This is a genomic window from Thermobifida cellulosilytica TB100, assembly GCF_001517975.1.
GTDB classification, from domain to species: Bacteria; Actinomycetota; Actinomycetes; order Streptosporangiales; family Streptosporangiaceae; genus Thermobifida; species Thermobifida cellulosilytica.
In genome coordinates, this window is the sequence record NZ_KQ950181.1 from 643580 (window position 1) to 693430 (window position 49851).

Genomic DNA, 49851 nt, shown 5'->3' on the forward strand with positions numbered 1-49851 from the left:
TCGCTCTGCTGGTCGTGCCCTCCGGGCTCGTCGTGATGGCCGCATGCGTGTGGCGGCTGGCCCGCCGCGACCTGCCGGAGGCGACGCGGGGCATGCAGGCCACCGCCTGGCTGGGGGTCGGGCTGTTCTTCGTGGGACTGTTCTCCCGCCTCATGGCCGACAGCCTCTGGGCGGTGGCGGCCGTCTGGGCGGTCATGGCCGCCGTCGCCGTCGTCACCGCCTGGGTCTGCGCCACCTACACCCCCAGGGGCCCCGAGACGCGGGCGGACCGCGACGGCTGACCCGGCCGCGCAGCAGACCACACCGCGGCCGCCAGGTCTTCCGCCGTGCCTGTTCCGGTGCGACCGCGCTGTGCCGCCACCGCGCGAGTCGGCTTCGCCGTGCCCTTCCCGCGGGCGAGGCGGGACACGGGATGGAAAACACGACCCGCGGCGCCGACGGCGGGGATGAGATCGGATTCCGTGGCAAGGTGACCACTTCCAGGAGCTTTTCCGGGAAGGAGACGCGATGCACGACCACACGTCCCAGGCGCGGACGCAACTGCGCGAGGAACTGCTGGAACGGGCACGGCAAGACACCCGGGCACGCACCGCCGTGCCGGTCGGCCGCGACCCCGAGCGGTGGCGCAGGGTCGTCACCCCGGTCGACCAGGACAACGCGGCGTGGCTGAGCGCCGTCGTCGACGAGTACGGCTGGCCGGGGCGCGGCCTGGTGGGCCGGGACGGTGCGCACGCGGCGTGGCTGCTGCTCCAGCACGCCCCGCACGACCTGCAGCAGCGCTGTCTGCCGCTGCTGCGGGAGGCGGTCGCCGCGGGAGAGGCCGAGGCCGCCGAACTCGCCTACCTGGAGGACCGCGTCCGCTGCCACGAGGGGATGCCGCAGCGCTACGGCACCCAGTACCTGCGGCTGCCCGACGGCGAGGTGCGGATCTACGAGGTCGAGGACCCCGAAGGGCTGGACGAGCGCCGCGCCGCGGTCGGCCTGGAGCCGCACGCCGCCTACGACGCGCGTATCCGCGCCATGCGCTGACCTCACACCTCGATGCGCTGGCCGTGCTTGGTGACGGTGATCGTGTGGTCCTCCACGCTGGGGCGGCCCGCCGCCGTCCAGGAGGCGTGGGTCTCCTCGACCGAGCGCCACAGGTCGCGTGTCCCGGCGATCTGGACCCTGCCGGGGTCGCGGGGGGCGCTCGCCCACGAGCCGTCGGGGGTGAACAGCAGGGTCTGGGTCCCCAGGGAGGCGACGGTGACGTCGGGGAGGGCCGCCCACAGGGCGAACGCCAGGTTCGGGTCGTCCAGGGCTGATCCGCCCAGGTCGCTGGGGCGTGAGGTGGCGTCGCGCAGGTCGCGGGAGGGCAGCAGGCGCCGGTCGGGGACGGCGACCTCGCGGCGAGCGGGCATGAACGACCCGCCGGCGATCGCGCGGAAGTCGCCGGTGGCGGTGCCGTCGGCGTGCACGGTCAGCCGGGCGATGCGTCCCACGGCGGCGTTGCCGACCGAGCGGACGTCGACGAGGATGACGCCGCCGGGCCTGGTCTGCTCCACCCAGGTGTAGGGGACCTGCTCCACCGAGTGGGTGGCGATCACCCGGTCGTAGGGGGCTCTGGCGCGGTGCCCTCCGGCGCTGTCGGCCACGGCGAGGTGCGGGTGCAGGTCGAGGCGTGCCAGACGGGCGCGGGCCGCGGCCACCAGGGCGGGGTCGATGTCGACGGAGACCACGGCAGAGTCGCCGAGGCGGGCCGCGAGCAGTGCGGCGTTGTAGCCGGTCCCGGTCCCCAGCTCCAGTACCCGCATGCCGTCGGCGACGTCGAGGGCGTGCAGCATGGCCAGCATGAGCGAGGGGCGGGTGCTGGACGAGGTGGGCCACCAGTTGTGCGGGTCGTCGGGATGCCGCCGGATCTGGGTGACCAGGGAGGCGTCGGAGTAGACGCGCGGCAGCCAGGCCGGGTCGTCGAGGCCGACCCACTTGGGGCGGGGGCGGTCGTCGGTGTAGAAGCCGGGCACGAAGACGTGCCGGGGGACGGTGAGGAAGGCGCGGCGCCACTCGGGGTCGGCCAGCACCTCCCGGGGGAGCGCGTCGGCGAGGGCGCTGAGCAGGAGGCGCCACTCGGGGACGGGCGGGGCAGTCATGACAGCTCCTCGAGCAGCGCGTCGGCAACCAGGTCACTCATCGCCTGTCCGACCTCTTCGGCCAGCCAGGCCCACTGCGCCCCGGGACCGCACTCCAGGAAGTACCACTGGTCGTCGTCGGTGACGCAGAAGTCGAAGACGCCGAGCCGCAGGTCCAGGGCGTGCAGGTAGCGGCGGCAGCCCTCGGCCACCTGCGGCGGCACGTCGACCGGCCGGTAGACGAGGGCGTCGTAGCGGCTGCGGAAGTCCTGGCGGGCGTGCGGGTCCGTGGAGAGGATCGCGACGGCGGCGTGCCGGTGGCGGTTGGCGAGGACGCGGACGTCGCAGCGTTTGCGGGCGGCCAGGTTCGCCTGGAACTGGTGCATGGTCGACGCGACGCGCCGGTCCACCGTCGCGGGGTCGACCGGGCTGGTGTAGATGAGGGCGAGGCTGCCGTCGTCGGCGACGGCCTTGTGCATGAACGCCTTGTACACGGCGCCGCCGTCGTGGCGGGCGGTGAAGGAGCGGGCGGCGTCGGGGCTGTTGGTGGCCAGGGTGGGCGGGGGAGTCAGGCCGCAGCGTACGGCCGCGGCCAGTTGCAGCGGCTTGTACTCGGCGTCGGCGACCCGGCCGGGGGTGCCGGGCACCCATCGTGCGGGCAGGGAGGCGAGCAGTCCGCCCAGCCCGAAGCGGGCCTCGACCTGGGCGAAGCGGCGTTCCGAGGGGTTCAGTCCGGCGGGCAGGCCGAACGGGCTGGGCTGGCGGTAGAGCACCGCCTCGACCGCGCCGAGGTCGAGGGTCCCCTCGGGGGTGGTGACGGTGCCGTGCCATCCGGAGGGGCCCAGTTCGGCGGTGACCGTGCACGAGGTGGGGAAGGCCGCGGTGTCCAGACGGAAGAAGGCGACGCCGCGGCGGGTGAGCTGCGTGGTCACCTGGTTGGCCTCCCCGTCGTCGGCGGGGGCCAGCACCAGCACCGTTGCGCCTTCGCCCATCAGTCGGTCACGGTCTGGGTGTAGTCGTCGGGGCGGATCTCGCTGTCCTCGCTGTACTCGGTGGGAACGGTCTCCTCCCGGGTGGTGGTGGGCTTTTCGTGCTTGCCCGCGCTGGGGACGGCCAGCGGGCGGCGGGCCTGGTCCATGCCCCACGGCCGGTCCGCGCTGGGCTGCTCGACGCGGGTGGGGACGCGCCGTCCGGGAAGTCCGGTGGGGAATCGGTCTTCGACTAGGACGAGGGGAGAAACTTCCATCGCTCGACTTTCGGGAGAAGGATTTTTCTCTGCCTTCTGTCTTGTTCCCAGCATCGGAGCGGATAAAACTCCGACAGATGAGGAGCGGCGCGGTTGTGGTGCCGGTTGCTTCGTGGAAAGAGGGGATTTTTCGGTTTTGCAGAGAAGGGGGGTTCGTGGTGATGGTCCGGCCTGTTGCCGTTCCTGTGCGGTGAGGCTGGGGGAGGGTGTGTGGGCCAGAGGCGTCCGGGCCGTTCCGCTGGTGGCGGCGGTCCTCCTGGTGGGGAGGGAGGTCCCGATCCGGGCGAGGAGGGCGGGGTGCGGAGCCGTGCGGTGGCCGGGAGGCTCCGGGCGGGGTTCCCGAGCGCGTGGATGAGAAGGTTCGCGGGATTTTTTCACGGATTCGGATGCGGGGGAGCGGGGATTGCGCCGTTCGGGCGGCCGGGTGGAAGGCGTCCATTTGGTGGGGATCTGCTGGCTTTTTGTGGGAAGTGTTCTGCTGTCCCGGCAGGCGCGAGCCCGTCCAATCTACCGACTGGACGGTATGCACGGGTGGGGATGGCGGTCTAGACTGCTGCCGTCTCGACACGGCGGCCCCAGACCGCCCCGACAAGGAGCCCAGGCATGGCAGTCGACCCCTCGGACACCGGTCTCGCACGTCTGCTGGAGGAGGCCCCGGACGGCCCCCTCGTCATGCTGAACCTGCTGCGGTTCGCCCCCGGCGGCCGCCCCCTCTACGAGGAGTACAGTCGCCGGGCGCGCCGGTTCCTGCAACGGTACGGAGCCGAACTGCTCTACGCCGGCGACGGCGCAACTCCCCTGGTCGCGGAGGAGGGGCAGGCCTGGGACGCGGTCCTGCTCGTCCGCTACCCCAGCCGGGAGGCGTTCGGCCGCATGGTCGCCGACCCCGAGTACCGGGAGATCACCGCGTTGCGCACCCGTGCCCTGACCGAGGCCGTGCTCCAGCCCACCACCCCCTGGACGGCCTCCCGCCGCGACGCCCGAACCGGCCCCGTCGCCGACGACCCCTCGGTCCGGCGTGAACCTCACGCGAGGTGAGGGGGGAGGGTGGAGGCATGACGGCTACTCCAACGCCTTCGAGATCAGCCCCGTGCCCCCTCCCGGCCCGGACGCGGTTCCACCGGAGCCCTTCCGCGGCATCTACGGCATGCCCGCATTCGCGACGATCCCCACGGACGACCTGGCGGCGTCGACGGAGCTCTGGATCCGCGGCCTCGGGTTCTTCGAACTGTTCAGCATCCCCGGACAGATCGTGCACCTGCGCCGGTGGGCCTTCCAGGACGTGCTCCTGGTGCCGGTCGACCGAGTCGAACCGCAGCCCCGGCGGTGAGCGTCAGCTTCGCATGCGTGCTCAGCCAGGTCGACGCCATCGCCGAGGCGTGCCGCACGCTGCGCCCCGACTCGGTCGACGGGCCGCGCGACACCCCCTGGAACACCCGCGACATCACGGTGGCCACCCCGAGCACGCCCGGATCGTCTTCACGCCGCAAAACCCTTCGCCCCGGCCAGTCCCGAGGCGAGCAACCTCGCAGCCGTCGGAATCACCCCGCCGGACACCGACCGCGCCTGACGCCCCGCACCGGTCTCTGACCGGAGCGGCCGGAACAGCCCCCGCCCCCGCGGGCCCGGCCCTCACCGCAAGCCGTCGACCCCGCCCGGCACGACGGGCGGGTCGACGACCCTGGCCGCCGCGGCGGCCAGGGCGCGGTCGCTTCCGGCGGCCGCCACGAGGCTGAGCCCGACCGGGCCGTCCGCGCCCCGCACCCCGGGCAGGGTCAGCACCGGCAGCCCCGCCGCGCTCGCCGCGCAGACCAGCAGCACCGTCGTGGTGAGCAGCCCCAGGTCGCCGACGGCCCGCTCGGGCGTGGGAGGCCCCGTCGGGGCCGCCGGCTGCACGAGCGCGGTCCCGGGCGGCAGCAGCTCGGCAAGCACGGCCCGCGCCCGGCGCCTCGTCTCCCGCGCCCACCCGAGGTAGTCGGAGGGCAGGCTCTCGCCCGCGGCGACGGCGTCGGCCACCTGCGGGGAGACGGCCTCGCGGTGGCCGCGCAGCCAGCGGCCGTGCACCTGCCACATCTCCGCGGCCTGGACGATGCCCAGCGCCTCCGCCCACTCCTCCAGTTGTGCGGCGCAGGTGCGCTCCACCGGCCGCAGGGGCAGGCCCAGCCGCTCGGCCCACGCCTGCGCCGCCTCCCGCAGCGGGGAGCGCAGTGCGGGTTCTGCGAGTTCGACCATGTCCTCGGCCAGGACCAGTCGGCGGATCGGCGGCGCGGGGATGCGGGGAAGGAGCACGTCGGCCACCCGGGCCAGCAGCCGCGGTGTCCGGGCGATCCATCCCACGGTGTCCAGGGAGGGGGCCAGCCCGACGCTCCCGGCGGTGGGGACCAGGCCGTGGGTGGGACGCATGCTGCACAGCCCGCAGTAGGAGGCGGGGACCCGGATCGACCCGGCCGTGTCGGTGCCCAGCCCGATGTCGACCAGCCCCAGGGCGACGGCGCTCGCCGAGGCGCTCGACGACCCTCCCGGGACCCGCCCGGGCGCGGCGGGGTTGGGCGGGATCCCGTAGTGCGCGTTGATCCCGGTCAGGCCGTAGGCCAGCTCGTCGGTCCGCACGATCCCGGAGACGTCGGCCCCCGCCCGCAGCAGGGCGTGGACCACCGGAGCGTGGGCGGACTCGACCGGCGCCCCGCGCAGCCACGCAGGGTTTCCCGCCCCGATCGCGTGGCCGCGGACGGCGAAGAGGTCCTTCACCGCGACCCGGGAACCGGACAGCACCCCCCTCCCGCAGGCCGCGACCAGCGGGTCGCCGACGACGCGCCAGAGGGGATCGTGTCCGCCCCCGGCGCCGCCGACCAGGTCCGGCTGCCGGGCGGACGGAGAAGGCACCGACATGGTGGGCAGTCAACCACGGCCGGGCTCCGGCACGGCGACCGGCCCCGGGGCAGGTGCGGGGAGGAGCGCGGGCCGCACGCATCCCCTGGCAGGCCGTCCGGGGGCACCGGCCCCCCGGAGGGCTCCGACTGCCGGGGCGGCGACGGGAGACCACCTTGAACGGTCCGTTCCCGCGCGCCCATCATGGCGTCATGCCCGCCTTCGCCCGCAGAGCCCTCGGCGTGCCGGTGATCGCTGCGGTCCTGACCCTTCCGGCCGCGTGCGCCTCCGAGGAGTCCTCCGGTCTTCCCCCGGCACCGGCGCAGTCGTACTTCCCGCCGGAGCAGGTCCCCTGGGGGTTCGACGGGCTGAAGGAGGTCGGCGTGATCTGCGAGGAGAGCGCCGAGGGCATCGACTTCGACAACACCGGGAGCCGCCCGCTGCCCGAGCCGGGCGAGGCGGACCTGGCGTATGCCAACCAGAACTGCATGTACGACGGGCTGCTCCACGGGACCGGCGGGTCCTACGTCTCCTTCGTCGAGGCGCGGGAGAGCATCACCCCCGCCGAGTGCCACGCGGAAGCGCTGCGGGGCGAGGCCGAGGCGTCGTACTTCTTCGGCGAGGAGCGGACCGCCGAGGAGTGGGGGATCGTGGAGGGGGCGGCGCTGTGCGTGGTCACCGACCGCAACAGGGTGGTCTACGCCCGGATCGACGAGGTCGTCACCGGGGTCGTCGAGGACACCACGGCGCCGCCGATCAGGGGAAGCGCGCTGCTGTGGGTCCCCCGGACGTGACGGGCTACTGCGGGGACCAGACCGTGGCCTCGCCCTCCAGGGTGAGGATGACCTCCCGGGGGCCGTCCTCGCCTTCGGTGATCGTGTCGATCTGGGCGCGCACCACACGCCCCCGGTCCGTGACGATGCAGAACGCCGCGCCCTCGACGACCCCCAGCCGTTCCCGGGTCGAGGGGGACAGGTAGCTCGGGAGGGCCCCGGCGACGGCGGCGCTGCGGCAGGCGATGGCCTCGGTCGCCTCCCCCGGTTCGACCAGCCCGCCACGGGCGTCCTCGGGAGAGTAGACCGTCGTGTCCTCGGAGCAGTAGTCACGTACCCGGTAGGCGACGTCGGGCTCCCCCGGGTCGGGATCGCCTACCACGTCGTCCCAGTTGATGCTGTCCGTGTAGGTCGCGGTGCTGCTGCCGCATTCGTCGCCCAGGTACTGCAACCGCCAGGGGAAGACCTCCGGGGCCCCGTAGCTGAGGGTCCCGGTCTCCCCTGCGGTGGATTCCAGGGGAGGCAGGGACGCCTCCCCGGTCGATCCTCCGTCCTCTTCGCCGGTGGAGGAGGGAGCCGGCGGGGAGTTCCCCTCGGAAGGGTTCCCGGGAAGCCCGAAGAAGGTGACCAGGAGCGCGACGATCAGGAACACCACGAACAGCGATCCGGCCAGAAACGGCCAAGGGCTTGCGGACTCGTCTGCTCTCCCTCTGAACGTCAGATAGACGGTCAGGACCCCGAAAACGATGGTGGCGACCCAGGACGTCCCTTCAACCAGCGACCACACATCCTCCACGTCCAAAAATGCTAGGTGAGTCGGCAGGAACGTGCCAGGCCGGAAATGGCCGTGCACGGTCGGAGGAATGGCCGGGCCGCATTTGTGCGGTTTCTCGGGCGGGGCCTGCGCGGCCGGGGAGGCCGGATCCGGCCGATCGGCAGTCCTGGGGTGCTGGCTAGCCTGACGGCATGAGAGCGATCGGAGTCATGGAGTTCGGCGGCCCAGAAAAGCTACAGGTCGTCGACGTCCCCGAGCCCCACCCCGGGCCGGGGGAGGTGCGGATCCGGGTGCACGCCGCAGCGGTGAACCCCACCGACACCATGCTGCGGGCCGGACTGCGGCGCCTGGAGTGGCCGCCGCCCTACATTCCCGGCATGGACGCCGCCGGGGTCGTCAGCGAGGTCGGAGAGGGCGTGCCCTGGAAGGTCGGGGACCGGGTGATGGCCGTGGTGACGCCGGTCCGGCCGGGCGGGGGAGCCTACGCCGACCACATCGTCGTTCCCGCCGAGTCGGTGGTGCGCATGCCCGAGGGGGCGGACTTCTTCGCCGCCTCCACCCTGCTGATGAACGCGCTCACCGCGCGGCTCGCCCTGGACCGGCTCGCTCTCGAACCCGGGCAGACGGTCGCGGTGACCGGTGCGGCAGGCGCGTTCGGCGGTTACGCCGTCCAGCTCGCCAAGGCCGACGGGCTGCGGGTGGTTGCCGACGCCTCCGAGGCCGACGAGGACCTGGTGCGCAGACTTGGGGCGGACGTGGTGGTGCGCCGCGGCGACGACGTCGCCGAGCGTATCCGCGCCGCCTGCCCGCAGGGAGTGGACGGGCTCGCCGACGGGGCACTCCTGCACGACCTGGCCGTTCCGGCTGTGCGCGACAACGGGGGGATCGCGGTGGTGCGCCACTGGGACGGCGAACCGGGGCGCGGGATCAAGGTGCACCGGATCCTGGTGACCGAGGCGCTCGGGGACACCGCCGCTTTGGACCGGCTGCGCAGGCAGGCCGAGGAGGGGGTGCTCACCCTGCGGGTGGCGCGGGTGCTCCCGGCCGAGCAGGCCGCCGAGGCGCACCGGTTGCTGGAGGCGGGCGGTGTGCGCGGCCGCCTGGTCCTCGACTTCGGCTCCTGACCCTGCGGCAGCCGCGGGGTCAGGGCAGCGGTGACGCGTCGGCCTCCGGCACGTCCGGTCGCGGGCTCGCCGGGTCTCCCGGCGGGAACCGTCGGCTCCGGTGCCCGGGGAACCGCAGGAAGCAGAGGAGAGACCCTTCTGCACGGCTGTCGACGCGGGTGCCCGGGGCGCAGAGGATGCCCCTGGCACCCGCCTCTCTCATGTGTAAATCTATGATGTAAAGGTGGGATTCTTTTTTTATTGACCCACCCCAAAAACATTTCGGTCACCATCAAAAACACACAGGACACCGACACGAACGAAAAACCTGAACTCCCCGGTCCGTTTCCGTGACGGCCTCCTCCATGTCGTGCTCACCGCATAGGCGGACAGGGCTACTGCACTTCACCTCGGCTGGTCCCACCGGTGCATGGAGCGAGGGCGCGGTGCTCACCGACGAGACGGGGCGCACACCCCTCGCCGGGACGGCGTCGGTGTCGCTGTCGTCCACCGAGACGGTGCTTCGGTCACCGTCTGCGCGGCGGACCCGGGCGACCCGTTGGCGCCCGGCATCTCGTCCGGTGTGGGGAGGGAGCGCCGGGTGGCCGAGGTGGTCGACGGTTCCGCTCCGCGGAGGTCACGGGGCGTTCGCCGGTCGCGTGGCGGGAGTGCGCGCGAGGGAGGGGCGTGGCCGTCGACCGGTTCGAGACGGGGACCCTCGCGGGGTGAGCGCGGAGGGGCGGCGGGTGCCTTTGCGGTCTCAAGATAGGTCGAGACCGCGCGGCGGACTCTTCGAGGAGCCGAGGGGCAACCTCGGCCAAGGTTCAGCGGCTGGTCTGCGCGGCCTGCGCGGACAGGCCGGGACCTGAGTGTTGGTTCAGGATGGTTCTCTCTTCCACTCCCCCGGCGCCCCTTCGGGCTGGTACGGGTCTTCGGTGGCGCCCGGGGCGGCACCGGGGCGGCCGGGGGTTCCGAGCAGTCGGCGCGGGGCCCGGTCGTGTCGCGGAGCGGGTGGGCGAAGCGACGGCACCGCGGGCTGTACCGGAGTGCAAACGGGTGCGGCCGGGGAAGTGGTGTGCTTTTCGGTTTCTGGTCGGCGCACTGGTGGGATGATGGTCTTGTTTGCTGTGGCCCGGAAGCTCCCGGTCTGCCGGGTTGCAGCGGTTCGGGGCCTGGTTCCTGGCGACACCCCGTAATCTACGCCGTACACATCAGTGAACAGTGTGTTCAGAGGTGGACATGGCGGATCCCAGACACGACACCGGGCTGCTGTGGGAGGCGCGACGCCGCCCCGGTGTGGAACGGGTCGTGCGCGCCGCGGTGGAGCTCGCCGATGCAGAAGGGCTGGCCGCGGTGTCGATGCGCCGCCTGGCCGAGCGGATCGGCTTCACCACGATGGCGATCTACCGGCACGTGCCGGGCAAGCCGGAACTGCTGGACCTCATGTGCGACGAGGTCATGGGGGAGGTGCGGGAGGCCGCCGCGGAGCCGGAGGGCTGGCGGGAGCGGCTGGCGGAGTGGGCGCGGGAGGGAATGGACCTGTACCTGCGTCATCCCTGGTTGGCGGAGTCGGACAGGTGGCGGCGGGTGCCGGGGCCGCACACGGTGGCCCGGTTCGAGCGTGCCCTGGCCGTGGTGGCGGGAACAGGGCTGCCGCCCGCGCAGACGGTCGCGGCGGTGGACCTCGTCAGCGGGTTCGTGGACAGTGCGGCCCGGCAGGCCGTGGCGGGGGCGCGGCCGGGGCTCGGCGAGGGGTGGGGCGCTCGGGAGCTGCTGCTGGCCGGCCCGGACCGCTATCCGGTGTTGGGCGGCCTGTACCGGGAGGGGGCCTTCGAGGCGCCCGTGGACTCCTTCGAGTTCGGCCTACAGCGGGTCCTGGACGGTCTGGAGGCCCTGGTGCGTGATGTAAAGCGTGACGTAACCGGGTGCGGGGTGTGTGGCAGGCTGATTGAGCGGGGGGCGTCCGGGCGGCCGCGGGCGTACTGTTCGCGGGCCTGTCGGCAGCGCGCCTACCGGATGCGCAGGAAGCAGGGCTGAAGAGTCGGCGGTCGGTACGGGCGGGGCGTCGCGGCGGCGTGTCCTGCTGTACGGCACCGGTGGGCGCCCGGGGTCCGGTGCCGGGGCCCGGGGCGTGCCGTGTCGGAGGGCGTCACCGGTGTGCGGCACGCAGTCTGCCCAGTGCGGGCAGGAAGCGTCCGGTGCGGGCGGCGTAGGAGCGGTAGGCGGGGCCGTGGGTGCGCAGCAGGTGGGGCTCCTCGACGAGGCGGACCTGGATCTGCGCGGCGGCGACGTACACCGCCAGCGCGGCTGCGGACAGCGCCGAGGGGAGGGCGAGCAGTTGTCCGAGGAGCAGGACTCCCATACCGGTGAAGACGGGGTTGCGGACGAGCGCGAAGAGGCCGTGCGTGACGAGTTCGGTGCGTTCGGTCCGGTCCACGCCGATCCGCCAGGAGGCGCCCATCGTGGCCTGGGCGATGAGGGTCAGTGCCAGGCCGAGTGCCATCAGGGTCAGGCCGCCGGCTCCCACGGCGGGGGGAGGGGCGGCGGTGGCCAGGCCGGCCAGGGCTGCGACCGGTGCGGCCAGGCCCAGGACGAGCGCGCCGGCGAAGAGGACGCCGGCCCACCAGGGAGCGGTGAAGGGGGCGGTGTCCGGTCGGCGGAACCCGGTGTCGCCGGTGCGCAGCCAGGCGGCCAGGGTGCGCGCGCCGAAGGCCAGGGCGAGGCCGAGCAGGTACAGGACGAGTGCGGCTGGTGCCATGGGGGTCTCCGCTTCGGAGGCGGGGCGCGGTCGGCCCGCACGCTTCATCATCGTCAAAATTAGATATCATCGCTTTATGGCGATTGATAGCATGGGCGGGAGCAAGGACGCAACGGCAGGCGTCGACGCGGCCGCAGCACTCTTCCACAGCCTCTCCGACGTCACCCGGCTGGCCATCGTGCGCCGTCTGGCCCGGGGCGAGGCCCGGGTGGCCGACCTGGTGGCCGAGTTGGGGCTGGCCCAGTCCACGGTCTCGGCGCACGTGGCGTGCCTGCGCGACTGCCGCTTGGTGGAGGGGCGTCCCGAGGGGCGGCAGGTGTTCTACTCGCTGGCCCGCCCCGAACTGCTGGACCTGTTCGCCGCGGCGGAGGTCCTGCTGGCCGCGACCGGCAACGCGGTCGCGCTGTGCCCCAACTACGGGACCGACAGCCGTCCGGCCGCGGCCGAAGAGTGCTGTGACGGGTGAGGCGCGGCGGCGGGGAGTCCCGCACGGCCCCGCGGCTCGCACGGGGAGGAGCCGCGGACGCTGGGTGGGGGACGGAGCCGACGGCGCGTCGGTGCGGGCCGCCGCTCGAGGGAGCCCTGCGGGCGGTGGCCGTCGAGACGGCCGATGCGGCCCTGAGGGGTGAGGACCTGCGCCACTGGCGCGCGCCGTTCCCGGGCGGTCATGGGCAGAGCGCGGGCTGTGGCCGTCGTCGTGGTGCCGTTGGCTCTTGCCCTGGGCTCGACTGCGGTGGTGCGGGTGTGCGAGGTGGCCGGGCTCGTGGCCGTCGGCGACGGTGTCCGTGCCGCAGGCGCCAGCGGGCTGGGCGGGGTCTTCTCGCCCGTGGCGTCCGCGGGGCGCGGGTCGCAGCGCTCGGTGCCTTGAGGGCCGTGGCGGGACGCGGACCGCGGGCCTCGGCAGTGTCCGGGGTGTTCGTGGACGTGCGGGGCCGGGGTCCCGGTGAACACGCGGCGGGCGGACGTCCACCGGGATCGGCGGGGAGCGGACGGCGCGGTGGACGGGTTCCTTCTGCGGGCGCCGGCGCTCTAGTTCTCGCGGGACGGCGGGTCAGGGAAGGCGGCCGACGTGGGCCAGTGCCTGGCGCAGCAGGACGTCCTGGCCGCCGCTCATCTCTTGCAGCACCTGAGGGCTGGCGGCCTCCTCGGGGGTGAACCACACGAGGTCGAGGGCGTCCTGGCGGGGCTGGCAGTCGCCGGTGACCGGTACCACGTACGCCAGGGACACCGCGTGCTGGCGGGGGTCGTGGTAGGGCGTCACGCCGGGGGTCGGGAAGTACTCGGCGACGGTGAACGGCTGCGGCGAGGTGGGGATGCGGGGCAGCGCCACCGGGCCGAGGTCTTTTTCCAGGTGGCGCAGGAGTGCGTCGCGGATGCGCTCGTGGTAGAGGACCCGTCCGGAGACCAGCGCCCGGTTGATGGTGCCGTCGGGGCCGACGCGCAGCAGCAGGCCGACGCTGGTGACTTCGCCGCGGTCGTCGGTGCGGACCGGGACGGCGTTGATGTAGAGGATCGGCATGCGGTCGCGCACCGACTCCAGTTCCTCGCGGGAGAACCAGACCGGTGTGGTGTCCGTGGTATCAGTCATGTCTTCGTTACTACCGCATCCGCAGGCCGGGTGTGCGGTGGTGGGGGAGGTTGTCCGGGGAGGGAGCGCCGGGCCGGGGCAGGGGCGGGTTCTTGAGTGCCGGGATCGCACCGTGTCCGGGGAGCCGGTGGGGGCAGTCGTCAGGACTGTTCGGTGTAGCGGTCGCCGGCGAACCATCTGAGGGCTGCGCGCAGGCGTGTGAGCTCGCGGACGCCGCCCGCTCCGATGTCGTCGACGGTGAACCGGTAGGAGTTGCGTGTCGGCAGAGGGGAGTTGGATGCCAAGGTCAGGCGCAGGGACTTGTTCTTCAGACGGACCTGTTGGACGTCGCTCCAGTGGAACGTCTTCTGGTCGCCGCCCCGCAGCCGCAAGGTGGGTCCGTGGGGGGAAAGGACGAGCTTGAGCGGGGGAAACACCAGGCCGAGCAGAGACCCCAGGATGCCGCCGCCGAGGGGGAAGGCGATCGTGACGGGGACCAGGGCCGGGGTCCAGTGCTCGGGGAGGGCGCCCTCCACCACGAGGGACTCCACGGACACCACTCCGCCGAGGATGCCTATCAGCACGGTTGACACCACCACGACGAACCTGCCGACCACGACCGCGCTCCACCACCTGCTGCCGGTGAAGGCCACCTGGTGGACCGGTTCGGGCACGGGGGCCTCCCTGCTGGGGAGGTCGAACGGGATCCCGGTGGGGACGCCGGGGCGCAGGTCGACGTGCTGGGGTGGGCTCACCGCCCCGGCTGCGCCGACCTGGAGGGAGTGGGTCCCCGGGGCGAGGTGGAGGGTGCGCTCCTGTCCGGGGGCGAGCTCTCCTGCGGCGGAGCCGTCGAGGAGGACCTGCATCGGTTCGGGGCTGAGGTTGCCGATGCGCAGGAGCGCCTGCTCTTTCGCAGGCGCCTCGCCGGGCCTGGAGGTGTGGGGCGGGGGCGGGCTGTCGGCGGCCGGTGCGGGCCGGGTCTCGGCCAGGGTGAGGAGCAGGGTGCGGTGGCGGGTGATGACCTCGGTGAGCTCGTCGGGCAGCCACCGTCCCCCGGGGCGGTCCTGCGGGGGCGGGGCCAGTGCGTTCAGGTCGGCCATCAGCAGGTCCAGGCCGGGGCGTTGCCCGGGGTTCTTGGCCAGGCAGGACGCCACCAGGTCGACCAGGGGCGCGGGCAGGCCGGACAGGTCCGGTTCGGCGTGCACGACCCGGTAGATCACGGTGTGGAGGGGGCCCTGGCCGAAAGGGCTGCGGCCGGTGGCGGCGAAGGCCAGCACGCTGCCGAGGGAGAAGACGTCGGAGGGCGGGCCGACCTCGTCGGCGCGGGCCTGTTCGGGGGACATGAACGCGGCCGTGCCCACCACGGTGGCCGTGCGGGTGTGGGAGGTGGCGTCGAGGGCGCGGGCGATGCCGAAGTCGATCAGCCGGGGGCCGTCGGAGGCCAGGATGACGTTGCCGGGTTTGAGGTCGCGGTGCACCAGCCTGCGGGCGTGGACCGCGGCCAGTCCTTCGGCCAGGCCCGCCCCGAGCACCGCCACCGATTCCACGGACAGGGGGCCGTGCTCGGTCACGGCGGCCTGCAGGCTGGGGCCGGGGATGTAGGCGGTGGCCAGCCACGGCGGGACGCCGTTCACGTCGGCGTCGACCACCGGAGCGGTGTAGAAGCCTCCGACCCGGCGTGCGGCCTCCACCTCGGCGGCGAAGCGCCTGCGGAATTCCGGGTCGTCGGCCAGTTCGGGGCGCACCACCTTGACCGCGACCGTGCGTCCGCCCGGTGAGCGCCCCAGGAACACCTGGCCCATTCCTCCGCCGCCCAGCCGGGCGTGCAGCCGGTAGGGGCCCACCTGGACGGGATCGCCGTCGCGCAGCGGACGAACCATGGCATCACTTCCGTACAGAGACAGAGCGTAGAAAGGGTACTGCTGTCCGCATCCGATGATCCCCGCAGGAGGTGCCGCTGAAAATTTCCGGCGGACGCCGGTGGCCTTCGTACGGTCCTGTCGGCCGGTCCGGGGCGGAGGGCTGTGCGTTTCGCACTTGTGCGGGGATTCCAGCAGGATTGGTGCCCGAACGATTCCCCCCGATTGATCGGAGATTTCCCGCATGGCGCGGAACGGACGCGTCTTCTCGCTGATCGCGTTGCTGGTGGCGGGCTGCGTGCTGGTGAGCGGCTGCAGCGTGGTGATGTCGTGGGTGTCGGACGGCCCCCCGGTGGTCCGAGAGGAGTTCCCCTACGTCAAGGAGGGGACGATCTTCCAGGACACCGGGCAGGACACGACGATGCGGTTCGCCATCACGGGCCTGGAGCGCACCGACGAGTACACGGTGCTGCACTACGAGATCACCTATCCGGAGGAGTTCGAGGGCGCCAACCGCAACCTGAGCATGACCTACACCCTGGTCGACCCGATCACCGGGCGGGTGTACCGGCCGTATGTGGACGACCAGGGGTTCAAGTACGGTTCGGTGAGTCCGACCGGCAACGGCCTGTACCCGGTGTTTCCCGGGGTGACCAACGAGTACCGCCGCTACTTCCCGAGGCTGCCCGACCAGGTGCGGCAGGTGACGTTCGTGGGCAGCGGCCTGGGCGCGATGACCGGGATTCCGGTGCAGGACGTGGAGGAGGAGCGGCCCGAGCCGCAGGCCCCCAACGGGGAGCAGCACCTGTCGGTGGACGACCCGCCGTCTTCCGGGGAGAAGCTGACGTTCGCCAACCGGCGTCCCGACGAGGACGCGGTCGCGGCCGAGGGCTGGGTGGAGAGCTTCGTGGACTCCGAGATCGCCTCGGTGACCCGCGACGGCGACACCGAGACGATCTCGCTCCACTCCGACGTCATGTTCGAGTTCGACAGGGCCGACCTGACGCCGGAGGCCGAGGCGGTGGTGCGGCGGGCCGCCGAGACCCTGGAGCGCAACGTCGATCCGGACAACCCGGAGATCATCATCATCGGCCACACCGACGGCAAGGGCAGCGACGCCTACAACGACGACCTGTCGGTGCGGCGTGCCGAGACCGTGCGCAACCTGCTGGTGGAGGAGATGGGCACCGGCTACACCTACGTGGTGGAGGGGCGCGGCAGCCGCGAGCCGATCGCGCGCGAGGGCGGTCCCGACGACGAGCAGGCGCGGGCCCGCAACCGGCGGGTGGAGTTCTCCTACACCATCCGGATGCCGGACGGCGGTGAGGAGGCGACCGACGACGGTCTGGGGGTTGCGGGGCAGAACGTGTCCTGGCCCGCGCCGTTCACCGACGACCCGGGGGACGTGGTGGCCAGTGTGGAGCGTGAGGGGGTGCGGTTGGACGTCTACCCGCTGCGGCGCGACGGCGCTTTTGTGGTGGGGACGGTGACGTTCACCAACACCACGGACGCGCCGTTGGACCCGGGGCTGGACGGGGCTGCCGTGGCGGGCGGCCCGGAGCGGTTCAGCAAGGGCACGCTGGGCGGTTTCCAGGTGGTGGAGCCGGAGAGCGGTCTGGTGCGCTACGTGGCGCAGATGAACTTCGGTGACGGCGTGTACAGCAGTTTCGCCGAGGAGGTGCACCGGTTGCAGCCGGGGCGCACCTACGAGCTGGTGGCGGTGTTCTCCGCGCCCGGGTCGGAGGTGGAGCAGGTGACGCTGCGCGCCGGGGTGTTCGGGGAGATCCCTGAGGTTCCGGTGGAGTAGGAGCGTCCGGTGCCGTGGACGGGGCCGCCTCGGGGCGGCCCCGTCGTGTCGGGGGCTACTGGCGCAGGTTCTGGGCGGCGGTGAAGAGGATCTGTTCCATCTCCTGCTGGCTGATGTCGGAGGAGGAGGCGATGACGGAGATGTGCGTGTCGCCGGGGAGCTGCAGGGACAGTTGGCGCAGGGAGCCGTCGACGGTGACGAGGTATTTGAGTTCGCCGCCGAGTTCGTCGGTCTGGGTGGTCTGGTAGGTGTCGGTGTTGACGTCGACGTCGACCTCCCAGCCCATCTCCTGCTGGGGCGGTTGTCCGGCCTGCTCGGGGCGGATCACGGTGAGGCGGTCGCTGGGATCGACGTTGACGGCGAAGACGAGGGTGATCGACTCGCTGTCGGGATCGGTGCCCTCCGACCAGGTGCAGGTGAGCTGGCGGGCGTCGGCGTCGTTGATCTCCTCGGTGGCCTCCACGGGGGCGGCGGCCTGGGGGGCCAGGTCGCCGACCAGTTCGGTCGCGCCCGCCTCGGCGCAACTGTCGGGGAGGGCGAAGGCGGTGTCGGCGGGGGTGGGGGTGGGTGCGGGCGAGGTCAGTGCGGTGACGGGGAGGGTGAAGTCGTCGTCGCCGGTGAGGTACTGGTAGCCGAAGTACACCAGTCCGCCGACCACGACGATTCCGGCGGTCGCGGCGAGGCATCCGGCGGGGGTGGAGGGGATCAGTCGCATGGAAGGCTTTCGGTCGCTCACAGGGGATTGGGTCGAGTGCCGCTGGGGCACGGGCGCAGACGGCAGAACGTTAGCAAGAAAACCCGGACAGTCCGGCTTGTGAGGAGGGGACCGTGGCAGGCGAGGCGGCGAGGGGTCTGGCCCGTGCCGAGCGGGCGGCGTTGTGCGACCTGTTGACCGAGGTGGGGCCGGAGGAGCCGACGCTGTGTGCGGGATGGACGACCCGGGATCTGGCCGTGCACCTGGTGGTGCGGGAGCGGCGCCCGTGGCGGTGGGGCGGGGCCGCGGTGCGGCGGCAGGCCGAGCAGATGGCGTTCGAGGAGCTGGTGGCGGCGCTGCGGCAGCCGCCGCGCTGGTCGCTGGGCGGTTTCGGGTGGGTGGACCGCCTGGCCAACACCGCGGAGCTGTTCATCCACCACGAGGACGTGCGGCGGGCGCGTCCGCAGTGGCAGGTGCGCCCGCTGACGCGGGCCCAGCAGGCGGAGCTGTGGCGTGCGGTGCGGCTGCTGGCCAAGCTGGGGCTGCTGCGGTTTCGGGCGTCGGTGGTGGTGGAGGCGCCCGGTTTCGGTCGGGTGACGGCGGGGCGGGGCGGCGCGGGGGTGCGCGTGGTGGGCCCGCCCTCGGAGCTGGCGCTGTTCGTGACGGGAAGGCAGCGGGCGGCCCGGCAGGTGCGGGTGATCGGGCCGGATGCGCTGGCCGAGCAGTTGGCCTCTGCCGAGCTCGGCTGGTGACAGCGCCGTGACGCCTGCGGCCAGGGGTGCGCCCTGCCCCGCGCCCTGTCGGCCGCCCCGCGGGCCGTGGGAGGTCCAGGGGCGGCGGGCAGGCGGCGAACCGCCCCGGGGCGCCGGCTGGCCCGCCGGGCGGGGTCAGCGCCGCTTGGGGCCGTCGCGGGTGTCCCGGAGGTGGCGCGGGCTGGTGCCGTGGTGGCGTTTGAAGGCGGCGCTGAACGCGAACGGGCTGGTGTAGCCCACGGTGCGGGCCACCGCTTCGACGGTGCTGTCGGGGTCGTCGCGCAGCAGGTCGGCGGCCCAGTCCAGGCGGTGGGCGGTCAGGTAGGCCATGGGAGGCCGGCCCACCAGGGCGGTGAAGCGGCGGGCGAGCGTGGCGCGGGCCACGCCGACGGCGGCGGCCAGGGACGCCACCGTCCAGGGGCGGGCCGGATCCTGGTGGAGCAGGGCCAGGGCGCGGCCCACCACCGGGTCGGCGGCGGCGCGGTAGTGGGCGGGCGCGCGGGAGCGGGGGTCGCCCAGCCAGGCGCGCAGCGCGGTGATGAGGACCAGGTCCAGCAGGCGGTCGAGGACGGCCTGCTGGCCGGGCAGGTCCCTGGCGGTCTCCTCGGCCAGCAGGCAGGCCAGCGCGTCGTCGCGGGGGACGACCAGGAGCGGGGGCAGGGCGGCCAGCAGGCGGCGGCCCGCTGTGGTGGGCGTGGGGTAGGTGCCCACGAGCAGCATGGTCGCGCTCTGGGGTGCGCTGCCCCAGGTGCGCACTCCCAGGCTCATGGTCTCGGCCAGGGGGCGGCCGTGCAGGGTGGTGCAGTGCTGTGCGGGGCCGATGAGGATGCGCGGGGCGCGGCCGGGGGTGTCGGCGACCGTGTAGGGGGCGGGGCCGCGCAGCACGGCGGTGTCGCCCTGGCGCAGGTGGTGGGGCGGGGCGTGGTCGGGGGCCAGGTGGGCGTGGCCGCGGACGACGGTGAGGAGGGTCAGCGGGGCGCGGTCGGCGACCCGCAGCGACCAGGGAGGGTCCAGCAGGACGCGCAGCAGGAAGGCGTCGCGGGCGCGGGGGCTGTGCAGCAGGGGAAGGAGCGCGTCCACGACGGGGAGTGTAGACGCTCGCGCAGCAGGGCGAGCCTGACGCGCATGGCCGTGGGGGCCGGCCGGTGGTTGGCTGGGAGCAGGGCAGCGGTGTCGAGCGTGGAGGTGGATGGTGGAGGTCGTGCGGGTGGGCGTGGTGGTGGCGTCGGCGGTGGCCACCGGGCTGCTGGCGGGGGTGTTCTTCGCGTTCTGGGTGGCGGTGATGCCGGGGCTGGCGGAGGCGGGCGACCGGGTGGTGGTGGAGGTGATGCAGCGGATCAACAGGGCGATCCTCACCGTGCCGTTCCTGGTGGTGTTTCTCGGCTCCCCGCTGTCGGCGGTGGCGGCCGTGGTGCTGTATGTGCCGGTCGGCGGGGCCGTGCTGGGCTGGCTGGTGGCGGGGGCCGCGGGGTGTGTGGTGGCGTCGGCGGTCACGGTGCGCGGCAACGTGCCGCTCAACGACGCCTTGGCGGCGGCCGGGCCGGTGGAGCGCCTGTCGCAGGAGCAGGCGGCCGGGGCGCGCCGCCGTTTCGGGGCGCGGTGGGTGCGGTGGAACGCGGTGCGCACGGCGGCGTCGACCCTGGCGGCGGGGTGCCTGGTCGCGGCTTTGGCGGTGTAGCCGGGCGGGCAGGTCACAGGTCGGTGGTGGCGGTGGTCTCGGAATCGTCATCTGCCTCCCCCGCGGCGGTGCCGGTTCGTAGGATGCCCGGCATGCGTGTCGAATCCTCCGCCTTCACCGATCACCGTCGGCGGCCCCGCCGCCGCGGCAAGGTTCTTGATGACGCGATCTTCCAGGCGGTCGTGGCCGAGCTCGCCGAGAAGGGGTATGCGAGGCTGAGCATGGAGAGCGTGGCCGACCGTGCCCGGGCCAGCAAGGCGTCGCTGTACCGGCGCTGGCCCAGCCGGGTGGAGCTGGTGATGGACGCGACGGACCGGCTGCTTCCCGCACCGGGGAACCCTCCCGACACGGGGAGTCTGCGCACCGACCTGCTGGCGCTGCTGCGGGGCGCGGCGGTGCTGCTGTCGGGGCCGTTGGGGGAGGCGATGCGCGGCCTGCTCGCCGAGGTGTCGGTGGAGTCGGAGCGTGCCGCGTGGCTGCGCGACCGGTTCCTGGAGGGCGGGCGCGCGGTCATGTCCGTGGTGGTGGAGCGTGCCGTGGCGCGGGGCGAGGTGGATCCGGGACAGGTGACGCTGCCCCGGTTGGAGGTGGGGCAGGCGCTGTTGTGCCACCACTTCCTGCTGTGCGGTGCCCCGGTCCCCGATGCGGTGGTGGTGGAGATCGTCGACGGGGTGGTGCTGCCGCTGCTGTCTGCCCGGGGTGCGGTCGGCGTGGGGTCGCAGGGGTGAGGCGGGGGCGGTCGGGGAAGCAGGCAGGGTATGGGAACTTCGGGTGACATCGATGTCCGCCGGGTCTACGACGGCGGGGTGCGCGACGGTTCGGCCACGCGGGGGCGGCGGGTGTTCCTCGTCGACCGGGTGTGGCCGCGCGGGGTGCGCAAGGAGGAGCTGCGGGTGGACGGCTGGGTGCGTCAGGTGGCGCCCAGCACGCAGTTGCGCCGCTGGTTCGGCCACGACCCGGCACGCTGGGAGGGGTTTTGTGCCCGCTACCGTGCGGAACTGGACGAGGAGCCCGAGGCGGTGGAGGAGTTGGTGCGGGAGGCGCGCCGGGGCCCGGTGACGCTGCTGTGTGCGGCTGCCGACGTCGAGCACAACAACGCCGTGGCGCTGCGCGCCTACCTGCTGGAGCGGCTGGGGGCATGAGGGTGGTCGGGCAAGGGCGGCATGGGGCGGCGGGCCGTGTGACGGGGGCGGCCCAGGAGCGCAGGCTGCGTGACCTGGCGCTGCTGCGCCGGGTGCGCGACCGGATCGACCGGGACTACGCCCAGCCCTTGGACGTGGCGGCGCTGGCCCGGGACGTGCACATGTCGGCGGGGCACCTCAGCCGCCGGTTCCGGCTCGCCTACGGCGAGTCGCCCTACTCCTATCTGATGACGCGGCGTATCGAGCGTGCGATGGCGCTGCTGCGCCGCGGCGACCTGAGCGTCACCGAGGTGTGCTTCGCGGTCGGCTGCTCCTCGTTGGGGACCTTCAGCACCCGTTTCACCGAGCTGGTCGGCATGCCTCCCAGCGTCTACCGCCGCAGGGCCGCGCAGTCGGCTGCGGGGCTGCCGGCGTGTGTGGTCAAGCGGGTCGGCAGGCCGGTCAGGAATCGAGAAGCGCGGGGTGTGGTGGCGCTACTAGCGTGAAGGCCATGGACATCACCATTCACACCGTCTTTCTGCCGCACAGCGACCCAGAGGAGTCCCTGGCCTTCTACCGCGACCTGCTGGGCTTTGAGGTCCGCAACGACGTGGGCAGCGGCCGGATGCGGTGGATCACCGTGGGTCCGCCCGGTCGGCCCGAGACGTCCATCCTGCTGGCTCCGCCCGACGCCGACCCCGGCATCACCGAGGCGGAGCGCCGCACCATCGCGGAGATGATGGCCAAGGGCACCTACGGGTGGATCGTCCTGGCCGTTTCCGACGTCGACCGCGTCTTCGACGCCTTGCAGTCGCGTGCCGAGGTCGTCCAGGAGCCCACCGACCAGCCTTACGGCGTGCGTGACTGCGCCTTCCGCGACCCCGCCGGCAACCTGGTCCGCATCCAGCAGCGCTGATCCCCCGTACTGCCGTGGGGCGTCCCGCGGCAGTACGGGTGTGCGGAATGCACCGAATCTGTCACAGGAGCCTGGTTGGATCGTGGTGGACTCCACGACCGATGCGACCGTCCGGGAAGTTTGAGGAAGCTGCCATGGCCACGACCACGAGTACGGTTCCCCGGCTACAGGAGCGGCACGTCGCCGACAGCCACGACCTGATCCGTGTGCAGGGGGCGCGCGAGAACAACCTGAAGAACATCAGCGTCGAGATCCCCAAACGCCGGCTGACGGTGTTCACCGGAGTGTCCGGCTCGGGCAAGAGCTCCCTGGTGTTCGACACGATCGCCGCGGAGTCGCAGCGGCTGATCAACGAGACCTACAGCGCCTTCGTGCAGGGGTTCATGCCGCAGGTGGCGCGGCCCGACGTCGACGTGCTGGAGGGGTTGACGACCGCGATCATCGTCGACCAGGAGCGGATGGTCGCCAGCGCCCGCTCCACGGTCGGCACCGTCACCGACACCGGCACGCTGCTGCGGATCCTCTTCAGCCGGCTGGGCCGGCCCTACATCGGCCCGTCCAACGCGTTCTCGTTCAACGTCGCCTCGGCGCGCGGCAGCGGCGCGGTCACCGTCGACCGCGGTCCGCAGTCGGAGCGCAGCGTTGCGGAGTTCTCCGTCACCGGCGGCATGTGTCCGCGCTGCGAGGGTTTGGGCAAGGTCAACGACATCGACCTGTCGCAGCTCTACGACGACAGCAAGTCGCTCAACGAGGGCGCGATCCTCGTGCCCGGCTACAAGGCGGACGGGTGGCTGGTGCGGGTCTTCGCCGAGTCGGGGTTCGTCGATCCGGACAAGCCGATCCGCGACTACACCGAACGGGAGCTGCACGACTTCCTGTACCGCAAGCCGACCAAGGTGCGCGTCGGCACCAGCAACCTGACCTATGAGGGCCTGGTGCTGCGGGTGCGCAAGTCGTTTCTGTCCAAGGACCCGGATGCGTTGCAGCCGCACATCCGGGCCTTCGTGGAGCGGGCGGTGACTTTCCGGACCTGTCCCGACTGTGAGGGCACCCGGCTCAACGAGGCCGCCCGCTCCTCCAAGATCAGGGGGATCAGTATCGCCGACGCCTGCGCGATGCAGATCAGTGACCTGGCCGAGTGGGTGCGCGGCCTGGACGAGCCGTCGGTGGCGCCGCTGCTGGCCACACTGCGGCACACGCTCGACTCGTTCGTGGAGATCGGGTTGGGCTACCTGTCGCTGGACCGGCCCTCGGGCACGCTGTCGGGGGGTGAGGCGCAGCGGGTGAAGATGGTGCGCCACCTCGGTTCCAGCCTGACCGACGTGACCTACGTCTTCGACGAGCCGACGGTCGGCCTGCACCCCCACGACATCCAGCGGATGAACGAGCTGCTGCTGCGGCTGCGCGACAAGGGCAACACGGTGCTGGTGGTGGAGCACAAGCCCGAGGTGGTCCAGATCGCCGACCACGTGGTCGACCTGGGGCCCGGGGCCGGAGCGCGGGGCGGCACCGTCTGCTACGAGGGTCCGGTGGAGGGGCTGCGCGCAAGCGGCACCCTCACCGGCCGCCACCTGGGTGATCGGGCCCGGCTGAAGGAGAAGGTGCGCACTCCCGTGGGCGCGTTGCAGGTGCGCGGCGCCACCGCGCACAACCTGCGCAACGTCGACGTGGACATCCCGCTGGGGGTGCTGGTCGTGGTCACCGGGGTCGCCGGGTCGGGCAAGAGCTCGCTGGTGCACGGGTCGCTTCCGGCTGATGCCGGGGTGGTCGCGATCGACCAGGGGGCGATCCGCGGATCGCGGCGCAGCAACCCGGCCACCTACACCGGGCTGCTCGACCCGATCCGCAAGGCGTTCGCGAAGGCCAACGGGGTCAAGCCGTCGCTGTTCAGCGCCAACTCCGAAGGCGCCTGCCCCACCTGCAACGGTGCCGGGGTCGTCTACACCGACCTGGCGATGATGGCCGGGGTGGCCACCGTGTGCGAGGAGTGCGAGGGCAAGCGGTTCCAGGCGGCGGTGCTGGAGTACACGCTGGGCGGCCGCAGCATCAGCGAGGTGCTGGAGATGTCGGTGGACGAGGCGTTGGAGTTCTTCGGCTCGGGCCAGGCGCGCACCCCGGCCGCCCGCGCCGTCCTGGAGCGGCTCGCCGACGTGGGGCTGGGCTACCTCAGTCTCGGCCAGCCGCTGACCACCCTGTCGGGCGGGGAGCGGCAGCGGCTCAAGATGGCCACCCACATGGGGGACAAGGGCGGCATCTACGTTCTCGACGAGCCCACCACCGGGCTGCACCTGGCGGACGTGCAGCAGATGCTCGGCCTGCTCGACCGGCTCGTGGACTCCGGCAAGTCGGTGATCGTGGTGGAGCACCACCTGGCGGTGATGGCGCACGCCGACTGGATCATCGACCTGGGGCCGGGGGCCGGTCACGACGGCGGCCGGATCGTCTTCGAGGGCACCCCGGCCGACCTGGTCGCGGCGCGCTCCACCCTCACCGGCAAGCACCTGGCGGCCTACGTCGGAGCCTGAACCGTGCTCCCGCCCCGGCCCGGACCCCAAGCAGCATGGATGCGGGGCGGGAGCAGGCCCGGGTGGGCTTGCCGCACCGCAGGGTCCGGACCACCGGGGTGCGGTGCGGCCGACAGTCGGGGCGCGGTGCGGCGGCGGTGACGTCGCCGCACCCGCGGTATCGCCCGCCGCGCCGGGCACGGCGCGGTCGTCATCTCCTGCCCGACGGGCTCCCGGAGCCCTCGGCGCGGGGCATGCGCGGTCGCCCCGGAGGGTGAGGAGTGGGCGCTCGCCGCCCGGCTGCCGTGGCACGCCCGCGGGCCTCAGCCCCGGGCGTCCAGCATCTTGCAGGTGGTGCGGGTTGTTCATCACGCCCAGGACGTTGCCGAAAGGGGGTCGAGGACCGAGGCGGTGACGAACCCGGCCTCGCCGTGGCTGGTGATCCCCTGGTACGGTGCCGCCCCCATCTCCAGCAGGCGGCGCCCCGCCTCTGCCACGTCGTCGGCCCAGTAGTCGACCGCGGCCATTCCCCGCAGCACGCTGCCCCCTCCTCCTCGTACCGGCGGCCCGCCCTGGCCGCCGCACCCCCGACACTCCGCGGTGTTGCGGCCGTTTGCTGTCCCCGATGCTGCGAGGGGGCGCGGGTCAGCGGTCCAGGACGGCCGCGGCGGCGCGCACGGCCGCACTGAGGCGGTCCAGGCGCGCCGAGCGCAGCCGCCAGTGCTGCCAGTACAGCGGCACGTCCACCGGGTCGGCCCCGGCCAGGCGTACCAGGCGGCCGGTGTGCAGGTCGTCGCCCACCTGCTCGCGCGGCACCATCCCCCAGCCCAGCCCCGCGCGCACCGCGGCCACAAAGCCCTGCGAGGAGGGCACGACGTGCGTGGGCGGGTCGGCGGTGACCCCCTGGGCCGCCAGCAGCCGGTGCTGCAGGTCGTCCTTGGCGTTGAAGCGGACCATCGGCATCGCCGCCCAGTCGACGCGCCCGCCGCTGCTCCACCGCTCGGCAAGGGCGGGGGCGGCCAGCGGCAGGTAGCGCATCGTGCCCAGGTGCTCCACCGTGCAGCCCTGCACCGCGACCGGATCGGAGGTGACCGCGGCCAGCACCGCCCCGGCCCGCAGCAGCTCGGCCGAGTGGTCCTGGTCCTCCACGTGCAGGTGCACGGTCACATCAGGCCAGGACGCGCACTCCTCCAGCACCCGGGGAAACCAGGTGGCCAGGGAGTCGGCGTTGACGGCCACCGTCATCTCCACGGCGCGGTGCCCGTCGGCGCGCAGCTCGGCCAGCGCCTCGCGCTCCAGCAACTGCTGTTGGCGGGCCAGCCGCAGCAGCACCTGCCCGGCCTCGGTGGGCCGGCACGGCGTGCTGCGCGCCACGACCACCCGCCCCAGGTGTGACTCCAGGGCGCGCACGCGCTGGCTGACGGCCGAGGGGGAGATCGACAGGTGCCGTGCGGCGGCGTCGAAGGTGCCGTGGTCGACGATCGCGACCAGGGTGGTCAGGTGCTCGGAACTGATCTTCATGAAGCAAACCTAAGGGAACTTCAGAATCTTTCGCTGTACTTCAGATCGGATGATGCCTAGGGTTGTCCGCCGTGTCCGTCATGTCTGCTCTTGTCGCCGGTCTGCTGACCGGACTGTCGTTGATCGTGGCCATCGGCGCACAGAACGCGTTCGTGCTGCGCCAGGGGCTGCGGCGCGCCCACACCGGCACGGTCGTCGCCCTGTGCGCGGCCTCCGACGCGCTGCTCATCGGGGTCGGGGTGGGCGGCATGGGCGTGTTCGTGCACCGCCACCCGCTCCTGCTGGACGTGCTGCGGTGGGCGGGCGCGGCCTACCTGCTCTGCTACGGGCTGCGGTCGCTGTGGAGCGCCCGCCGCTCCCAGGCGCTGCACGCCGCGTCGGGGCGGCAGAGCAGTTGGTGGGCGGTGGTGGCCACCACGCTGGCGCTGACCTACCTCAACCCGCACGTCTACCTCGACACGGTGCTGCTGCTCGGCTCCGTGGCCCACCAGCACGGCCCGCACCGGTGGTGGTTTGCGGCCGGGGCCGCGCTGGGCAGCCTCACCTGGTTCACCGCCCTGGGCTTCGGGGCGCGCGCCGCCTCTCGGGTGCTGGGGCGCCCCGCCGTGTGGCGGGTCCTGGACCTGGCCGTCGGCGTGGTGATGATCGTGCTGGCCGCCGGACTGATGCTCGGCTGACCCCGCCCCGGGGCCGCCCCCTCACGCCCGGGCGGCCCCGTCCCCCTCCGACCACTCCCCCCGGCGGGAGCGCGCCGAGGAGGCCGACAGGCCGTGCTGCTCCAGCCAGTCCCCCATGACCCGGTAGGCGTGCGCGCGGGGCCCGGGCAGCGACAGGAACACGTCGTGGCGTGCCCCCGCGATCGGCACCACCGTGGTCTCCGCGCCCAGGCAGCCGGACCACCGGGCGATCTGGGCGACGTCCAGCACCGTGTCGCAGCAGTCGCTCAGCTCCGAGCGCACCCCCGACAGGTCGGAGCGGTCCGAGCGCAGCACCAGCGACGGCACGCCCACGTCCAGCCCCCGGTGCAGGCGGGCATGGCCGCGCCGCACCGCGTTGAGCCAGCCCACGGTCACCGGGAACCCCTGCAGCGGCTTCAGCTCCAGGTCGAAGTCCCACTCCCCGGTGCCGCTGGTGTGCAGGGTGGTGCCGTAGACGCCGGGCATCACGGCCAGCCGGTGCCGTGGGGCGACCTTCGCCAGCACGCGCAGCGCCTGGGTCAGCACCCCCCGGTGCGACGGCTTGCCCTGCAGGTCGAACCAGGGGCTGTTGAGCACCAGGCCCGCCACCGGCGCGACAGCCCCGCGGGCCCGGCGGCGGTCCAGCCACAGGGCGGTGACCAGCCCGCCGGTGGAGTGGGCGAGCACCACCACGGGAAGGCCGGGGTGGCGCTCGGCGAGGACCGACAGCGCCCGCTCCAGCTCGGCGTCGTACAGGGCCAGGTCCGACACGTAGTGCGCGGTCTGGCCCGCCCGCCGGGCCCGGCCCGACTTGCGCAGGTCCAGGGCGTAGAACGCCAGGCCCCGTTCGGCGAGGAAGTCGGCCATGGGGGTCTGGAAGAAGTAGTCGGAGAAGCCGTGCACGTACAGCACCGCGCCGTGCACGCTCTCGCCCGGGCGGACGTCGCGGCGCACCAGCACGGCGGCGACCTGCCCCTCTCCGTCGGGGTCGTCGCCCAGTTCCAGGACGTGCTGGCGGTAGCCGTCGCCGAGGATGTCGGGCTGCCAGTCGAAGTCGTGCACGAAGACCTCCAGTGCGGGTCGGTGGACGGGGGCGGGGTCAGGCCGCGGGTTCTGCGGCGGGGTCGCGGGCGTCGGCCCGTGCCGCCGGGCTGCGGCCCAGGTGCAGATGCGGGTCGGTGACGGGGCGGCGGCGCAGCAGGCGCACGTCCTCGGCGTAGCTCGTCGGCGTCCGCCACGGCGCGCGGTCGCCCTGGCGGGGCAACTGGTCGACGGCGCGCCGGATGTAGCCGGCGTCGAAGTCCAGAAGCGGCCGGGTGGGCACGGTAGGGTCGGCGACGGGGCGCGCAGTGTCGTAGCCGTGGGCGTCCATGTGGGCCAGCAGTCGGCACCAGTGTTCGCAGACCAGGCCGACCCGAAGCGTCCACGACGCGTTGGTGTAGCCGATCGCGTAGGCGAAGTTGGGCACCCCCGACAGCATCGTCCCCTTGTAGGCGACGGTGTCGCGCAGGCGGACCCGCCGGCCGTCGACAGTCAACGCCATGCCGCCCATCGCCTGCACGGCAAGACCGGTGGCGGTGACGACGATGTCGGCCTGGAGGTGGCGGCCCGACTCCAGGCGCACCCCGGTCTCGGTGAACTCGGCGATGCGGTCGGTGACGACCTCGGCCCGCCCCTCGCGCACCGCGCGGAACAGCCGGCCGCCCACGTCGACGCACAACCGCTGGTCCCAGGGGTCGTAGGGCGGGTTGAAGTGCACGTCGACGGGGTAGCCCTCGGGCAGCATCCGCACGTTGGCGCGCCGGATGACCCGCCGTGCCAGGTGCGGGAAACTGCGGCAGAACCGCCAGAACAGGTGCTGGCGCACGATGCTGCGGCGGCGCAGGAGCGCGTGGGCGCGTTCGTCGCCCAGCAGCGCGCGCAGCCGGTCGGCCAGCCGGTCCCTGCTGGACAGCGGGACGATGTAGGTGGGGGTGCGCTGCACCATGGCGACGTGCGCGGCCGTGTCCGCCAGGGCCGGGACCAGGGTGACGGCGGTGGCGCCGCTGCCGATCACCACCACGCGCCGCCCGGCGTGGTCGAGGTCGGCAGGCCAGTGCTGGGGGTGCACGATCGTCCCGCCGAAGCGGTGCTGTCCCTGGAAGTGCGGGGTGTGGCCCCTGTCGTAGCGGTAGTAGCCGCCCGCGCAGAACAGCCAGGAGCAGGTCAGGGTGGTGTGCTCCCCGGTGTCGGTGTGCTCGACCGTCACGCTCCAGCGGGCCTGCTGCGACGACCACGACGCCTCCAGGACCCGGGAGCGCAGGCGGATGCGGCGGTCGATGCCGTGGGCGGCGGCCGTGTCGCGCAGGTAGGCCAGGATCGTTTCGGCGTCGGCGATGGCGCGCTCGCCGCGCCAGGGCCGGAACTCGTAGCCGAGGGTGTACAGGTCGGAGTCGGAGCGCACCCCGGGATAGCGGAACAGGTCCCAGGTGCCGCCGGAGGCGTCGCGCGCCTCCAGGATGGCGTAGCTGCGCTGCGGGTGGTCGCGTTGCAGGTAGTAGGCGGCTGCGATCCCGGACAGCCCGGCGCCCACGATGAGGACGTCGAAGGAGGTCTCGTCGGGAAGGCGAGGCATACGGTCAACTCCCGGGGCAGGGGACACGACACCAGGATGCTGTTTGCCGTCGTGCTGCGGCAAGGACAGGCTCCGCCGCGGCCGACCGCGCCGGTGGGCCCAGGCCAGCGGGGTGCGGGGGGAGGGGAGGGGCACCCGGAGGTCGAACGTGGAGGGGGCGCCGGACGGCTTCGAAAGCACCCGGGCCGCACCGGCCCGCCAGGAGCGGGGCGGGGGCATCCTGTGATCCGGCGGCCCTCGGATGCGCGGTGCGCGCCCCGTTGAGGAGAGCAGCCCCGGGGGTGCGGCCGTCCAGCCGGGCCCGCCGCCTTCCAGCGGGACCGCCCGTTCCACGGCAGCCCGCGGGCTGGTACGACCGGCGCGGACAGCTACGACGACTTTGCTGGACCAGGCCTCTTGCCGCCTCTGCTTCACCCCGCGGCCACGGTCGGTACCGCGCTGCCCGGCAGGGGCTTGCCCCTGCGGCCGTTCCCGGCCCCAGCGCCGCCACGACCGTGGTGCGGCCGTTCAGCGCTCCCGCCGACTCGAGCCGCCCGTCCGACGGTCGGCAGACGCGGGCTGGCCGTGACCGCCCCGACGCCGACGGCGACCTCCGTCCGGGTGTCGAGTGCCCGGCCGGCGCGCCCGGCACGGCGGGCCGCCTCCCCCCTCCTCCGGCTGCCACGGTGTGCCGCGCGTCGTGGTCGGCCGAGCAGCACACCGTGGCAGCGGCCCGCCTGGACGCGGCGGACTTCCCCGCGCCGCTCGTGCGCGCACGCGGCCGCGGCCCGTTCGGCGAGCGCACGGAAGAGGCTCTCCTTCCCCGGAGGACGCGGGAGCAGACCCCTGCCGTGGACAGGCCGGACTCCTCGCGACAGGTCTCCGTCGTCGACGGCCCGCGAGCCGCGCCGGGGACCGTTGCCGATGCCTGGCGGTTCCCGTGCGCATCACGGCCGCCCCGGGGCCGAAGGTGTCGCCGGGGCGGCAGGCGGCGGATCGGGCGGCACGTGCACGCCGGGCCCCGGTCGCGGGTGCAGGGCGTGGTCGTGGCCGGGGACACGGGCAGTGTCCCGCCCCACGCCGACCGACGGGGTTCGCACCGGCGCGCGTCGCCTGCCGTGCCGGGCTCGGCCCGCCCCGGCGGGAGTCCTCGGAACCCCGCCCTAATTTCGTAGCGTTTGAAACGTTTCAAAATAACGTAATCAATTTTTGCAAACGGAACGCGCGGCGGCGGGACGGAAGGGACGTTTGCCGCCCTTGCCGCGCTGGTTTTTCATAAGCTTCCCTTATCGAAAACCAGAATCGGGGGCGGTGCGCCGCCCCCGCCCGGCGGGGGCCGGCCTCCGCCGGGCGGGGCGCCATAGCGTTGCCCGCCCTCCGCAAACGAATCAGACCGCCCGCGACCAGCCCGGACACCGGAGGCCCCGGGGTACGGGCACGACGCCCCCGGCCCCCTCGGGGGGCGCGGCCGGGGAGCCGGGCCGCTCCGGCGCCGACGGCGGTGCGGGCGCGTGCGGCCCCGCGCCGGGGCGCCGCCTCCCCCCGACCCGTCGGGCGCCGGGGTGCAAACCTCTCTGCATGGACAGATGTCTGATACCGGGAACATGAGTCGATTCCGGGAGGGGGAGAACCGGCACACGGCGTCTGCCGCACCGCCGACGCGGCAGACCCTCCAGTTGGAGCCCTCATGCCACCACCTCCCGTCACGATCGAGCTGGGACGCCGCTACGACGCGGGCGTCCTCGCCGAGGAGCTCATCGCACGCGGGCCGGTCGCCTCCGTGGAGATCGAGGGTGCGACCGTCCACGCCGTCACCCACTACGACGAACTGCGCACCGCGTTGACGAACCCGCAGCTGTGGCGGCGCGGCGCCGAGCACTGGAAGGACCTGCAGACCGGACGCGTCCCCCGCGACCACCCCCTGGCCCTGCTGCTCGGCCCCACGCAGAGCATGCTGACCGCCAACGACGCCGACCACGACCGCCAGCGCAGGGTGCTGCAACAGGCGTTCACCCCCCGCCGCATCCAACGGCTGCGCCCGGTGATCGTGGAGATCGTCGAGGCCCACCTCGACCGGATGGCCCAGGCCCCCGGACACGCCGACCTCAAACAGGCCCTCGCCTGGCCGGTGCCCGTCCAGGTGATCGCGGCCCTGCTGGGGCTTGCCCGCTCCGACTGGCCCGCCCTGCAACGCATCACCCGGCGGATCTTCGCGGCAGACGCCTCCGTCATGGAGGAGGCCGTGGCCTTCATGCAACGGCTGTCGCCGCCAAGGAGAACACACCCCCCGGACAGGACCTGGCCGCCGACATCGCCCACGCCCGTTCAAACGGCGTGATCAGCGAGCAGGAAGCCGTCCACAACCTGATGCTCGTGGTCATCGCGGGCTTCGAGACCACCACGGGCACCTTCACCAACGCCGTCCACCTGCTGCTGGACCACCCCGACCAGCTCGCCCTGCTCACCAGCGGCCGGGCCGACTGGCGCAACGCCGTGCGCACCACCCTGTGGCACCGCCCCGCCGTGTCCCTGCTGCCCGCCCTCTACCCCGCCCGGGACGTCACCCTGGGCGGCACCACGATCCCCCAGGGCGCTTTCGTCCTGCTGGCCTACGGTGCGGCCAACCGCCACGGCACGCGCACCCACAGCCCCCGCGTCGACGTGACCGCCCCCTCCACCCGCCACCTCGGTTTCGGCCACGGCGTCCACCGCTGCCTGGGCGCGGCCCTGGGAGAACTGGAGGTGCAGATCATGCTCTCCCACCTGTTCGGGCGCTTCCCCACCCTGGCACTGGACCCCGCCCAAAGCAGCGTGCAGCCCGTGCTGAGCCTGATGATGGGCCACCCCGAACAGCTCCTCGTGCGCTGGGACACCTGAGGAGCGGGGCTGCGTGCCCTGGCGGGCAGAGGACGGGAAAGGCCCCGTCCGGGCACGGGTGGAGGAGGCGGCCGGGCCGCACCCGGCTCCACCCGTGCCCCAACCGCACACCCCGCCCAGCACCCTGCCCCCAAAGCCCGCGGCCGATGGGAGCGGCACCGCGGCTGCCGTGTACCCAGCGATCCCCGTCCCCCGAGGCCCCTCCCCGGGGGACGGGGGACGCCAGGCCTCCGGAGGACCGTGGTGGTGCCGCCGCAAAGGGGCATGCGGACAGGACCGAAAAGCAGCGCTCCGGTGACCGGCAGGACTTCGGTGGCCTCCCGGCGGACAGATCCCCCTCCTCTCAGCCCCGCGGTGAACCGGGGACACCAGGACACTCCCACGCCGACTCCCCCGGCGGCCGAACGAAGGCACCGCCCGCCCCGGCGGACCGGCCGGGAATCACGACAACCGCAAGGGCTGCGGCTCCCCGAGCCGGGAGCCGCCCTCCGAGGACACCGGCGTCCCCGCTCCCGCCACCCGAATCCGCCTCATCTCGCGCCCTCCGACCACCCGGGGGGAGACCCGAAAGGACCTGACCGGCTTCCGGAAGTTCCTGGCCGTCGTCTCGTTCGCTTATCTCATCGGCGTGTTCCCCGCCCTGATGGCCGGCGAACGCTTCGACACGACCGAACGGCTCGAGATCGGCATGGCGGGCACGGGGTCTCCGGGCTTGCCGCGCCGTTCCTCCTCAGCAGGACCAGCGCAGACGGCGGGAGCACCGACGACGAAGACACCGCACGAGAAGAAAGAGGGGATGTCCGACACCTGCTGTCCACGGTCGGAGCCACCCTGGTCTTGTGCATGTTCCCCGCGCTGACCGTCGTCGAGCTGACCGCAGCCCCGAGCTGCTCGCGGTCGGCGCAGCGTGCGCGGGAGCCGCCGGATTCGTGGCGCTCTCCCTCGGAAAGATCCTCACCAGCAACGGACAGGCCGCAGCGGAGCAGAGGGATCTGCGGCACCTGCTGTCCGCGGCCGCCCAGAGCCTGCTTCCCGGCGCGTTCTGCACCGCGTTCCTCGGTGTCTACTTCGGCGGGGTCGCATGGCTGATACCCGCCTCGGCGGCCATGATGCTCCCCGGATTCCTCCTCTTCCTGCTCCTCCTCTCCCTGGCCGGCGGAAAAAGCACGAGCGGCGACGGCGGCGACGGTGCAGACGGCGGTGAATGAGCCCGCTGCCACCGCCGACCTGCCCCGGAAGCAGGCCTGAGGACCACAGGAACGCAAGGACCGCCACGCACATCCCGTTGCGGGACTTCCGCTGCGCCCGCCCGCGCCCCGAACCGGGGACGAGACGGCCGTCCGACGACCACGACCGTCCCCGGACGCTGTCTGCCGCACCGGCCGCTTCGAAGGCGGGGCGCCTGCCGCGTGTCGACAGGCAGCAGCCGCCCGCGGGCACCACACCGCCCCGGCCAGCGCACACGCCACCCCCGTCGTGCCGCCCCGGAACTCCTCCGGCACCGGCCGCCGCAGACCGGGGTGCCGCCTCCCGCACACACCCCCAGGAGGGGAGGGCGCCGCGGCCCCGCCCGCCGGGCCGCGGTACCGTTCCCCGATCCGGGAACCGTGCCCGCCCACCGCCTGCGAGGAGGTCGACGCCGTGCTCATCCACCCCTGGGACGCCGCCCTGGACGACGCCGAGTGGCAGGCCTGGCTCGCCGAAGGCCACGACTTCGGGCAGCTGTGCGTCAACGGGCTGCCCGGCCGGCCGCCCCTGGTCGTGCCCACCCACTTCACCCGCGACGGGCAGGACCTGCTGGTCCACCTGGCCCGCCCCAACCCGGTCTGGGAGGCGATCGAACGCGACCCCAACGTCGTCCTCGCCGTCGTCGGCGACTACGCCTTCGTCCCCGGCCCCTGGCGCGCCAAAGCCGGCTCCCCGCCCCGAGAGGGCGTGCCCACCAGCTACTACACGGCCGTCCAGTTCCTCTGCCGCGCCCACATCGTCGACGACGCCCAGGCCAAGGCCGACCTGCTCAACCGCCAGACGGCCCACTTCCACCCCGACGGCGACCACACCCCCGTCGAGGTCGGCCGGCCGCCCCACGCAAAGCTGCTGTCGGCCGTTCGCGGCCTGCGCCTGCAGGTCACCGAGGTGCGCGCCAAGTTCAAGTACGACGACCACAAACCCGTCGAGCACCGCGCGGCCGTCGCCGACCGCCTCACCGAGCGCGGCCGGGGACTGGACGCGGCCGCCGCCCGCCAGCAGCGCCGCCGCCTGGACCGCACCACCCGCCCCTGACCCCCGCCCGTGCCCGGCCGGCGACACTCCGCGCGGGGGCGGAGGCTTGTTGCCCGCGCACCCGCCCTGTGCCTTAATGGCCGGGCGAAGCGACCCTCCTGAGGTGCCCCGAGAGGAAGGACAGCCATGACCGCCCCCCAGCCCCACGGTCCGCTCCTGCCCGCCGGGCAGCGCGCCCCGGCCGGGACGCAAGGGGAGCTGAGCCCGACCGCGGCCGCGCGCATCGCCGAGGGCTGGACCGCCAACACCCGCGCCGCCTACAGCCGCGACTGGGCGGCCTTCCAGGCCTGGTGTGCTGCCCGGGAGCGCAGCGCCCTGCCCGCCTCCGCGGCGACCCTCGCCACCTACGTCGACGACCTCACCCGCGCCGTCCCGCCGCCCGCCCCCGCCACCGTCGACCGCGCCCTGGGCACCATCCAGTCCCACCACACCGCCCTGGGCCTGCCCCTGGACACCAAACCGGCCCGCATGGTGCTGCGCGCCTACCGCAGGGAGCGCGCCGAGGCCGGATACGTCCCGCGGCGCGCCCCCGCCCTGACCGTGGAGCAGCTCCGCGCCATGGTGGAGGCCGCAGGCGACGGCCTGGCAGGGCTGCGCGACCGCACCCTGTGCCTGCTGGGGTTCGCGATGATGGCCCGCCGCAGCGAACTGGCCTCCCTCGACATCGCTGACGTGCGGCAGGTCGACGAAGGGCTGCTGGCGCGGGTGCGCACCTCCAAGACCGACCGCGAATCGGTGGGAGCCGACGTCGCCGTCCCCTACGGGTCGCTGGCCCTCACCTGCCCGGTGCGCACCACCCTGGCCTGGATCGCCGCGCTCGCCGAACACGGGATCACCTCCGGTCCGCTGCTGCGCGCCGTGGACCGCCACGGGCGGCCCGCCGGAAGCCCTGGCGCCACCGTCCGCGGCAACGGGCGCATGAGCGGAGCCGGCATCAACCACATCGTCAAGACCCTCGCCCAGCGGGCCGGCATCGACGCGCCCGTCACCGCCCACTCCCTGCGCGCGGGCGCGGCCACCGCCGCCGCCGCGGCACGGGTGCCGCGCGCCCACATCGCCCGCCAGGGACGCTGGTCGCCCAACTCCTCGGTGGTCGACACCTACATCCGTCCCGCCGACCAGTGGAATGACCACCCCATGCGCCACGTTGGACTGTGAGAGAGCGGGGCACGGCCCCCGCGCCGTGCCTCCAGTCCGCCGCGGCCCGGCGGCCTCGGCCCGGCCGAGCAGACGACGGCCTGTGGGTGTGCGGCCGCACGACAGCCAGGCTCCAACTGGACGGGCCGCAGGGCCGGTCCGGGAAGAAGGCGGACCCTTGTCCAGCGACCACCACGACCTCGCCCACCCGGCCCCGCTCGCCGATCCGGACCTGCCCCGCAAGGTGCTCGACGGGATCGGCATCGGGGTGTACCTGACCAACGACCGCGAGCAGATCATCGCGGCCAACCCCCAAGCCGTGCAGATGCTCGGCCGCCCCGAGTCCGAGATGGTGGGACGCAACGCCCACGACCTGCTGCACCGGGGGGCCGGCGGGGTGCTGCTGCCGCGGTCGCAGTGCCGCCTGATGAAGGCGTTCCTCCAGGGGCACACGACCTACGGCGGCGACAAGTGGTTCCTGCGCGGCGACGGCAGCCTGCTGCCCGTGGTCTGGCTGACCTCCCCCTACCGGATCGACGCGGACACCACCGGCGCGGCGGTGCTGTTCCACAGCCGCGACCCCCGCGACGACACGGCCGGGCAGGACTCCCTCGACCGTGTGACCCGGCTGACCGACCTGGCCGACAGCCTCTCCCTGATCGCCGAGGCCACCTCGGCGCTGACCTCCACCCTGCAGGTCAGGGAGGCGCTGTGGCGGCTGGTGCGGCTGGTCACGCCCCGCCTGGCCGACTGGGCCGTGGTCGACCTGGTCGACGAGGCCGGGGACGTGGAGCGGGTGCTGGCAGTGCACCACGAGGGCGACCGGCACGTCCGGGCAGAAGAGTTGCAGGGGCCGATGCCGCCCGTCCTGGAGGCCTCCACGATGCCGCTGTCGCGGGTGCTGCGGGGCGCGCCCGCCACCCGGCTGGGCCCCGAGGACTACCGGCGTCCCCCGGACGCGGGCATGGCCGTGGTGCAGCGGGAGCTGTTGGACCGCACCCGCATGCACTCGGCGGTCGCCGCGCCGCTGCGCGGTCCGCGCGGGTCGGTCCTGGGGGCGCTCACCCTGGGCCGCGCCGACCAGCCCGGCGACTTCGACGCCACCGAACTGGCGCTGGTGGACGACCTGGCCCGCCAGGCGGGGCTGGCCGTCGACAACGCGCGGCTGTATGAGCGCCAGCAGCGGGTCACCGAGACGATGCAGCGCTACCTGCTGCCGCCGCTGCCCCGGACGACCTCGCTGGAGATGGCCGTGCGCTACCGTCCCGCGCCGCACGCCTCCCACGTGGGCGGCGACTGGTACGACGTCTTCGGCCTGCAGGACGGCACCTCGGCGCTGGTGGTCGGGGACATGGTCGGCCACGACCTGCAGGCTGCCGCGCACATGGCGCAGCTCCGCAACATGCTGCGGGCGCTGGCCTGGGACCGCGACGAGCAGCCCAGCGGGATCGTCGAGCGGCTCGACCGGGCGCTGGGCCACATCAGCGAGGCGTCCACGGCCACCATGGTCTTCGCCCGCCTGGAGGGCCGGGGGCCGGGGCCGCGGCTGCTGCGGTGGACCAACGCGGGACACCCGCCGCCCCTGCTGGTGTTCGGCGACGGGCGCACCCGCTTCCTGGAGGAAGGGCACGGCCTGCTGCTGGGCACCGACACAGACCTGCCGCGCACCGACGCCGTCACCGAGCTGCCCGTGGCCAGCACGGTGGTGCTCTACACCGACGGGCTCGTCGAGTCGCCCCGCCACGGCCTGGACGAAGGAATGGCGCGGCTGCGCCGGCACGCCGCCGCACTGGCCCGCCACGGCGTGGACGACTTCTGTGACCGGCTCATCGAACGGGTGCGTCCCGACGACAACGACGACGACGTCGCCGTGATCGTGCTGCGCATCCCCGATCCGGGGTGAGCGGGGTCAGGACGCCAGCGGGTACAGCAGGCCGAAGACGGCTCCCGCGGCGATCAGCCAGGCGCTGTTGAGGCGGGTGCGCCACAGCAGCAGCAGGGCGGCGCCGAAGACGGCCAGGGTGGGCCGGTCCACGACCGCAGCGCGGGCCACCTGCAGCGCCACCCCCGCCATCAGCGCCAGCGACACCGCGTTGACCCCGTCCAGCACCGCCGACGCCCAGGCGGTGGCGCGCAGCCGGTCGGTGATGCGGGTGAGCAGGCCGACGAACACGAACGACGGGACGAAGATCGCGACCGTGCCCGCCAGCGCCCCGGCGGGGCCGGCCACCAGGTAGCCGACGAAGGCGGCGGTGGTGAACACCGGGCCGGGGGTGAGCTGTCCGACGGACACGGCGTCCAGGAGCTGCTGTTCGCTGATCCAGCCGAGCCGCTGCACGAAGTCGCCGCGCAAAAACGCCACCAGCACGTACCCGCTGCCGTAGAGCACCGCGCCGGTCCGGAGCAGGAGGGCGAACAGGTGCGCGAGCTGTGCGGGGTCGGCGGCCGCGGGGAGTGCGGCCAGCAGGGGGGAGGCCAGGCCGTGGACGCCGCCGCGGCGGGAGGCGAGCAGGTGGGCCAGGGCCGCTGCGGCCGCGCCCGCGGCCAGGACCACCAGCTCGTGGACGCCCAGCAGGTAGGCGGCCAGCGCCGCGGCCCCCAGCACGCCCAGCCCCGCGTTCTTCACCACGGTGCGCACCAGGCCGGCCAGGGCGTGGACGATGACCGCCGCCACCACCGGCACCACCCCGTACAGCAGCCCGGGAACTGCCGGGGTGTCACCGTAGCGCACATAGGCCCAGGCCAGGACGGTCACCATGAGCGCGGCCGGGGCGATGAAGCACACTCCGGCCACGACCAGGCCGCGCCATCCGGCCCGTTCGTGGCCCAGGTGGAGGGCCAGTTCGGTGGAGTTGGGGCCGGGGATCAGGTTGGTGGCGCTCATCAGGTCGACGAACCGCTGGTCGCTGGTCCAGCCACGGCGGTGCACCACCTCCTGGCGCATCAGCGCGGTGTGCGCGGCCGGGCCGCCGAAGCCGATCGTGCCGAGTTTGAGGAAGACCCACGCCACCTCCCGCAGACGGGCCCGGCGGTCGGAGGTGTCGCCGTGCTTGCCGCTCACCGGAACCCCGCCAGCAGGCGCCCGCCGGTCCCCGAAGGAGGCGTGCGACCAGGCGGCGGGGTGCCCCGCGCGGTGGGAGGGCGCGAACGCGGGTAGAGCCCCGGCAGGCCCGCCGCGGCGCAGGGGCGGCGGGCCGCGCCGAGGCGATCAGGAGGACCCATGGTCGACACCACCAACGACACCGCGCTGGAATCGGCGCTGCACCGGCTGCCCGCCTGGCGGCGCGAGGGCCAGGCCATCACCCGCACCGTCACCGTGCCGAGCTTCACCGACGGCATCGACCTGGTGGCGCGGGTCGCCCACGCCGCCGAGAAGGCCAACCACCACCCCGACATCGACATCCGCTACACCACCATCACCTTCACGTTGACCAGCCACGACGTGGGCCGCCTGACCGAACGCGACCTGAAGCTGGCCGCACGCATCGACGTGCTCGTCGAACAGGGCTGAGGCACCGGCGGGGTTCAGGCCGCGCTGGCGCGCAGCCGGTTGCGGCGCAGCTTGCCGCTGGCGGTCCTGGGCAGGTGCGGCACGAACGTCAGCCGCTGCGGCACCCCGACCTCGGCGAAGCGTTCGGCGACCCGGCGCTTGAGCTCCTCGGCGAGTTCCGCCGAAGGATCGGTGCCGGGGGCCAGCACCACGTTGGCCGCCACCAGCGCGCCCCGCTCGGGGTCGGGCACCCCGTAGACGGCCGCCTCGTCGACCGCCTCGTGCTCCAGCAGCGCCGACTCCACGTCGTAGGGGCCGATGTGGTAGCCGGAGGTGATGATCACCTCACCGTCGTGGCGGGTCAGGCGGACGGCTCCGGTCTCGTCGGCCGTGCCGGTGTCGCCGGTCAGGTACCAGCGGCGGTCGGGGCTGAAGTGGCGCGCCGAGGCCAGCGGGTCGTCGGGGTAGCCGTCGAACCACCACGCCGTGCTGGTGGTGTCCACGGCGATGCGGCCCAGCGTCCCGACCTCGGCGGGGGTGTCGCTGAGCGGGTCCAGCACGGCCAGCCGGAACCCGGGCAGCGCCCGCAGCGGGCCGCCGTCGCCGTCGGTCACGGCCACGATGCCGCTCTCGGCGGGCCCGTAGTGGTCGCTGATGCCCACGCCGAAGGTGCCCAGCGCCCAGTCGGTGAGGCCGTTGCGCAGCGTGTCGCCGTTGCTGGCCAGCGAACGCACCATGATCTCGGGCGGCAGGGTCTTGGTGGCGGTGCGCAGCGCCCGGTAGACGGTGGGGGCGGCGGCCAGCAGGGTCACCCGGAACGTCTCCAGCACGTCCAGGGTCAGCTCCGGGTCGAAGCCGGCGCGCAGGTGCAGGCAGGAGTGCCCGGCCAGCAGCGGGGAGACCAGCCCGTAGTACAGGCCGTGGGGGTCGCCGGGTTCGCTGAAGCACCAGTAGACGTCGTCGTCGCGCACGCCCAGCCCGTAGTGGTGGTGGACGTGGAAGGCGGTCAGGGCGCGCACGGGCACGGTGACCTGGCGCGGCGGCCCGGCCACGCCGGGGGTGTGGCTGATGAGCAGGGGGGCGTCGGGGGGCACCGCCACGGGGTCGGCGGGCGGGCCGTCGGCGGGCTCGGAGGGGGTGCGGGCGGGGTCCACGACCGCCCAGGGGGCGTCCGCGGCGAGCCTGGCGGTCTGCTCGGCGGGGGCGACGACCGCGCGGGCGGCCAACTGGCGCAGCCGCTGGTCGACGGCGGAAGCCGCCAGGACGGGCGGCAGGGGGACCAGGACCGCGCCCAGCCGCCAGACGGCCACCGCGCTGACGGCCAGGTCGATGCCGAGGGGAAGCAGCGTGGCCACCCGGTCGCCGACGCCCACCCCGCGTGCGGCCAGGACAGCGGACAGGGCCGCGGCACGCCGGGCGAGGTCACCGAAGGTGAGGGTGGTCGCCGACAGGTCGGGCAGCACCTCGGTGACGGCCGGGCGGGTCGGGTCGTGCCGATCACACAGCAGGTGGGCCACGCTCACGGCGGGCGCGGTGTAGGCGGCGAGCCACTCGTGGACCTGCTGATCGGGGTCGGCCATTGCTGTCTGTCCCCTTTCGTGGTTGTCACGGTCGATGAGGTGTGTTTGAGCCCAGCCTATGCGTCGGATGTGACGTGCACCTCACCAGAAAGAAAAACGACGCCCGTCCCTCCACCTGGGGTAGTCCCGGATAACATTGTGTGTTTTCTTTCGGATTCTGTCACCATGGCCGCATGGATCTCCCCTCGATTGCCCGTGCCCTGGGGATCGTCCCCGATGCGGCACCGACGTTGAGCACCCTCGCCGAGTTCCCCACCCCCTCCCCGGCGCCGCTGCCTTCCCCCGAGGCCGCGCACGACCTGCTGGACGCGTGCGCGTTCCGCGACGACGACCGCGCCGACCTGCTCGCCCTGTGGCCCGACGAGGACTGGCCCGAGGCCGCCCGGTGGCTGCTGGACGCCTCCTACGCCCGGATCATGGCGGACGTGGGCCGCCCCGGCTGGGTGGACTGGCCCGACCTGACCTCCGCCGACGACGCGCGCGTGCGCTGCGCCCCCGTCTACGCGTTCCTGGCGGCCGTCCCCATGCTCCTCGAGCTCCACCGCAGCCGCGGCATCCCCGACGACGTCACCGCGGCCACCGTCGCCGACCTGGGCCGCCACGTCGCCAAGACCCGCCGCATGTTCGGCCGGGTCGGCCTGGACCTGCCCATCTGGATCGCCCTGCACTACCGCGGGTCGCTGTACGAGGTGGGACGCCTGCAGTACGAGACGTCCCGCATCGACGACGACTCCCCCCAGGTCCCCGGGCTGGAGCACGGCACTCCCGTGACGCGCCTGCACATCCCCGCCGCCGGACCGCTGACCCCCGAGGCGGTGGACGCCTCCCTGGCCCGCGCCGGCGAGGTGCTGCGCGCCGCCACCGGGGAGGAGGTGCAGGTGGCCACCTGCACCTCCTGGCTGCTGGACCCCCAGTTGCGCGACTACCTGCCGCCGGACTCCAACATCCTCGCCTTCCAGGACCGCTTCACCCTCACCGGCCAGGACGGCCCCGGCGACTCCGACGTGTTCCGGTTCGTCTTCGAGTGCCCCGAGTTCGCCCCGGACCGGGTCACGCCCACCACCCGCCTGCAGCACGCCGTCCTCGACCTGCTGGAACGCGGCGGCTCCTGGCGGGTGCCCACCGGCTGGCTGAAACTTCCCTGACCCCGTCCGAAGAAGCAACACCAAAAACCGTGTGGGGCTCCCGGGCACGGGGCCCGGGAGCCCCACACGCGTGGGTTCGGCCACCGGAGGTGTCCTGCCGGGGCAGGAGCAGGCAGCGCCTGTCCGGGTCACATCCGCATCAGCGGATCGCGCACGTGGTGGCGCGCATCGGGACACCACAGGCAGCACCCCACCCCAGTGGGGGCGTCCTCTTCCCGGCGGGGCCCCGCACGGGCAGGCGGGGCCCCGCACGGGCAGGCGGGGCCCCGGGCGGCGGGCCCGCGGATACCCACCAGGCCCCAACCCCCGGCCCGCCACCCCGGATGCGGAGCGGTGGTCAGTCCTCGGCCGGAGGGGAGGCCCACTCCCGCGGGGCAGGGCCACCGCCCCCGCCACGGCCTCCGCCGCGGCCTCCCGCAACCCCACAGACATGTGCCTGCTGCGGGAGGAGGACCAGCAAAATCCACCCAGCCTTCGGTGAACTGTGCATGGCCGAAGTTCACGGTTCCTGCGGTGAAGTGGGTTCTGGAAGGTTGCGGTGCCTGTGGTGAAGTTGCCGCCGTCCAAACGCACGCCGGTGAAGGCGAAGTCGCAGCCCTGCCAGGAGACGGGGACGTCCTCGCGCAGGCGGGTGGTGATGGTGCGGATGACGGTGTGGCGCACCTCCCGCAACGCGGCGAACTCCAGGACGCGTCTGCGGCGCTCGGCCTTCTGGTCCCCGTCGGCGCCGTCGGGCAGCGGGCCGGGTTCGGGCTGGTAGGGCATGCGCAGGTAGGCGCAGAGCACGTCGACACACATCTGCCGCAACGCCCGGGAGGGGCGTCGTCGGCCAAGGTGGACCAGGGCGACGTCGTGCAGCCGCTGGGCGCGGCCCAGCGCGCCGCGGCGGGCCGTGTCGCGGCCTGCAGCTCCGGCGCAGGTGGGTGATCTGGTCGGACAGGGTGTGGCGGGCGCGCCGGTTCCACGGCCGCGGTCGCAGTCGGGCCAGGCGGGCGGTGGCGGGCCTCACGGGTGGTGGCGGGTGCGTGGACGCGCCCGCCTTCGGCCCAGGCGGCCAGTACGGCCTGGGCGGCGGGGTGGCGTCGGCGACGCGCCTCCGACAGCACCAGACCGCCCACGGCTCGGCGGATCGCCGCGAACCCGCCGCCGATGGGTCGAAGCCAGTCGGTCTGCTTCGGTCCGGTTTCCGCCGGTGTACAGCGGAGCCAGGGGCGCTTCACTGTTCGTTCGTGACGTGGGGCCGCCTCGTCCTCTGGGGTGACGAGGCGCGGCTGCTCGTCGTATTCGACTCCGTCGAGCAGCCGTTTCCGGCCGGGCTGGGACAGGACCAGGCGGCTGGGGACCGTCCGGCGGTGGCGTGCCGCTGGCTTGCGCACCACGAGGCGCCCGGGGAGTGTGCGAACAGCAGCGCGGCGAGATCCCGGACCGGAGGGCCTGCCGCCGTCACCGGGCGCCCGCGTGCAGCAGCACGGTCTCCAAGCGGTCGGCGGTTCGGGGCGCGTACGTGGGCGGGCCACTCGTGGAGCGGTGCACCCCGCCTCCAGCGAGGGCGAGGGCTGCGGGACATGGGGCTTGTGAGCAGGAGAGGCGGGTCAGGCTGCGGGAGGCCCGGCGGTCTTTCCGAGGGGGACACGGGGGTCCGGTTGCACCGGGACGGGCCGGTCGGCACCCCGGCGGCCGCCGGGTGGTGCGCCGACGAGAGGCGCCGCGGCGCCGTCCTGGGATCTGTGCCGTTGTGTGCCGCCGCGGCGGCACACAACGGGTGTGTCCGGGGTCAGCCGAGCGGGATGTCGGTGTCGGCGAGGGCGTCCAGGACCGGGCTGTACATGCGGGTCTTGATGGTGCCGACGGTGGGTCCTGCCTTGGCGGCGGCCGCGGCGGCGAGTTCCACGGCGGTGGCGCGTACGGCGTCCTCGGCGACCGCGTGGTCGACGATGCCCGCGGCCAGGGCGTCGTGGCCGCCGTAGCGGCGGGCGGTGACCATGGCCTCGTGCGCGGTCTGGGGGGCCAGGCGGGCCTGGATGAGCGCGGACATGCCGGGGGTGAAGGGGATCTTGATGTCGGCCTCGGGCAGGCACCAGAAGCCGCGGTCGGCGCGCATCACGCGGAAGTCGTGGGCCAGGGAGAGCATGGCTCCGGCGGCGAAGGTGTGGCCCTGCAGGGCGGCGACGGTGACCAGGGGCAGGCTCAGCACGCGCGCGAAGAGGCGGTGGACGCGGGCGACGTAGGCGTGGCGCTGCTCGGGGTGGGAGGCCAGCCACTCCAGGTCCAGCCCGTTGGAGAAGAACTTGCCGGTGGCGGCGGTCACCAGGGCGCGCGGCCCCTCGGCCCTGTCCACCTCGTCGAGTGCGGCCTCGACCTGGGTGAGCCAGTCGGGGTGGAAGCGGTTCTCGTCGTCTCCCAGGTCGAGGACGAAGACGTCGCCGTCGCGGTCGAGTGTGGGCATGGCTGCTCCTCGGCGCCGGGGGCGGTGCGGGACCGAACCCCCTTAACTACTGGTCGGTAATAAAGGTTGGCGGAATACTACTCCCGCCACCCCGCACCGCACACCCGCAACCGCCGCCCGGACCCGCCCCAGGACACGACGACACCCCGCACGGGCCGCCCCGTGCGGGGGAGCAGGGACAGGACGACGCGCCCCGGGCGGGCGCCGCCTCACACCGCCAGCAGCCGGGCCGCCTCCTCCCGCGACAGGTCCGCGGCCTGCCCCGAGTGCACCACCCGGCCCGCGTCCAACACCGTCACCGTGTCGGCCAGCCCCAGCGCCACGTCCAGGTACTGCTCCACCAGCAGCACCGCCACCCCGCGCGCCGCCACCTGCCCGATCACCTCGACGATCTCGGCCACGATGGACGGCTGGATGCCCTCGGTGGGCTCGTCCAGCACCAGCAGCCGGGGACCGGCCACCAGCGCCCGCGCGATCGCCAACTGCTGGGCCTGCCCGCCCGACAGCAGACCGGCCCTGCGGTTGAGCAGCGGCCGCAGCCGGGGGAACAGCTCCAACTGCTCCTCGATCGCCTCACCGCTGCGCGGCAGGCCGTCGGCCGCCACCTTCAGGTTCTCCAGGACCGTCAGCGGCGCGAACGTCTCGTGCCCCTGCGGGGCGTACCCCATGCCCGACCGCACCCGCACGTGCGTGGGCGCACGCGTGACGTCGACCCCGTCGAAGACCACCGACCCGCCCACCGCGGGAATCAGCCCCATGACGGTGTTGAGCAGCGTGGTCTTGCCGACCCCGTTGCGCCCCATCACGCACGCCACCTGGCCGGCGCGCACCGCCACGTCCACGTCGAACAGCACCCGGGCCCGCCCGTACCCCGAGCACAGCCCCCTGACCTCCAGCACGGTCACTCCCCCTCGGCACCCACGGCCAGCGGGGCGGCCACGTCCACGTTCCGCCCCAGGTAGACCTCCTGCACCCGCTCGTCGGCCTGCACCTGGGCCACCGTGCCCTCGGTCAGCACCCGGCCCTCGTGCAGCACGGTGACGTCGCGGGCGTAGCGCCGCAGGAAGTCCATGTCGTGCTCGACCACGACCACGGTGTGGTCGGCCGCGATCTCCACGAGCAGCTCCCCGGTGCGCTCCCGCTCGCCGGCGCTCATGCCCGCCACCGGCTCGTCCAACAACAGCAGCCGCGGCGACTGCGCCAGCAGCATGCCGATCTCCAGCCACTGCCGCTGGCCGTGGGAGAGCACCCCCGCCGGGCGGTCGGCCAGCGCCAGCAGCCCCACCCGCTCCAGCACCGCGGCCACCGTGTCGCTGAGCCCGCGGCGGCGGCGCAGCAGCCGCAGCGGCCCCATCCGGTAGCAGGCGGCCAGGTCCACGTTGTCGGCCACGGTCAACTGCTCGAACACCGTCGCGGTCTGGAAGGTGCGGCCGATGCCCGCGCGCACGATCGCGTGCTCCCGCAGGCCGGTGATGTCCCTGCCGCCGAACAGCACCCGGCCCCCGCTGGGCCGCACCCGCCCGGTGACCACGTCGATCAGCGTGGTCTTGCCCGCCCCGTTGGGGCCGATGAGGAACCGCAACTCGTTCTCGGCAACAGACAGGTCCACCCCGTCCACCGCGGTGAAGGACCCGAACACGACCCTGATCCCGCTCAGCCGCAGCAGCGGCTCGGCTACCGGCGTCATTGGCTGCTCCCCTGAGGTTGTCTCCGACTACGCCACCATCCGGCCGCCGACTCGGCGATCCCCGCCAGGCCGCGCGGCGCGAACACGATCACCAGCACGAACAGCGCACCCTGCAGATAGGTCCAGCCGCCCGCGAAGCTCTCGGAGAAAGCGGTCTCGGCGGCGTTCATCAGCACCGCGCCCAACGCCGCCCCCGCCAGACTGAACCGGCCCCCGATCGCCACCGCCAGCACCATCATCAGCGACGGGACGATGCCCAGCGACGAGGGCGCGATGATGCCCATCACCACCACGAACAGCGCGCCGCCCACGCCCGCGGCCATCGCCGAGAGGGTGTAGGCCAGCGTCTTGACCCAGGTGGGGTCGTAGCCCAGGAACCGCACCCGGTCCTCGCCGTCGCGCACCGCCACCAGCAGCGCCCCGTAGCGGCTGCGCACCACCTGCCGGAACGCCAGGTAGACCAGGGCCGCGACCAGCACCACCGCCACATACACCCACCGCTTGGTGTCGGCGCTGTAGAGGCTGGCGCCGAAGAGCGTGGGGAAGCGGGTCAGCCCGTTGGTGCCGCCGGTCAGGTGCTGCTGGTTGATCAGCAGGATCACGAACGCCGCCGCCAGCGCCTGGTTGAGGATCGCGAAGTAGGCGCCGCGCACCCGCTGCCGGAACACCGCCCAGCCCAGCAGCGCGGCGACCAGCCCGGGCAGCAGCACCGCCGTGGCGATCGCCACCGCCGGGTGCGCGAAGGGCCGCCACAGCAGCGGCAGCTCGCTGATCCCGCTCCACGACATGAAGTCGGGCACCCCGCCGGACAGCGGGTCGGAGGAGACCCGCTCCAGCGTCAGGTACATGCCCATCGCATAACCGCCCAGGCCGAAGAACACGCCCTGGCCCAGCACCAGCATGCCGCCGCGGCCCCACGCCACCGCGATGCCCAGCCCGACGATCGCAAAGCACAGGTACTGGGCGACCAGGTTGAGCCGGAACGGCTCCAGCACGGCCGGCAGCACCCCCAGCGCCACGGCCAGCACACCGACGAAGACGGCGGGCCCCGCCAGGCGGCCGGCCCGGGACCGCGCGGGTGCCGCGGCGGGGGACAGGGAGGAAGCAGAGGTGGAGGTCATGTCAGCGCCCTCGTCCGTACGGTGAACATTCCCTGCGGGCGGAGCTGGAGGAACACGATGATCGCGGCGAAGACGACGACCTTGGCCAGGCTCGCGCCGCTCCACGGCTCCACCATCGCGTTGAGCAGCCCCAGCGCGAAGGCCGCCAGCACGGTGCCGCGCAGTTGCCCCAGGCCGCCCACGACCACGACCAGGAACGCGTCCACGATGTAGTTGGTGCCGGTGGTGGGACCGGTGGGCCCGATCAGGGTCAGCGCGACCCCCGCCACCCCGGCCAGCCCCGAGCCGAGGAAGAAGGTGGCCGCGTCCACCCGGCGCACCGCGATGCCCGACACCGCCGCCAGGTCGCGGTTGTGGATGACCGCGCGCATGCGCCGCCCCGACCGGGAGCGGCTCAGGTAGTAGGCGGTGGCCGCCACGCAGGCCGCCGCCAGGGCCAGGATGAACAGCCGCGCATAGGGCAGGTGCATCCCCGCCACGGTCAGGCCGCCCGCCAGCCACGGGGGAGCGGGCACGCTCACGTTGGGCGCGCCGAAGACGTCGCGCGCCAGTTGCTGCAGTACCAGTCCGATGCCGAACGTCAGCAGCAGGGTGTCCAGGGGGCGGCCGTAGAAGTGCCGGATCAGCCCGGCCTCCAGGGCCAGCCCCAGCAGGCCGGTGACGGCGAAGGCCGCCGGAAGCGCGACGAGGAGCGCATAGGAGGAGGGCAGCCCCACCCACGCCTGTGCGACGAACGCGGTGTAGGCGCCCACCATGATGAGCTCTCCGTGCGCCATGTTGATGACGCCCATCTGCCCGAACGTGAAGTTCAGGCCCAGTGCCGCCAGCAGCAGCACCGCCCCGATCGACAGGCCGACCGGGAGCTGGGCCAGCAGTTGGTTGATCGTGTCCACCGTGCGCACCGTTTCTTTCCCCGGGTGCCGCCGCCGCGGCGGCGGCACCCGGAAGAGAGGGGGGTCAGCGGGTCGCGGGTCCTACAGGTCGGCGGCCCAGTCGTAGCCCTCCAGGTAGGGGTCGGGCTTGATGGGCTCGCCCGAGTTCCACACCTCGGTGATCAGGCCGTCCTCGCCGATCTGGCCGATCCGGGCGATCTTGTAGACGTGCTGGGTGGCGCCGTCGATGGTGATGGTGCCCTCCGGCGCGTCCAGGGTGATGCCGTCGAGGGCCTCGCGCACCGCGTCGACCTCGAAGCTGCCGGCCTTCTCCACCGCGGCCTTCCACAGGTAGACCGCGTTGTAGGCCGACTGCATCGGGTCGGAGGTGACCCGGTCCTCGCCGTAGGCCTCCTGGAAGGCCGCGACGAACTCGGCGTTGGCGGGGGTGTCGGTGGTCTGGTAGTAGTTCCAGGCCACCAGGTGGCCGGCGATGTTGTCGGTCCCGATGCCGCCGACCTCCTCCTCGGCGACGCTGACGCTGAGCACCGGGACGTCCTCGGGGCCCACCCCGGCCGAGCGCAGCTGCTGGAAGAAGCTGACGTTGGAGTCGCCGTTGAGGGTGTTGAAGACGGCGTCGGCGTCGGAGGAGGCGATGGCGTTGGCGATGGTGGAGTACTCGGTGTGGCCCAGGGGCGTGTACTCCTCGGCCACGATCTCCATGTCGTGGGCCTTGGCGTAGGCGGTGATGATCTGGTTGGCGGTGCGGGGGAACACGTAGTCGCTGCCGACCAGGTAGAGCTTGGTGTAGCCCTGTTCGCGCAGGTAGTCCAGGGCGGGGATGATCTGCTGGTTGGTGGTGGCGCCGGTGTAGACGATGTTGGGGGAGCTCTCCAGGCCCTCGTACTGCACCGGGTACCACAGCAGGCCGTTGTTGCCCTCGAAGACCGGCAGCATCGCCTGGCGCGACGCCGAGGTCCAGCCGCCGAAGACGGTGGCCACGCCGTCGGACTGCAGCAGCTTCTCCGCCTTCTCGGCGAAGACCGCGGGCTCGGAGGCGCCGTCCTCCTCGATCGGTTCGATCTGGCGGCCCAGCACACCGCCGTCGGCGTTGATCTCGTCGATGGCGAGCTTGACGGCGTCCCGGACGGTGACCTCGCTGATGGCCATCGTGCCGGACAGCGAGTGCAGCATGCCGACCTTGACCGTGTCCTCGCTGTCGTCGGCGGTGCCGCCGGAGCAGCCGGACAGCATCAGGGCCGCGGCGGCCAGCAGCGACACGGCGACGCCACCTCGACGCACAGTGATCACGTTTCCTTCTCCTCGGGCTCGGGGGATGCGGGATACCGGAGTGGATACAGCCAGAGAGTCTGACCACTCCCCGTTGCCGCGGAGAAAAACAACTGTTAAGCGGGTGTTTCTGGGCGTTCGCGGCGAGTTACGGCACTTCGCATACCCCGTAACGCCACCGACCGCGCCGGAGCGCCGACCCTGGGTGACCGGTTCTGGGCGCGGCCGACCGCGGCGGGGGAGGCCGACCGCCCGCCCCCGCAGGCCCCGCGGCGCACCCTCAGCAGGCCGCCGTCAACCCCAGCGCGCCCAGCAGCCTGTGCAGCACCCCCACGTCGTGGGCGACCGACGGCGCGTACTCGCACACCCCCACGCCCACCACGTCGTGGTGGGCCGCGATCGCCGCCAGCGCCGCCGCCACCGTCGCCGCCCGGGGCCCCACCGGGACCGGGCAGGACACCGCGGCGAACTCCTGCGGGTCGCACACGTCCACGTCCAGGTGGACGTAGGCCGGGGTGCCCGGCAGCCGCCCCGCCACCACCGACCGCGCGTCCGCGAGCAGCCGCGTGCCGTCGACCACGCCGATGCGCGCGGCGCGCACGA

At 73.3% G+C, this 49851-nt stretch carries 48 protein-coding genes and 1 pseudogene; 26 read left to right on the top strand and 23 right to left on the bottom strand.

What is annotated here, in order from left to right:
• Positions 1-281 (top strand): annotated as a pseudogene (locus AC529_RS09105) (hypothetical protein); the annotation flags it as partial.
• Between the two features lie 226 nt (positions 282-507).
• Positions 508-1029: a DUF6624 domain-containing protein gene (locus tag AC529_RS09110; RefSeq protein WP_068755545.1), complete on the top strand. Its 522-nt coding sequence runs from the start codon at positions 508-510 to the stop codon at positions 1027-1029.
• Positions 1030-1031: 2 nt separating this feature from the next.
• Here AC529_RS09110 and AC529_RS09115 read toward each other — a convergent pair whose 3' ends face one another.
• Genes AC529_RS09115 through AC529_RS20070 form a run of 3 tightly spaced genes read right to left on the bottom strand, consistent with a single transcriptional unit; the run spans position 1032 to position 3354 of the window.
• The gene (locus AC529_RS09115) at positions 1032-2129 is read right to left on the bottom strand and encodes a methyltransferase domain-containing protein (RefSeq protein ID WP_068755546.1); all 1098 of its coding nucleotides are present in this window, start codon (positions 2127-2129) and stop codon (positions 1032-1034) included.
• Entirely contained in the window at positions 2126-3100 is a 975-nt protein-coding gene (locus AC529_RS09120; protein WP_157080137.1) for an MvdC/MvdD family ATP grasp protein, read from the bottom strand. Before AC529_RS09120 ends, AC529_RS09115 begins: the two co-directional genes overlap by 4 nt.
• Entirely contained in the window at positions 3100-3354 is a 255-nt protein-coding gene (locus tag AC529_RS20070; RefSeq protein ID WP_157080138.1) for a hypothetical protein, read from the bottom strand. The genes AC529_RS09120 and AC529_RS20070 overlap by 1 nt, the downstream gene beginning before the upstream one ends.
• 603 nt (positions 3355-3957) lie before the next feature.
• Between AC529_RS20070 and AC529_RS09125 the strand changes: the two genes are divergently transcribed.
• Together AC529_RS09125 and AC529_RS20900 are read left to right on the top strand one after the other, a co-directional pair.
• Positions 3958-4392 carry a DUF1330 domain-containing protein gene (locus AC529_RS09125; RefSeq protein WP_068755549.1) on the top strand — a complete coding sequence of 145 codons (435 nt, stop codon included), beginning with the start codon at positions 3958-3960 and terminating at the stop codon, positions 4390-4392.
• Positions 4373-4684, top strand: a complete 312-nt coding sequence (locus AC529_RS20900) for a hypothetical protein (RefSeq protein WP_232306655.1) — start codon at positions 4373-4375, stop codon at positions 4682-4684. The genes AC529_RS09125 and AC529_RS20900 overlap by 20 nt, the downstream gene beginning before the upstream one ends.
• Before the next feature lie 302 nt (positions 4685-4986).
• On the opposite strand, the gene AC529_RS09135 is transcribed toward AC529_RS20900, so the two are convergent.
• Entirely contained in the window at positions 4987-6243 is a 1257-nt protein-coding gene (locus AC529_RS09135; RefSeq protein ID WP_083948056.1) for an amidase family protein, read from the bottom strand.
• 191 nt (positions 6244-6434) lie between these two features.
• On the opposite strand from AC529_RS09135, the gene AC529_RS09140 reads away from it, so the two are divergent.
• Positions 6435-7016 (top strand): hypothetical protein, encoded by a 582-nt coding sequence (locus AC529_RS09140; RefSeq protein ID WP_068755553.1) that lies wholly within the window; start codon positions 6435-6437, stop codon positions 7014-7016.
• Between the two features lie 4 nt (positions 7017-7020).
• Here the strand turns inward: AC529_RS09140 and AC529_RS09145 are convergent, their stop codons facing one another.
• Positions 7021-7791, bottom strand: coding sequence for a hypothetical protein (locus AC529_RS09145; RefSeq protein ID WP_157080139.1), 771 nt, complete (start codon positions 7789-7791; stop codon positions 7021-7023).
• A gap of 170 nt (positions 7792-7961) precedes the next feature.
• On the opposite strand from AC529_RS09145, the gene AC529_RS09150 reads away from it, so the two are divergent.
• Positions 7962-8894 (top strand): quinone oxidoreductase family protein, encoded by a 933-nt coding sequence (locus tag AC529_RS09150; protein WP_068755557.1) that lies wholly within the window; start codon positions 7962-7964, stop codon positions 8892-8894.
• Positions 8895-10112: 1218 nt separating this feature from the next.
• Positions 10113-10910, top strand: a complete 798-nt coding sequence (locus AC529_RS09155) for a TetR/AcrR family transcriptional regulator (protein WP_068755957.1) — start codon at positions 10113-10115, stop codon at positions 10908-10910.
• Positions 10911-11022: 112 nt separating this feature from the next.
• Here AC529_RS09155 and AC529_RS09160 read toward each other — a convergent pair whose 3' ends face one another.
• Positions 11023-11631, bottom strand: coding sequence for a methyltransferase family protein (locus AC529_RS09160; RefSeq protein ID WP_068755559.1), 609 nt, complete (start codon positions 11629-11631; stop codon positions 11023-11025).
• Positions 11632-11707: 76 nt separating this feature from the next.
• Here AC529_RS09160 and AC529_RS09165 point away from each other — a divergent pair, with 76 nt between their 5' ends.
• Entirely contained in the window at positions 11708-12097 is a 390-nt protein-coding gene (locus tag AC529_RS09165) for an ArsR/SmtB family transcription factor (RefSeq protein ID WP_068755561.1), read from the top strand.
• 585 nt (positions 12098-12682) lie between these two features.
• Here the strand turns inward: AC529_RS09165 and AC529_RS09175 are convergent.
• Together AC529_RS09175 and AC529_RS20460 are read right to left on the bottom strand one after the other, a co-directional pair.
• Positions 12683-13219, bottom strand: coding sequence for an NUDIX hydrolase family protein (locus tag AC529_RS09175; protein WP_068755563.1), 537 nt, complete (start codon positions 13217-13219; stop codon positions 12683-12685).
• A 140-nt stretch (positions 13220-13359) separates the two neighbouring features.
• A complete protein-coding gene (locus AC529_RS20460) occupies positions 13360-15078 on the bottom strand; it encodes a serine/threonine-protein kinase (protein WP_068755564.1) in 1719 nt (572 codons plus the stop codon).
• 223 nt (positions 15079-15301) lie between these two features.
• On the opposite strand from AC529_RS20460, the gene AC529_RS09185 reads away from it, so the two are divergent.
• On the top strand, positions 15302-16864 hold the full coding sequence (locus tag AC529_RS09185) for an OmpA family protein (protein ID WP_068755565.1): 1563 nt from the start codon (positions 15302-15304) through the stop codon (positions 16862-16864).
• Between the two features lie 55 nt (positions 16865-16919).
• Here the strand turns inward: AC529_RS09185 and AC529_RS09190 are convergent, their stop codons facing one another.
• Positions 16920-17579 (bottom strand): hypothetical protein, encoded by a 660-nt coding sequence (locus AC529_RS09190; RefSeq protein ID WP_068755566.1) that lies wholly within the window; start codon positions 17577-17579, stop codon positions 16920-16922.
• 113 nt (positions 17580-17692) lie between these two features.
• On the opposite strand from AC529_RS09190, the gene AC529_RS09195 reads away from it, so the two are divergent.
• Positions 17693-18310 (top strand): TIGR03085 family metal-binding protein, encoded by a 618-nt coding sequence (locus AC529_RS09195; protein ID WP_232306656.1) that lies wholly within the window; start codon positions 17693-17695, stop codon positions 18308-18310.
• Between the two features lie 135 nt (positions 18311-18445).
• Here AC529_RS09195 and AC529_RS09200 read toward each other — a convergent pair whose 3' ends face one another.
• Positions 18446-19390: an AraC family transcriptional regulator gene (locus tag AC529_RS09200; protein ID WP_068755568.1), complete on the bottom strand. Its 945-nt coding sequence runs from the start codon at positions 19388-19390 to the stop codon at positions 18446-18448.
• Positions 19391-19499: 109 nt separating this feature from the next.
• On the opposite strand from AC529_RS09200, the gene AC529_RS09205 reads away from it, so the two are divergent.
• From AC529_RS09205 to AC529_RS09230, 6 genes are all read left to right on the top strand, one after another.
• Positions 19500-19988, top strand: coding sequence for an anthrone oxygenase family protein (locus tag AC529_RS09205; RefSeq protein WP_068755569.1), 489 nt, complete (start codon positions 19500-19502; stop codon positions 19986-19988).
• A 92-nt stretch (positions 19989-20080) separates the two neighbouring features.
• Positions 20081-20716: a TetR/AcrR family transcriptional regulator gene (locus tag AC529_RS09210; protein WP_068755570.1), complete on the top strand. Its 636-nt coding sequence runs from the start codon at positions 20081-20083 to the stop codon at positions 20714-20716.
• A gap of 30 nt (positions 20717-20746) precedes the next feature.
• Positions 20747-21130, top strand: a complete 384-nt coding sequence (locus tag AC529_RS09215) for a DUF488 domain-containing protein (protein ID WP_068755571.1) — start codon at positions 20747-20749, stop codon at positions 21128-21130.
• A 38-nt stretch (positions 21131-21168) separates the two neighbouring features.
• Complete coding sequence (locus tag AC529_RS09220) at positions 21169-21615, top strand: helix-turn-helix transcriptional regulator (protein ID WP_394326440.1); 447 nt, start codon at positions 21169-21171, stop codon at positions 21613-21615.
• A 5-nt stretch (positions 21616-21620) separates the two neighbouring features.
• Positions 21621-22025 carry a VOC family protein gene (locus AC529_RS09225; RefSeq protein WP_068755961.1) on the top strand — a complete coding sequence of 135 codons (405 nt, stop codon included), beginning with the start codon at positions 21621-21623 and terminating at the stop codon, positions 22023-22025.
• 134 nt (positions 22026-22159) lie between these two features.
• Positions 22160-24550, top strand: coding sequence for an ATP-binding cassette domain-containing protein (locus AC529_RS09230; RefSeq protein WP_068755575.1), 2391 nt, complete (start codon positions 22160-22162; stop codon positions 24548-24550).
• 347 nt (positions 24551-24897) lie between these two features.
• On the opposite strand, the gene AC529_RS20465 is transcribed toward AC529_RS09230, so the two are convergent.
• A complete protein-coding gene (locus AC529_RS20465; RefSeq protein WP_198156355.1) occupies positions 24898-25068 on the bottom strand; it encodes a hypothetical protein in 171 nt (56 codons plus the stop codon).
• A 106-nt stretch (positions 25069-25174) separates the two neighbouring features.
• A complete protein-coding gene (locus AC529_RS09235) occupies positions 25175-26050 on the bottom strand; it encodes a LysR family transcriptional regulator ArgP (RefSeq protein WP_068755577.1) in 876 nt (291 codons plus the stop codon).
• Between the two features lie 80 nt (positions 26051-26130).
• Between AC529_RS09235 and AC529_RS09240 the strand changes: the two genes are divergently transcribed.
• Complete coding sequence (locus tag AC529_RS09240) at positions 26131-26727, top strand: LysE/ArgO family amino acid transporter (RefSeq protein WP_068755963.1); 597 nt, start codon at positions 26131-26133, stop codon at positions 26725-26727.
• A gap of 21 nt (positions 26728-26748) precedes the next feature.
• Here AC529_RS09240 and AC529_RS09245 read toward each other — a convergent pair whose 3' ends face one another.
• Together AC529_RS09245 and AC529_RS09250 are read right to left on the bottom strand one after the other, a co-directional pair.
• Positions 26749-27789, bottom strand: a complete 1041-nt coding sequence (locus AC529_RS09245; RefSeq protein WP_068755579.1) for an alpha/beta hydrolase — start codon at positions 27787-27789, stop codon at positions 26749-26751.
• A gap of 37 nt (positions 27790-27826) precedes the next feature.
• Positions 27827-29341 (bottom strand): flavin-containing monooxygenase, encoded by a 1515-nt coding sequence (locus tag AC529_RS09250; protein ID WP_068755581.1) that lies wholly within the window; start codon positions 29339-29341, stop codon positions 27827-27829.
• Positions 29342-31007: 1666 nt separating this feature from the next.
• Between AC529_RS09250 and AC529_RS09255 the strand changes: the two genes are divergently transcribed.
• The 6 genes from AC529_RS09255 to AC529_RS09280 all read left to right on the top strand — a co-directional run bounded on the left by AC529_RS09255 (position 31008) and on the right by AC529_RS09280 (position 37520).
• Positions 31008-31658: a cytochrome P450 family protein gene (locus AC529_RS09255; RefSeq protein ID WP_068755583.1), complete on the top strand. Its 651-nt coding sequence runs from the start codon at positions 31008-31010 to the stop codon at positions 31656-31658.
• Complete coding sequence (locus AC529_RS09260) at positions 31655-32197, top strand: cytochrome P450 (protein WP_068755585.1); 543 nt, start codon at positions 31655-31657, stop codon at positions 32195-32197. The genes AC529_RS09255 and AC529_RS09260 overlap by 4 nt, the downstream gene beginning before the upstream one ends.
• A gap of 929 nt (positions 32198-33126) precedes the next feature.
• The gene (locus AC529_RS09265) at positions 33127-33405 is read left to right on the top strand and encodes a hypothetical protein (protein ID WP_068755586.1); all 279 of its coding nucleotides are present in this window, start codon (positions 33127-33129) and stop codon (positions 33403-33405) included.
• A gap of 433 nt (positions 33406-33838) precedes the next feature.
• Positions 33839-34480: an FMN-binding negative transcriptional regulator gene (locus tag AC529_RS09270; protein WP_068755588.1), complete on the top strand. Its 642-nt coding sequence runs from the start codon at positions 33839-33841 to the stop codon at positions 34478-34480.
• A gap of 126 nt (positions 34481-34606) precedes the next feature.
• Positions 34607-35638, top strand: a complete 1032-nt coding sequence (locus tag AC529_RS09275; RefSeq protein WP_068755590.1) for a tyrosine-type recombinase/integrase — start codon at positions 34607-34609, stop codon at positions 35636-35638.
• A 157-nt stretch (positions 35639-35795) separates the two neighbouring features.
• Positions 35796-37520, top strand: a complete 1725-nt coding sequence (locus tag AC529_RS09280) for a SpoIIE family protein phosphatase (protein WP_068755591.1) — start codon at positions 35796-35798, stop codon at positions 37518-37520.
• A 6-nt stretch (positions 37521-37526) separates the two neighbouring features.
• On the opposite strand, the gene chrA is transcribed toward AC529_RS09280, so the two are convergent.
• On the bottom strand, positions 37527-38678 hold the full coding sequence (gene chrA / locus AC529_RS09285; protein ID WP_068755592.1) for a chromate efflux transporter: 1152 nt from the start codon (positions 38676-38678) through the stop codon (positions 37527-37529).
• A gap of 159 nt (positions 38679-38837) precedes the next feature.
• Here chrA and AC529_RS09290 point away from each other — a divergent pair, with 159 nt between their 5' ends.
• Positions 38838-39128: a 4a-hydroxytetrahydrobiopterin dehydratase gene (locus tag AC529_RS09290; protein WP_068755593.1), complete on the top strand. Its 291-nt coding sequence runs from the start codon at positions 38838-38840 to the stop codon at positions 39126-39128.
• A 14-nt stretch (positions 39129-39142) separates the two neighbouring features.
• Here the strand turns inward: AC529_RS09290 and AC529_RS09295 are convergent, their stop codons facing one another.
• On the bottom strand, positions 39143-40687 hold the full coding sequence (locus AC529_RS09295; RefSeq protein ID WP_068755597.1) for an AMP-binding protein: 1545 nt from the start codon (positions 40685-40687) through the stop codon (positions 39143-39145).
• A 173-nt stretch (positions 40688-40860) separates the two neighbouring features.
• Between AC529_RS09295 and AC529_RS09300 the strand changes: the two genes are divergently transcribed.
• A complete protein-coding gene (locus tag AC529_RS09300; protein ID WP_198156356.1) occupies positions 40861-41832 on the top strand; it encodes an acyltransferase domain-containing protein in 972 nt (323 codons plus the stop codon).
• Between the two features lie 477 nt (positions 41833-42309).
• Entirely contained in the window at positions 42310-42759 is a 450-nt protein-coding gene (locus AC529_RS09305) for a hypothetical protein (protein WP_198156357.1), read from the top strand.
• A gap of 847 nt (positions 42760-43606) precedes the next feature.
• Here AC529_RS09305 and AC529_RS09310 read toward each other — a convergent pair.
• From AC529_RS09310 to AC529_RS09340, 7 genes are all read right to left on the bottom strand, one after another.
• Positions 43607-44278, bottom strand: a complete 672-nt coding sequence (locus AC529_RS09310; RefSeq protein WP_068755600.1) for an enoyl-CoA hydratase-related protein — start codon at positions 44276-44278, stop codon at positions 43607-43609.
• Positions 44279-44487: 209 nt separating this feature from the next.
• A complete protein-coding gene (locus AC529_RS09315; protein WP_068755968.1) occupies positions 44488-45177 on the bottom strand; it encodes an ATP-binding cassette domain-containing protein in 690 nt (229 codons plus the stop codon).
• 2 nt (positions 45178-45179) lie between these two features.
• Positions 45180-45965: an urea ABC transporter ATP-binding protein UrtD gene (gene urtD / locus AC529_RS09320; RefSeq protein ID WP_068755602.1), complete on the bottom strand. Its 786-nt coding sequence runs from the start codon at positions 45963-45965 to the stop codon at positions 45180-45182.
• Positions 45962-47086 carry an urea ABC transporter permease subunit UrtC gene (gene urtC / locus AC529_RS09325; protein WP_083948058.1) on the bottom strand — a complete coding sequence of 375 codons (1125 nt, stop codon included), beginning with the start codon at positions 47084-47086 and terminating at the stop codon, positions 45962-45964. The genes urtD and urtC overlap by 4 nt, the downstream gene beginning before the upstream one ends.
• The gene (urtB, locus tag AC529_RS09330) at positions 47083-47970 is read right to left on the bottom strand and encodes an urea ABC transporter permease subunit UrtB (protein WP_068755972.1); all 888 of its coding nucleotides are present in this window, start codon (positions 47968-47970) and stop codon (positions 47083-47085) included. The genes urtC and urtB overlap by 4 nt, the downstream gene beginning before the upstream one ends.
• Positions 47971-48060: 90 nt before the next feature.
• Complete coding sequence (urtA, locus tag AC529_RS09335) at positions 48061-49212, bottom strand: urea ABC transporter substrate-binding protein (protein ID WP_068755974.1); 1152 nt, start codon at positions 49210-49212, stop codon at positions 48061-48063.
• Between the two features lie 316 nt (positions 49213-49528).
• Positions 49529-49851 (bottom strand): arginase family protein (locus AC529_RS09340; protein ID WP_198156358.1); only part of this gene is annotated, 323 nt, incomplete at its 5' end.

What these genes read in the sequence shown, in the direction of transcription:
- AC529_RS09210 (WP_068755570.1), top strand. Translation starts at nt 20,081, where the DNA reads ATGCGTGTCGAATCCTCCGCCTTCACCGATCACCGTCGGCGGCCCCGC.
- AC529_RS09115 (WP_068755546.1), bottom strand. Translation starts at nt 2,129, where the DNA reads ATGACTGCCCCGCCCGTCCCCGAGTGGCGCCTCCTGCTCAGCGCCCTC.
- AC529_RS09255 (WP_068755583.1), top strand. Translation starts at nt 31,008, where the DNA reads ATGCCACCACCTCCCGTCACGATCGAGCTGGGACGCCGCTACGACGCG.
- AC529_RS20070 (WP_157080138.1), bottom strand. Translation starts at nt 3,354, where the DNA reads ATGGAAGTTTCTCCCCTCGTCCTAGTCGAAGACCGATTCCCCACCGGA.
- AC529_RS09120 (WP_157080137.1), bottom strand. Translation starts at nt 3,100, where the DNA reads ATGGGCGAAGGCGCAACGGTGCTGGTGCTGGCCCCCGCCGACGACGGG.
- AC529_RS09190 (WP_068755566.1), bottom strand. Translation starts at nt 17,579, where the DNA reads ATGCGACTGATCCCCTCCACCCCCGCCGGATGCCTCGCCGCGACCGCC.
- urtD (WP_068755602.1), bottom strand. Translation starts at nt 45,965, where the DNA reads ATGACGCCGGTAGCCGAGCCGCTGCTGCGGCTGAGCGGGATCAGGGTC.
- AC529_RS09185 (WP_068755565.1), top strand. Translation starts at nt 15,302, where the DNA reads ATGGCGCGGAACGGACGCGTCTTCTCGCTGATCGCGTTGCTGGTGGCG.
- AC529_RS09135 (WP_083948056.1), bottom strand. Translation starts at nt 6,243, where the DNA reads ATGTCGGTGCCTTCTCCGTCCGCCCGGCAGCCGGACCTGGTCGGCGGC.
- AC529_RS09295 (WP_068755597.1), bottom strand. Translation starts at nt 40,687, where the DNA reads ATGGCCGACCCCGATCAGCAGGTCCACGAGTGGCTCGCCGCCTACACC.
- AC529_RS09175 (WP_068755563.1), bottom strand. Translation starts at nt 13,219, where the DNA reads ATGACTGATACCACGGACACCACACCGGTCTGGTTCTCCCGCGAGGAA.
- AC529_RS09275 (WP_068755590.1), top strand. Translation starts at nt 34,607, where the DNA reads ATGACCGCCCCCCAGCCCCACGGTCCGCTCCTGCCCGCCGGGCAGCGC.
- AC529_RS09250 (WP_068755581.1), bottom strand. Translation starts at nt 29,341, where the DNA reads ATGCCTCGCCTTCCCGACGAGACCTCCTTCGACGTCCTCATCGTGGGC.
- AC529_RS09125 (WP_068755549.1), top strand. Translation starts at nt 3,958, where the DNA reads ATGGCAGTCGACCCCTCGGACACCGGTCTCGCACGTCTGCTGGAGGAG.
- AC529_RS09215 (WP_068755571.1), top strand. Translation starts at nt 20,747, where the DNA reads ATGGGAACTTCGGGTGACATCGATGTCCGCCGGGTCTACGACGGCGGG.
- urtA (WP_068755974.1), bottom strand. Translation starts at nt 49,212, where the DNA reads ATGCTGTCCGGCTGCTCCGGCGGCACCGCCGACGACAGCGAGGACACG.
- AC529_RS09300 (WP_198156356.1), top strand. Translation starts at nt 40,861, where the DNA reads ATGGATCTCCCCTCGATTGCCCGTGCCCTGGGGATCGTCCCCGATGCG.
- AC529_RS09240 (WP_068755963.1), top strand. Translation starts at nt 26,131, where the DNA reads ATGTCTGCTCTTGTCGCCGGTCTGCTGACCGGACTGTCGTTGATCGTG.
- AC529_RS09235 (WP_068755577.1), bottom strand. Translation starts at nt 26,050, where the DNA reads ATGAAGATCAGTTCCGAGCACCTGACCACCCTGGTCGCGATCGTCGAC.
- AC529_RS09310 (WP_068755600.1), bottom strand. Translation starts at nt 44,278, where the DNA reads ATGCCCACACTCGACCGCGACGGCGACGTCTTCGTCCTCGACCTGGGA.
- AC529_RS09165 (WP_068755561.1), top strand. Translation starts at nt 11,708, where the DNA reads ATGGCGATTGATAGCATGGGCGGGAGCAAGGACGCAACGGCAGGCGTC.
- AC529_RS09225 (WP_068755961.1), top strand. Translation starts at nt 21,621, where the DNA reads ATGGACATCACCATTCACACCGTCTTTCTGCCGCACAGCGACCCAGAG.
- AC529_RS09150 (WP_068755557.1), top strand. Translation starts at nt 7,962, where the DNA reads ATGAGAGCGATCGGAGTCATGGAGTTCGGCGGCCCAGAAAAGCTACAG.
- AC529_RS09155 (WP_068755957.1), top strand. Translation starts at nt 10,113, where the DNA reads ATGGCGGATCCCAGACACGACACCGGGCTGCTGTGGGAGGCGCGACGC.
- AC529_RS20460 (WP_068755564.1), bottom strand. Translation starts at nt 15,078, where the DNA reads ATGGTTCGTCCGCTGCGCGACGGCGATCCCGTCCAGGTGGGCCCCTAC.
- AC529_RS09160 (WP_068755559.1), bottom strand. Translation starts at nt 11,631, where the DNA reads ATGGCACCAGCCGCACTCGTCCTGTACCTGCTCGGCCTCGCCCTGGCC.
- AC529_RS09110 (WP_068755545.1), top strand. Translation starts at nt 508, where the DNA reads ATGCACGACCACACGTCCCAGGCGCGGACGCAACTGCGCGAGGAACTG.
- AC529_RS09230 (WP_068755575.1), top strand. Translation starts at nt 22,160, where the DNA reads ATGGCCACGACCACGAGTACGGTTCCCCGGCTACAGGAGCGGCACGTC.
- AC529_RS09140 (WP_068755553.1), top strand. Translation starts at nt 6,435, where the DNA reads ATGCCCGCCTTCGCCCGCAGAGCCCTCGGCGTGCCGGTGATCGCTGCG.
- urtC (WP_083948058.1), bottom strand. Translation starts at nt 47,086, where the DNA reads ATGACCTCCACCTCTGCTTCCTCCCTGTCCCCCGCCGCGGCACCCGCG.
- AC529_RS09290 (WP_068755593.1), top strand. Translation starts at nt 38,838, where the DNA reads ATGGTCGACACCACCAACGACACCGCGCTGGAATCGGCGCTGCACCGG.
- AC529_RS09205 (WP_068755569.1), top strand. Translation starts at nt 19,500, where the DNA reads ATGGTGGAGGTCGTGCGGGTGGGCGTGGTGGTGGCGTCGGCGGTGGCC.